This window comes from Nocardioides sp. (assembly GCF_035697785.1).
Lineage (GTDB): Bacteria > Actinomycetota > Actinomycetes > Propionibacteriales > Nocardioidaceae > Nocardioides_B.
This window is the reverse complement of the sequence record NZ_DASSCL010000040.1, coordinates 1-55,724: the sequence shown is the minus strand read 5'-3', so window position 1 is coordinate 55,724 and position 55,724 is coordinate 1. Positions and strand designations below refer to the sequence as shown.

Genomic DNA, 55,724 nt, shown 5'->3' with positions numbered 1-55,724 from the left:
TCGTCGGACTCGGCCGGCCAGACCAGGTCGCGGACGCCACGTGCACCTGGTCGGCCGCCGCCGGAGGCTGGGTGGGTACGCCGGACGCGGCGACCGCGCAGCAGTACGGCACGCTCGACGTCCGCGTGAACGGCAAGGCGGTGCTCGGTAACACGTGCGCCGACAGCCACACCTATGCCGCGGTCGTCGTACCGAGGAAGTCGAAGCCGCTGCGTGTGAAGCTGAAGACCAAGACCCGGGCCACGAGCGGCTCGCTGGTGTTCACCATCTCCCGGCGCCGCACCGACGTGACCCCGGCCCTGCCGACCTACCCTGCGCTGACCCCGGCGCCTGCCGCGCGCACCACCGAGCGCGGCCTGGGGCTGCTGACCGAGACGGTGCAGGTCCCGGCCGCCGCGGCCGACGGCGTCACCACCAGCCAGGAGGTCGAGGCAGGCGCGCGCTACCGGGTGACCGTCTCCGGGGTGGCCGACCTGGGCGGAGGAGTGCAGTCCGACGGCCAGTGCGTCGCGGTCGCCGGCCAGTGGTACCCGCAGGCGTCCCTCGACCTGCGCCAGCCCGGTGCCGACCACGGCAACCTGTACGTCGGCGGCGTCCCGTTCGCCGGCGGGCCGGCTGACTGCGGCACCCACAGCCACGTCTCCGACGTCACCGCGACGACCACCGGGCGTCTTCACCTCGCGCTCTGGGACCCGCTCGGCCCCGCGGGCAACGGCGGCGCGCTGACCGTCACGGTGCAGCGGCTGACGGGGCTCGCCAACCCACGGCAGGTGCGCGGCGAGGCGCCGACCGGAGACGGGCCGTGGACCCAGGCGCGCGACTTCTTCGCGGTCGCGCTCGCCGACCCGGGCGGGACGGTCTCGACGATGCGACTGCGCAAGGGCGAGCGCGTCGACGTGATAGCCCGCGGCACCTACACCTCACACGGCGTGACGGCCGACGCGACCTGCGTCGCCACCGCCGGCGGGTGGGTGCCGCGCGACCCGGGGCTGCTCGTGGAGCAGGACCCGCTCGAGCTCTGGGTCGACGGCGAGCCGCTGGCCTGGCGGCCGTCAGGGCCGAGCACCCCGTGCGCCGACGACCACACCTACGTGACGACGTACGTCGCCGACAAGAGCGGCCCGATCCGCCTCGCGGTGCTCGACCTCGACCACCGCGACAACGCCGGCGCGCTCGAGGTCACCCTGGAGAACCGCCGCTGACAACGATTCGTCTGCGGTCCATGGGGTGAATCACGCGGGCGGATCGCAGACGAATCGTTGTCAGGCGACGGACTTGATCCGGGTGACGAGCACGCTGCCGAGCACGCAGGCAACCGCGGCGGTGACGTACAGGCTGACGTAGCCGCCGGCCGACGTGATGAGCAGCGCCCCGAGGAACGGCGCGAACACCTGCGGCAGCGCGTTGGCCACGTTGATGACGCCGAGGTCGCGTGCGCGGGACGCGGCGGCCGGCAGCACCTCGGTGCACAGCGCGAAGTCGACCGACAGGTAGACGCCGTAGCCCACGCCGAGCACGCAGGCGCCGACCAGCGCGCCGGTCCAGGTCGGGAACAGCGCCAGCGTCAGGGCCGCGGCGCCGGTGACCAGGCCGGCGGCGATGACGAACACCTTGCGGCGGCGGAGCCGGTCCGACCACTGCCCGAACACGACCGTGCTCGCGACGATGAAGACGGCGTAGACGACCGTGAGCACGAAGACCCCCGCCTCCGGGTCGTCGTGCCCGACCGCGTCGTCGAGGTAGAAGTACAGCAGCAGCGTGCCCAGCGAGTTGCCGAGGTTGACCAGGAACCGGGTCAGCCACGCCCACGCGAAGTCCGGGTGCCGGCGCGGGCTGACCCAGAAGCCGCGCACGAAGTCGCGCAGGTTCCACAGCGGGCGCAGCGACGCCGGCAGCGGGACGTCGAGGCTGCGCAGCAGGTACGGCAACGTGAGTACGACGACGGCGGCGGCCGTGGCGACGTACCCCGCGCGGACACCGCCGGTCAGGGTGGCCACCCCGACGCCGCCGACGATGCCGAGCGTCTGGGACACCGCGACCCAGCCGCCGACCACGCCGCGCTGACGCACCGGCACCAGGTCGGGCACCGTCGCGGTCAGCGCCGCGTACATCGCGTTGAGGGCGGCCTGGGCCAGGCACCAGCCCAGCACCATCACCGCGACCGAGTCCGCCACCGCCAGCACGAGCAGGGCCGCCGCCCCGACCAGCGCGCCGCCGAGCACCCAGGGCACCCGGCGGCCGAAGCGCGACGTGGTCCGGTCCGACAGCGCGCCGAACAACGGGTTCGCGACGACCGAGACGGCCGACCCGAGCCCGGTGACCAGGCCGAACACGAACTCCTTGTCCCCCGGCGCGACCAGCTCGGCCTGCTGGGCCAACAGCACCTGGATCGGCCCGAAGAACCCGGCCCAGACGCCGAGGCCGGCCAGCGTGACCCGGGCGACCCAGCCGCCGCCGACCCGTTCGACCGGTTCCGCCAGCCCGGGCAGCCCTGAGGGTCCGGCGTCGTTACCGACGAACCGCGGGGTGGTCAACGCCGGCTCCGGTGGTCCGCGATCACCCGGGCGTACCAGGGGTAGGAGTCCTTCGGGGTACGACGCTGGGTGGCGTAGTCGACGTGGACGAGGCCGAACCGCTGCGTGTAGCCCTCGGCCCACTCGAAGTTGTCGAGCAGCGACCAGGTGTAGTAACCGCGGACGTCGACCCCGGCCGCCGCCGCCTCGGCCACCGCCTGCAGGTGTTGCCGCAGGTAGTCGATCCGGCGGTCGTCGTGCACGGCACCGGCCGGGTCCGGCGGGTCGTCGTAGGCGCAGCCGTTCTCGGTGACCATCACCGGCGGCAGGCGCGCGCCGTAGTCGTCGTGCAGCGACACCAGCAGGTCGCGCAGCCCGTCGGGGACGACCGGCCAGTCGAAGCCGGTGCGCTCGTAGCCGTCGATCTCGACCGGCACGAACGGCAGGTCCCCGCTCGGCGTCTGGGCGATCGGCGTCAGGTCCGTGCCGACCGCGGCGACCCGGGTGGGGTTGTAGTAGTTGACCCCGTAGAAGTCGAGCGGCGCGGACATCAGGCGGAGGTCGTCGGCGACCGGGCCGGGCATCAGGTCCGAGAACCCGGCGGGGTACTCCCCGCGCAGGAGCGGGTCGGCGAACAGCCGGTTCCAGAGCGTGTCGTAGAGCGCCGCCGCCTCGCGGTCGGCATCGCTGTCGGTCGCCGACCAGACGGGCGTGTGGTTGTTGGCCGCGCCGACCGACCGCGCGCCGGCGGTCCGCAGCGCCTGGACGGCGAGCCCGTGCCCGAGCAGCAGGTGGTGGGCGACGGGGAGGGCGTCGAGCATCAGGGAGCGGCCCGGGGCGTGCACGCCGGTGGCGTAGCCGAGCATCGTCACCACGTTCGGCTCGTTGACCGGTGCCCAGTGCGTCACCCGGTCACCGAGCGCCTCGGCCACCACGGCGGCGTACTCCCCGAACCGCTCCGCGGTGGTCCGTTGCAGCCATCCGCCGGCGTCCTCGAGCGGCTGCGGAAGGTCCCAGTGGAACAGCGTGGCCATCGGCTCGATGCCGGCGGCGAGCAGCTCGTCGACGAGCCGGTCGTAGAAGGCGATGCCCGCGGGGTTCACCGGACCGGAGCCGGCCGGCTGGACCCGCGGCCAGGCGACGGAGAACCGGTAGCCGTCGAGCCCGAGGCCCTTCATCAGCGACACGTCCTCGGCGTACCGGTGGTAGTGGTCGCAGGCCTCCGCACCGCTGCTGCCGTCACGGATCCGGCCCGGCACGGCACAGAACGTGTCCCAGACGCTTGCTCCGCGGCCGTCGGCAGCCACCGCGCCCTCGATCTGGTACGACGCCGTGCTGGCCCCGAACAGGAAGCTCGCGGGCAGGGCGTGGAGGTCCGGAATCGTCACGGCGCAACACTGTCAGGAGCGGGCGCCGAGGTGAAAGGTTCGCCGAATCGCCACGCCGGGTGGTCGATTCGTCCACAATCGTCCGCGGGGAGGGGTCAGCAGGACCAGGGGGGTGACTGCATGCGCCGCGAACACGACCAGGGCCGGATCAGGAGTCTGGCGGCGCTGGCTCGCGCCCTGAGCAGGTCCGAGTCGCTGCGGCACCTGCTCGAGCACGCGGCCGAGGAGGCGCTCCGGACGCTGCGGGCGGCGAGCGTCTCGGTCTCCCGGATCGAGCCGGACGGCGTCTCGGTCCGCACCATCGTCAACGTCGGCGACCTCGGTCCGGACGAGGTGCGCTGGCCGGACGACGAGACCTACGAGATGGACGAGTTCGCCAGCCTCAACCTGTCCGCGGACGAGCCGGTGACCTGGCACTGGGTGCGGGGCGAGCCCGGCATCCCGGACTGCGAGCAAGTGCTGCTGGAGCGGCTGGGGAAGGGCTCGTCCCTGTCCGCGCCGCTGGTCGTGTCGGGCGCGCTCTGGGGCGAGGTGTACGCCACCCGGCACATCGGCGCCGAGACGTTCGACCAGGACGACATCGCCTACCTCGAGGCGTTCCTGGCCATCCTCGGCGGTGCGCTGGCCCGGGCCGACCGCGAGGAGACGTTGGCCCAGCTGGCCTACCACGACCCGTTGACCGGGTTGCTCAACCGGCGCGCCATCGACGACCACGCCCGGGTCGCGTTCGAGGTGCCGCCCGGTATGCGCCGTGAGGTCGGCGTCGTGGCACTGGACATCAACGGCCTCAAGCAGACCAACGACCGGCTCGGGCACCAGGCGGGCGACGAGCTGATCCAGCGGGTGGCCGGTGAGCTGGTCCGCTCGTTCGCGGATCTGAAGGCCTGTGTCGTGGGTCGCGTCGGTGGCGACGAGTTCACCGTGCTCAGCGTGGACCTGTCGACCGACCCGCTCGTCGAGCTGGCCGACCAGCTGATCGCGCGCAGCTGGGAGACCGACCCGACGACCGCGCTCTCCGGCGGGGTGGCCTCGGCCGTGCTGACCGAGGACAAGGACCTGACGCCGTCCGAGGTGTTCGTCGCCGCCGACCGCGCCCTCTACGTCGCCAAGCGGGAGCGCCGTCGTACCGCTGTCGTGGCCGACCCGCTCTGACCACGCACGGCCGCGTGCCGCCCGGGCTGTCACGATGGCCCGCATGACCGTCGAGGTACGACGCGCCGCAACCCGACCGACCACGTCGGCCGCCGGGCTGGTGTCGCGGCACTCGTTCTCGTTCGGTGCGCACTACGACCCGACCGACGTGGGCCACGCGGTGCTGGTCGCGCACAACGACGACGACATCCGGGGCGGCGCCGGCTACCCCGACCACCCGCACCGCGACCTCGAGATCGTCACCTGGGTGCTGGAGGGCGGGCTGCGGCACGAGGACTCCGACGGCAACGCCGGAGTGGTGGTGCCCGGGCTGCTGCAGCGGCTCAGCGCGGGCAGCGGCGTGCGGCACTCCGAGCACCACGACCCGGCGGTCGGGCCGGCGGTGCGGTTCGTGCAGATGTGGGTGCTCCCCGACGAACCCGGGCTCACCCCGTCCTACGCCCAGCACGACGTCGGCGCCCTGCTGGACGACGGCGGCCTGGTGCCGGTCGCTTCCGGGCGGCCGGGACTGTCGGTCGACGCTGCCGTGCCGGTGCACACCCGCGACGCGACGCTGCACGTGGCCCGGCTCGGCGGCGCCGCGTCGGTCGGGCTCCCCGACGCGCCGTACCTCCATGTCTTCGTGGCCCGCGGGTCGGCCGACCTCGAGGCCGCCGGCCGGCTCGACGAGGGCGACGCGGCCCGGCTGACGGCCGCGGGCGGGCTGCGGCTGACGGCGTCCGGGCCGTGCGAGGTGCTCATCTGGGAGATGCACCGGGGCAGGTAGTTTGGGAGTACGTCGGCCACATGATCAGGGGTCCTGCCATGACGACGTCGCTGCGCCTGCTCGTCGGCACCGTCACCACCCTGCTCCTGAGCCTGCCCGGCGCCGCGTCCGCGAGCACCAGGACCGTCACGGACGCCGACGACGCCACCGGCCGCCTCGACGTCGCCGCCGCCACGCACGGTCACGACGGACGGCTGGTGGAGCACACGATCCGGATGCAGCGACGGTGGCCGTCGACGGTGCTCGAGGAGGGCGGCGTGACGATCGTGTTCCGGATCGGCGACCGCTACCGCACCCTCGAGATCGAGCACCGCAGGGGCGAGCTCGTGGGCGAGATCTGCACGGAGACCCCGCGCGGCTCCCTCAGGAGCTGCACGCGGGACGTCGGCCTGGCCCGGCCCGACCGGTTCACGCTGCAGGTCACGCTGGCGAGCCGCCTGTTGAAGAAGCAGCCGCTGTCGTCCTACGAGTGGCGCATCGTCACGCTGCTCGACAACGGCGAGTCCGGCTGCACCGAGACGGTCTGCCTGGACCAGGTCCGCGACGACGACCGCTGGGTGCGGCACCGCCTCTGACGCCGGGAGGCGCCGACGTCCTACCGTGGTGGGGCACCGCCGCCGACCCCGGGGGACCGTGATGTCGCACCGCTACTCCGTCCCGCTCGCCCTGGCGACGGTCGTCGGCCTGCTGCTGCCGGCGTCGTCGTACGCCGACACGGCGAAGGTCGCGGACGCCGACGACACCCACGGGCGGTTGGACATCGCGCGCGTCACGCACACGCACGTGCACCACCGGCTCGTGCACACGATCCGGATGCGGGCCGGCTGGAAGGCCAGGGTGCTGAGGAAGGGGCGGCTCACGGTGATGTTCAAGTCCGGGTCGCGCTACCGGACCATCGAGCTCGACTACCGGCGCCGGCACCTCGTGGCCACGATCTGCCGCGACGAACGCCTTGCCGGCGGCGAGCTCGTGAACTGCTCGGACGAGGTCGGGCTGGACCGGCCCGACGGCCGCACCGTCACGGTGACGGTGCGGAAGCGGCAGGTCCGCAAACCCGGCCGGCAGGGGTACAAGTGGCAGGTCACGTCGTTCCTGCAGAGCGGACAGGGCGAGTGCCCGCGGGGGCGGCTCTGCGTCGACTCGCTGCCGGGCGCGGATCCGTGGATCCGGCACGGCCTGCGGCACTGAGCCGGTGGGTCCTAGACGAGCACGCGGAGCGAGGCGGGCCGGACCTCGGCGGTGACCGGCAGCGGCCCGAGTGGCTCGCCGTCGCCGTACGCCGTGACGCCGGCGCCGGCCAGCGAGACCCGGCGACCGCGCAGCAGAAGCACCTCGTCGAGGTCGACGTGCGTGCCGTCGTAGAGCCGCGGCAGGTTGCGGACCAGCCTCAGCTTGGAGGCGGCCCGGACCACGACCACGTCGAGCAGCCCGTCGGTGAGCGAGGCCCGTGGGGCGACGCGCATGCCGGCCCCGTAGTACGCCGAGTTCGCGACGACGACGGTGTAGGCCTCCTCCTCGAGGCGTTCCCCGTCGACGTCGAGGGTGAACCGCACCGGGTCGAACCGGACGATCGCGCGGACGGCGGCGCAGGGGTACTGCAGCACGCGCGGCAGCCGGCCGCTCCGGTCGACGATCTCCGAGGCGAGGGAGTCGACCCCGGCGTAGACGCTGCCCAGCACCACCCGGTCGCCGGCGACCACCACGTCCACCGCCATCGGCTCACCCTCGAGCAGCGTGTGGGCGACCTGGCGCGGGTCCGCGCTCAGCCCGAGCATGCGCGCGAAGTCGTTGCCGCGACCCGACGGCACCACCCCGAGGACTCCACCGGCGTCCACGACGGCGGTGGCGACCGACGACAGCATCCCGTCCCCTCCCACGGCGACCACCACGTCCCCACGGCTCGCGGCCTCCCGGGCCAGGTCGGCGCAGGCGGTCGGACCGGGGCTGTAGGTCACCCGCACCTCGGCCCCCGCCTCGCGGAGCAGCCGTGCCACCGGCACGGCGGAGCCGGGGGCCGCGCCGCCGCCGGACATCGGGTTGACCAGGCAGTGGAACGACCGGCGGCCGGGCGTCACGGGACCAGCACGCCGGGGTTGAGTACGCCGTTCGGGTCGAGACGGTCCTTGACCGCGCGCAGGATCTCGACACCGACGGGACCGATCTCCTGGGCCAGCCAGGGCCTGTGGTCGCGGCCGACCGCGTGGTGGTGGGTGATCGTCGCGCCGGCCGCGATCATCGCGTCGGACGCGGCGGCCTTCGCGGCCGCCCACTGCTCCAACCCGTCGCCCACCTGGCGGGCCGCGACCGTGAAGTACAGCGAGGCGCCGGTCTCGTAGACGTGCGAGATGTGGCAGAGCACGATCGGTCCGCCGCCGCCGTTGGCTGATGCCGGGGTGAGGGCGGCCGTGAGCGCGGCGGACATCTCGTCGTACAGCCGCGGGAGGTTCGACCAGAACGTCGCGGTCTCCAGCGTCTCGACCAGCACGCCGATGTCGAGCATCGCGTCGCGCAGGTAGGGCCCCTTGAACCTGCCCGCCGCCCAGCCCGCGCCGTCGTCCGCGCCGAGGGACCTGCCGCCGCGCTTCTCGAGCCGGGTCGCGACCACCCTCCGCCGAGCCTCGACGGCTTCCGCGGTGCCCTCGAACCCGGTCACGACCAGGCAGCCGCCCTCGCCGCCGGCGCCGATCTCATCGGGCTTCGCCAGGTTGAGCGCGGTCTCGTTCTCGTCGGAGAGCCGGAGCACGGTCGGGGCGTCGCCCGACTGCGCCAGGTCACGCAGTGCCGCGACGCCCTCGGGGAACGACGCGAACCGCCAGGTCTCGTAGACGGCTGTCTCCGGCGCCGGCCGGACCCGCACGGTCACTGCGGTGATCACGCCGAACGCGCCCTCGGAGCCGAGCACCAGCTCGCGCAGGTCGGGCCCGGCGGCGTTCGCCGGGGCGCTGCCGAGCTCCAGGTCGCCGACCGGGGTCGCGACCCGCAGCGCGACCACGAGCTGGTCGAACCGGCCGTATCCCGACGACGCCTGGCCGCTGGACCGGGTGGCCGCGAAGCCGCCGATCGAGGCGTACTCGAAGGACTGCGGGAAGGGCCCGAGGGTGAGGCGGTGCTCGGCGAGCAGCGCCTCCGCCCGGGGGCCGAGCAGCCCGGCCTCGAGGACCGCGGTGCCCGAGACCCGGTCGACGGCCACCAGCCGGTCGAGCCGGCGCAGGTCGAGCGCCAGCACCCCGGCGTACCCGTCCCGGCGCGCGACCAGGCCGCCCACGACCGACGTACCACCGCCGAAGGGCACCAGCGCGACCCGGTGCTCGCTGCACCAGGAGACGACCGCGGCGACCTCGTCGTGCCCGGCGGGCAGCACGACCGCGTCGGGGGCGTCGTCCGCGTCGCCGTGCCGCATCCGCAGCAGGTCGGGGGTGGACTTGCCGCGCGTGTGCCGGACCCGGGCCTCGTGGTCGACGCGCACCTGGTGGTCCCCCACCAGGTCGCGGAGGCCGGCGAGCAGGTCCTCCGGCAGTCGCGGCGCGGGCAGTCGTACGTCGGACAGGGGGGTGGTCGGGTGCTCGGCCGCCGGTCCAAACGCCAGCTCGACGAGCCCGCGGGCCTCCTCGGACAGGGGGTGCGCCTCGGCCGGGTCGCCCCAGCGGGCCCAGTGCATCTGTTCCGTCATGTGATACAGTGTGACATATGACGTCACTTCGTCACAACGGTCCCGATCCCGACGCCTCCGGCACGGACCGGGCCCTCGACGCCGCCCGGGCGGCCATCCTCGCCGTCGGCTGGAAGCGCACCACCCTCACCGACGTCGCGCGCCGGGCCGGGGTGTCCCGGATGACGCTCTACCGGCGCTGGCCCGACATGCAGACGCTGCTCGCCGACCTGATGACCCGCGAGTGGTCGGTCGTCGTGGAGGACCCGGCCGACATGGGGCTCACCGAGGGCGCCTCGACCCTGGACCGGATCGTCGGCGGGATCGGCGCGACCGTGGTGGCGCTGCGGGAGAACGACCTGTTCCGCAAGATCGTCGAGATCGACCCGGAGCTCCTGCTGCCGTATCTGCTCGACCGGCGCGGGCGCACCCAGGACCGCATCCTCGCCCTTGTGGAGACCGCGCTGGCGGAGGGGCAACGCAGCGGCGACGTGCGACCGGGCGACCCCGGGCTGATGGCGCGCACGCTGCTGCTCGCCACGCACGGCTTCGTCCTGTCGGCGCACACGATGAGCGACCCCGCCGGGGAGGACCCGGCATCCGGCATGGACGTCGACCCGGGGCTCGACGTCGAGCTGCGCAACCTCGTGCAGCGCTACCTCGCACCGTGACCCACACCGGTGCCGGCGCCCTCAACGCGGCCGGTCGCGAGCGGGGGCTCGCGGAGGCCACGGACGGCCGGGTCGTGGACCTGCTCGTCGTCGGGCTGGGCGTCACCGGCGCCGGCGTCGCGCTCGACGCGGCCGCCCGTGGCCTCGACGTGGTCGCGGTCGACGCCAACGACCTCGCGTTCGGAACCTCGCGCTGGAGCAGCAAGCTCGTGCACGGCGGGCTGCGCTACCTCGCGCAGGGGCAGCTCGGCGTCGCCCACGAGAGCGCGGTCGAGCGCGGGCTGCTGATGACGAGGACGGCCCCGCACCTGACCCGCGCGCTGCCGATGCTGATCCCGCTGGTCCCGATGGTGACCCGCGGTCAGGCCGCGACCGCGCGCGCCGGGCTCCTCGCCGGGGACGCGCTGCGGTCGGGCGCGCGCACCCCGCACGGCGTACTCCCCCGGCCGCGGCGGCTCGGCCGCACCGAGACCCTGGCGCTCGCGCCGTCGCTGCGGAGCGCCGGCCTGCGCGGCGGCCTGCTCTCGTGGGACGGGCAGCTCGAGGACGACGCGCGGCTGGTGGTCGCCCTGGCCCGCACCGCGGCCGGCCGTGGGGCCCGGGTGCTCACCCGGACCCGCGTCGAGGCTCTCTCCGGAGACGGGGCGTCCGTGCGCGACGAGGTCACCGGCGCCGCGCACACCATCCGGGCCCGCGCCGTCGTCAACGCCACCGGGGTCTGGGCGGGCACGCTCGACCCCGGGGTGAGGCTCCGACCGTCGCGCGGGACCCACCTCGTGCTGGGCCCGACCGCGCTCCCCGGCCTGCGGGTCGCGGTGATGGCCCCGGTGCCGGGCGAGCGCAACCGGTTCGTGTTCGCGCTGCCGCAGCCCGACGGCCGGGTCTACGTCGGGCTCACCGACGAGCCCGTCGACGGACCGCTGCCGGACGTGCCCGAGCCGACCGAGGCCGAGATCGGCTTCCTGCTCGACGTGATCTCGGCGGTGCTCGACCACCCGTTCCACCGACACGACGTCGCCGGAGCGTTCGCCGGGCTGCGCCCCCTGCTCGACGCCGGCGGCCGGACCGCCGACCTGTCCCGTCGGCACGCCGTGCTGACCTCCCGTGACGGCATCGTCACGATCGTGGGCGGCAAGCTGACCACCTACCGCCGGATGGCCGAGGACGCCGTCGACGCCGCGGTCGCCCGGGCGGGTCTCACCGCGGCGCCCTGCGCGACCCGGGCCCTGCCGCTGGTCGGTGCCGCTCCGCGCGAGCACCTCGCCGCGCTCGAGCAGCCGCCCCGCCTGGTCCGGCGCTACGGCACCGAGGCGGCCGACGTGCTCGTCGACGCCCGCGCTCGCACCGGGCTGACCGACGACGAGCTGCTGTCCCCGGTGGCCGACGGCGTGCCGACCACGCTGGCCGAGCTCGTCTGGGGCGTGACCCACGAGGGTGCCCTCGACGTGGCCGACCTGCTGGACCGGCGTACCCGGGTCGGCCTGGTCGCCGCCGACCGCGTCGCCGCGACCCCGGCCGCCGAGCACGCGCTCATTATCGCCGCCCTCACCCCCGCCCCCGTCCACCCCACTTGACCGCCCCCGATCGATACGACGCGACGGAGTTGCCGTCCGGGCGGCGCGGCGACAACCGGTACGTCGCGTCGTATCCGGGAGCGCGCGTCAGGAGGCCAGGCCGGTCACGACCTCGGCGCCGGGGAGCTCGGCGAGGGCCGGGCCGGGGAGCAGCAGCTTGGACCGTCGTACGCCGCTGCCGATGATCGCGACGTCGATGTCGACGACGGCCGCGTCGACGAGCAGCCGCCACCCGGCGGGCAGCCCGACCGGCGTGATGCCGCCGTACTCCATCCCGGTCTCCTCGACCGCCCGCTCCATCGGGTGGAACGACGCCTTGCGCACGTCGAGCAGCCGCTTCACCAGGTTGTTGACGTCGGCCCGGGTGTCGGCGCGTACGACGCAGGCGGCGACCCGTTCATCGCCGGCACGCTTGCCGGAGACGACGACGCAGTTGGCGCTCGCGTCCAGCGGCAGGCCGTAGGCCTCGGTGAGGGCGGCCGTGTCCGCCAGGTCCGGGTCGATCTCGACGACCCCCACGCGCTCTGCCGTCGCCAACGTGCCGAGCGCGGCCCGCACCGAGGGCGCGAGCAGGTCGGGCCGGTCGAGCGCGGGCACGGTGACGAGGGAGCCGAGCTGCATGCCGCCCACCCTAGGCAACGATTCGTCTGCGATCGTCCCGCGGAAAACACCCCATAGATCGCAGACGAATCGTTGTAATCGGCTCTCAACATCGTCCCGTTTGTGGGCTATGGTGCCGAAGCATCTGGCTCGAGGGGGCCCGGAGGGCGGAATGTTCGCCTTCGGTACAGAGCAGTCCCCGACCTGGTCGACTCGGGCTCCGTCTGCACGACAAGCCCGACGTCTCCGGCCTCATCCACCGGGGCAGCCGGGCTCACGAACCCCGGAGGGAACCTTGCCAGCCACACCCAGAAAGCGCGGCCTCGCGCTCGTCGCGGCCGCCGCCGGACTCGCGCTCGTCGCCAGTCCGCTCGCGCTGACGTCGGGCGCCACCGCCGACGAGACCTCGACGACCGCCTCGGCGCCGAGCAAGGACAAGGCCAAGAAGGCGAAGAAGAAGCGGATCAAGGTCGACCTGTTCGCGATCAACGACTTCCACGGCCAGCTCGAGACGGTTCCCCCGGACACGCGGCCGGGCCGCCAGTCGACCGGTGAGGTCCTCAAGGGCAGCATCGACTTCCCGGCGGGCGGCGTGGAGTACCTCGCCACCCACCTCAAGCGGCTGCGCGCCAGCTCGGCCGACCGCGGCGCGAAGAGCTTCACGGTGGCAGCCGGCGACCTGGTCGGTGCGACGCCGCTGCTCTCGGCGGCCTTCCACGACGAGCCGACCATCGAGGCCATGAACGAGATCGGCCTGCAGATCTCCTCCGTGGGCAACCATGAGTTCGACGAGGGCTACCGCGAGATCAAGCGGCTGCAGAAGGGCAAGTGCCTCAACGACGGCGCCGGTGCCAACAACCAGAACTCCTGCCCGGACGCGGCGAACCCGTTCGAGGGCGCGGACTTCAAGTACCTCGCGGCCAACGTGAAGTTCGAGAACACCCGCAAGCCGATCCTCGCGCCGTTCAACATCAAGAAGGTGCAGGGCCAGAAGGTCGCCTTCATCGGCATGACCCTCAAGGACACTCCCAACATCGTGACCAAGGCCGGCGTAGAGGGCCTGTTCTTCAAGGACGAGGTCAAGACCGTCAACAAGCTCGTCCCCCGCCTGCGTGACCGCGGCGTCAACGCGATGGTCGTGCTGCTGCACCAGGGCGGCGTGCCGGTCAGCCTCACCGAGCCCAACGGCTGCGACCAGGTGACCGGTCCCGGCATCGACATCGCCAAGGCGCTGCACCCCGAGATCGACGTGGTCGTCGAGGGTCACACCCACCTGCCCTACAACTGCACCGTGCTCGACCCCGCCGGCAAGAAGCGGCTGGTCACCAGCGGTTACTCGACGGGCCGGACCATCACCGAGCTCCGGCTCAAGCTGAAGGGCAAGAACGGCGAGGTGATCCGCGGCAAGTCGCGCGCGATCACCCACATCGTCACCAACAGCGACGGTACGGCGGCCGACTCGGCGCTGACCGCGCTCATCGCGCGCTACAAGACCCTCGTCGCGCCGATCGAGAACAAGGTGCTCGGCAAGCTGGCCCCGGCGGAGACGCCGAACCAGAGTCTGTCCCGCACCCCGGTTCCCGACCCGGCCAACACGGAGAACCCGACCGCCGCCGGCGAGGACTTCGCGCTCGGCAACCTGATCGCGGACAGCCAGAAGCTCGACCCGTCCACGGGCGCCACGCGTCCGGTGATCGCGTTCATGAACCCGGGCGGCATCCGCGCCAACCTGGTCGAGAATGCCGCGGGTGACGTCACCTACGGGGCCGCGTTCTCGGTGCAGCCGTTCAACAACTACGTGGTCTCGATGGACCTGACGGGTGCGCAGGTCCGTTCGGTCCTCAACGACCAGTGGAACGGCCGCAACGAGGCCGTCAACGTGATCCTGCAGGTCTCCGGGCTCCAGTACACCTACTCGCGCGCTGCGGCTGCGGGTACCGGCGACGCCATCGTCGGCCCGATTCGCGTCGACACCAACCGCGATGGCGTGGTCGACGCGGACCTCGACCCGGCGGCGACCTACCGGGTCGTGGCGAACTCGTTCCTCTCCGACGGTGGCGACGGCATGCCGACGCTTGCCACCGGGACGAACAAGTTCTTCGGCGGGCTCGACATCGACGCCCTGGCGGCGCACCTGGCCGCCAACAACCCCTACACCCCCACGGCGGAGACGCGCATCACGAGGGTGAACTGATCCACACCGCATGACAGGAGGGGGTGGCCCGGTGGGCCACCCCCTCTTGCTTTGCCCGGTGTCGGGGCCGCCGAGGACTAGCCGGCGACCTCCTGCCGGAGCCGGAGCCCGGCGAGGGCCGCGAGCAGGAGCGTGACACCGGTGACGAGCAGGATGCCTGCGGCTCCGAGCGAACCCTCGGCCCAGTCGTAGAGCGCCTCGGGAACCGCGACCGTCACGGCCAGCACGCCGGTGACCAGGTAGGGCCACGCCCGGGTGCCGACGTACAGCCCGAACGCGACCACGCCGAGGGCGGCGGTGGCGACGTAGGCGACCCAGGAGTGCGCGTCGCCGATCGCCAACTGGGCGCCGATGAACGCGATCACGCAGCCGAGCGCGCGGCCCAGGGTGAGCTCGAGCCAGACGTGCCGCTCCGCGAGCACCAGCCAGATCCCGCCGAGGCCGAGGACGCTCAGCGCCAGCGGGACGATGCTGGTGGAGTCGGAGGGCAGAGCCGTCAGCCCCGCCGTCACCGTGACGAAGGCGGCGACGGCGGTGGCCAGCTGGCCGATCGGGGAGGGGATCACGACATAGCCCGCCAGCGCCGCGACCAGGCCGGTCAGTGCGGCCAGCAGCAGCACGACATCGGGCTCGCTGAGGGTGTCGCCCAGCCAGAGACCGACCCCGAACGCCGCGCAGGCCGCCGCACCGGCGAGCAGCACCGAGGCCAGCCGGCCGCGGATGTCGTCGTTCGGGTCCGCCGCGCGCCGGACCGGACGCGCCAGGACGAGGCCGCCGGCCGCGAGCACCAGCGCGCTCGTCAGGAGCAGGCCGACCTGACCGCCGAGGCCGAGCTCGTCCCAGGTCTCGCTCAGGAAGAGCCAGGCGGCACCGACCACGAAGGCGGCCCCGACGTAGCCGGCGATCTCAGCCATCCTCCGTCGTAGCGGGGTGGCGGGCATCGGCTCGTCGGCGAGGGCGTTGCGTACGACGGTCTCGGCCTCGCCTGCACGCGCCGGGTCGAGCAGGCCGGCCCCGACGAGGCCGTCGACGACGGCGGAGGCTCTGGTGCTGGTCATGGCACCAGGATCCCGTTTCGAGGGAGGCGGGCGACAGAGTAGCCGTACCTAGTTCTGGCTGCGGGAGTCCGTGCCGCGTGGCAGCTGGAACAGGAACGTGGTGCACGGGGCGTCGGCCAGGGTGAGCCGGCCACCGAGAGCCTCGGCGATCTCCGCCGCGACCGTCAGGCCGATCCCCAGCCCCTGTCCGGCACTGCCGACGTTGCGGTGGAAGACCTCGTCGCGGGGGCGGTCCCGGCCCTGGTCGCTGACCCGGATGTCGACGTGGTGGTTCTCCTCGAGGAGCGCCACCGTGACGGTGCCGCGCCCGTGCCGCAGCGCGTTGTCGACGAGCACGTCGAGCACCTGCTCGACCGGCCCCGGAGCCTGGTGCGCGTGCACCTCGCCGGCGACCGCGAGGGCGATGTCGCGGGTGCCCGCCGCGGGACGCCACCGCTCCACCGTCCCGCGCACCACCTGGGCCATGTCGATATCCTCCGAACGACCGATCCGCCGGGCACGCGCCAGGTCCAACAGGTCGGTGACCGTCGCCTGCAGCCGGTCCACCTGCGCCAGCGAACGGGTCAGCTCGTCGGCGACCGGTCTCGGCGTCTCCGGCCAGAGCGACAGGTCCTCGAGCTCGAGCCGCAGCGCGGTGATCGGGGTGCGCAGCTGGTGGGAGACGTTGGAGGCGAACTCCCGCTCGCGCTGCACCAGGTCGTGCAGCTGGCCGGCGCTCTGCTCGAGGGCCCGCCCGATGGTGTCGGCCTCCGGTACGTCGTAGCGCGGGATGCCCAGGTCGAACCGGCCGCGACCCAGCTCCACCGCGTAGCCGGCGAGCTGCTGGAACGGCCGCGCCAGCAGCACGGCGGCGGCGTAGGCCAACCCGGCCGAGACCACGACCAGCAGCATGCCGAGCACGACGATGGGGGTGAGCGCGTTGGACACCCTCTCGTCGACCAGGAACTCCGACCGTCGCAACGTGACCTCGCCACCGCCGTCGACCAGGGCCGACTCGGACAGGTCGGACTCCTGGTCGGCTGTCCGGTAGTCCGCGGCCGTCGCCGTGACCTCGGTCCCGTCGGCGGCGACGTAGTCGATCCGCTCGGCGTCGTTCAGGTGCCGGGAGAGGTACGCCGCGTCGACGGGCGCCCCGGCGCTCTCCCGCGCGGCCACCAGCTCGGCGAGCAGCACGACGGACCGCTCCAGCTTGCGGTCCTCCGCGGCGGTGACCACGTCGTTCAGGCTGTAGGCGCGGGCCACCGAGAACACCACGAGGATCCCGAGGGCCAGCAGCACGAAGGCGCCGACGATGCGCTCACGCATCGGCGGTGGCGCCCTCGATGCGGAAGCCGACGCCACGCACGGTGACCACGCGCGCCGGGCTGTCGCCGTCCTCGAGCTTCTGGCGCAAGCGGCCCACAGTGACGTCGAGCGTCTTCGTGGAGCCGTACCAGTTCTCGTCCCAGACCTCGTCCATCAGCCGCCCGCGGGTAACGACCTCGCCCGGCGCCTCCACCAGCATCGCCAGCACGTCGAACTCCTTCGACGTCAGCGCCACCTCGCGGTCCTCGACGAACACGCGACGGGAGCGCGGGTCGACCCGGAGCGCTGCCGTCCCGTCGGCGTCCGGTGCGGGTGTGGGCCGCGGCTCGGCGACCGGCGTCGCCCGCCGCATCAGCGCGCGCACCCGCGCGAGGAGCTCCGCCAGTCCGAACGGCTTGGCGAGGTAGTCGTCGGCTCCCACGTCGAGGCCGACCACGCGGTCGAGCTCGCCGTCGCGGGCCGTGAGGATCAGGATGCCGACGCGTGGGTCGAACTCCCGGATGCGGCGGCACACGTCGAGGCCGTCGATGTCGGGGAGGCCGAGGTCGAGGATCACCACCCCGACGTCGCCGGCGCGGGTGCGCTCGACGCCCGGCTCTCCCTCGGCGACCCGGACCGCGTCGTACCCCTCGCGCTGGAGGGTGCGCAGCAGGGGTGCCGCGATGCCGTCGTCGTCCTCCACGACCAGCACGGTTCCCGGCATAAGGGACAGATTAGTCAACTCTTCCGTCGTCACGTCCGCGCCGGCTTCTTGGTGCCCCGGAGGTCTCGCACGCCGAGGAAGGCGATGACGATCTCGCAGACCAGTGCCACGGCACCGGCCCACCCGATGTCTCCGCGGAGCTCCTGAGCCGCCGGCAGCCCGACGAGGGCGTTGAGCGCCTGGCCGACGAACGCGACGGCCGCCGCCCCGGCGGCGAGGACGCGCCCGTCGATGCGACCGGCGAGGGTCCGGACGGCCGCCGCGAGCGACACCACCGCGATGCCCGCACCGACCACCGCGAGGTATCCGGCCGCCTGGGCCAGGTCCGGCAGCCGCAGCAGGAACACCAGCCCGAGGACGGTGCTGGCCACCACCGTGAGCGGCGAGCGCACGGAGCGGGCTCGTTCGGCCATCAGAAGTCCTTGTCCTTGGTGCCGGTCTCGGTGACCGGCGTGGCGGCGCACGCGGCTCCCGCGGGAGTCCGCACGGACGTCGACGGGGTCCAGACCATGTGCGCCTTCCCCGAAGCCGTCTTCAGTGCGGCCGGGTCCGAGACGGCCCCGAGGGTCACCGTGACGACGCTGCGGCTCACGCCTCCGGTCGTGCTCACCGTGTGCGTGACGAAGCCGGCGGACGTGAGGTTCTTGGAGACGAGGTCCCGGAACAGGGCGACCTGGCCGAGGTTCGCCCCGGTGAAGCCGAGCGTGTCCTGTTTGGCGGTCTGGTTCAGGTCGATGGTCAGCGCGCGGCTGCCGGTCCCGTCCCAGCCGGCGACCACGGTGGCCGGGTCGACGACGGCGCTGTAGGTGAGCACCAGCTGGTCGCCCGGCTGGATCCTGCCCGGCGCAATGCCGTCGACGGTCTGGACGTCCAGCGCCCGCAGCGGGCGGTTGTCGACGGTCACCGTGACCTTCGACGACAAGACCGTGCCGTTGTCGCCGTCGGTCAGCACCGCCTGCAGGTCGAAGCCCGCGGTGGTGGGCGTCGCGGTGGTGGTGTCCCACGAGCAGGAGTACGGCGCGGTGGCGTCGGTGCAGATCGTCGTCCACGTAGAGGTCCCGGGCGGTGCCCACCGGAGCGCCACGTTCTTGACGCCCTTGGTCGAGGCCGCGTCGGCGCCCAAGGTGACGGTGCCGCTGACCGTGCCGCCGGGGTTGGTCACGGAGACGCTGGACACGGTGTTGTTCACCGTGCGCTGCTGGGCCGAGGTGAGGGTGGTGTTGCCGGCGAGGTCGGTGCCGACCGCGCGCACGGCGTAGCTCCCGTCGGCCACCGATGCGGTTCGCCAGTCGCAGCTGTAGGGCTCGTCCTCGTCGGCACAGAGCGTGGTCCACGACTGGGAGCCGGCCGGTGCGTACTGGAAGGCGACGGTGTCCACGCCCGAGACCGCGTCGGCCGCCGTCGCGGCCAGGACGACCGTCCCGGAGAGGGTGCCGGACGGCACGGTCAGGACGACGCTCGGCGCAGCGTTGTCGACGACGACGTCCGCCAGCACATCCACGACCTCCTGGCCGCCGACGACGGCCCGGGCCCGCACGTCGTAGGTGTCGGCGAGCTGTCCGGTGTTCCAGGTGCAGCTGAGCGTCCGGGCCGTGGTCGTGCACCCGGAGACGTCGGTCCAGCTCGTCGTACCGGCCGGTGCGTACTGGATCTTCAGGCTGACCGAGGCGGATGCAGGGGCCACGACGGACGCGCTCAGCACGACGCTGCCCCGCACGTTCTCGGCCAGCGCTCCGAGGGTCACGGAGGCGGCGTTGGCGACGGTGGCGGTGGCGGTGGCCGAGGCCGCGGAGTTGCCGGCGGTGTCGACGGCGACGGCACGCAGCTGGTGGGCCCCGTCGCCGACGGTCGTGGTGTCCCAGGAGCAGGTGTACGGCGCGGTGGCGTCGGTGCACAGCGGGGTCCAGGCGCCGGCGACCAAGCGCTGGATCGTCACGCTCGCGACCGCGCCGTGCTGGTCGGCGGCGGTGGCGGTGAGCAAGGCGGTGCCGCTCACGGTCCCGGGGCTCGTCACGGCCACGGTGGGGGCGGTCCAGTCCGCGGCAGAGGTGACACCGACCTGGGCGGTCGTGGTGGAGGTGAAGGTCGCCGAGGAGAGGCCAGCCGCGCCGGCCGCCACCAGGACGAGGCCGGCGGCGGCGAGCAGACGGAGTCCGGAGGTGCTCACGGCTCAGGCGCTCCGCGTGGTCACGGCGGGGCGGGCGCCGCCGGTCGGGCCGGGTGCGGGGCGCAGGGCGCGGAGCAGCTGCACCAGGCTGGCGAGGGCGACCAGCGCGGCCGGCAGGCCGGTCACGACGATCCGCGTGGCCCGGTCCGCGAGCGCGATGAACACGTGTCCCACCGCCGGTACGGCGAAGGACATCCGCGGCTGCCGGTCGGACTCGAGGCGGAACGTCCACGGGTCGACGTCCGCGTTGGCGTCGCCCTTGGTGCGGTAGACGGTCTCGCCCTCGGCGGTCTGCCGGATCCTGTGGATCCGGTGCGTGACCAGGTTGTCGATGCCGGCCTCGGCGGGCGGCAGGTAGGTGATCACGTCGCCCACCCGGAGGTCCTCGACCGGCACCGGCTCCTCGAACACGACGGAGCCGATCTCGAAGGTGCCCGCCATCGAGCCGCCGGTGATCACGTAGCGCTCGTAGCCCAGCAGGCTCGGCAGCATGAACGCGAGGGACCCGACGATCACGAGCGCGATCACGGCGTTGCCCAGGAAGTGGGGCAGGCGCATGGCAGCGGACATGGGGGCCGACCTTCGAGTGAGGAGGACCCTGGCAGGGGCTCGGGGGAGGACCCCTGCCAGGGGGACTGGGAGGCGGGTGTTACTGGTTCGTGGTCCCGCCGTCGAGCTGGGTGGCGACCCACTCGTAGGACGCGCTGGCCGTCCTGTCCTGCTGGGTGTTGGGCGCGGTCGCGTCGAGAGCCACGGAGAAGGTGTAGGTCTTCGACGCACCGGCGGCGTACTGGCCGAGGTCGACGAGCTCGTTGTCGGCGAGGCCGCCGAAGTTGCCGGTGTAGAGCGTCTTGGCGCCGTCCGTGATGGTCAGCTTCAGCATGTCGGCGTCGAACGCGTTCGCCGACGACGTCTCGCGGAGGGTGAAGGTGCCCGGCAGCGTGCCGGTGTTCTTGATGACGACGGAGCCGTTGACGACGTCGCCCGGCTTGAGGTTGCTGAGCCCGAAGATCTGGGCGCCCGCTTTGCTGTTCGACTGCAGCAGGGTGCCCGAGGTGACGGTGCTCGCGGCGTTGGCGCTCTGCGACGAGAACGTCGCGCCGGAGCCGACCGCGACGGCGCCGGCGGCCAGCAAGGTGGCCAGCGGAACGAGGACCTTGCGTGAGGTGGTGCCGTTCATGGTGAGGGTCTCCCAGTTCGTGGTTTCAGCCTGTGACTACGAAGGTAGGGAGGCCTCGACCACGCCCGGGTAACCCGGAATGCTCAGCACTTCCACATTTGGGTAACACCGTCCGGAACGGCCCGGTTCGCACCGTTACCGGGCAGCGCGCAGGAGCTCCTCGAGCAGCGGCCCGGCGGTGCGCGAGCCGGACTCGCCCACCTCGACGAAGGCCGCAACCGCCAGGTCGCCCTGGGCGCCGACCATCCACGCGTGCGTCTGCAGCGGCTGCTCGTCGCCGAACTCGGCGGTGCCGGTCTTGGCGATCACGGGCGGGCCGGGTACGTCGAGGAGGGCGGTGCCGCTGCCTCCGGTCACCACGCCGCGCAGCAGCCGTCTCAGCGTGGCCGCCTCGCCCGCGGTCAGCGGTTGCCCGGGATCGACGTCGTCGGCCGGCTGGTCCGGCAGCAGCCGTGGTACGACGGTGCGCCCCTCCGCCACCGACGCCATCACCGCCGCCATCGCCATCGGGGACGCCAGCACCTGGCCCTGGCCGATCATGGCCGCGGCTCGTGACGTCTCGGACTCGGGCTCCGGCACGGAGCCGAAGTAGGCCGGGAAGCCGAGGTCGTGGTCGACGCCCAGGCCGAGGGCGGCGGCCGCCCCGGCGACGTCGTCGGCGCGGTCGCGGGCGTCGATGAACGCGGTGTTGCAGGAGTTCGCGACCGCGTCGGCCAGCGTGATCCGCCCGTTGGCGCCGGCCGGGTAGTCGTCGTAGTTCTCGAACCGCTTGCCATCGACGACCGTCGCCGTCGGGCACTCCACGGGGCTGGTCGGGTCGAGCCCGGATCGCAGAAGCGCGAGGCTGCTCACCACCTTGAACGTGGAGCCGGGGGCGTACTGGCCGAAGGTGGCGGTGTTCAGCCCCCCGGAGCCCGGGCCGCTGGCCGCCACGAGGATGTCGCCGTTCGACGGCCGGATCGCGACCAGCGCCGCGGCGGGACCGACGTCGGCGAGGATCCGCTCGGCGGCGGCCTGCAGGTCGACGTCGAGCGTGGTGGCCAGCGGTTCGCCGGGCACCGGGTCGGTCGCGAACAGGGCGCGGCGCCGGTCACCCTTCACCGCGGCGACCTCCAGCCCCGGCGTACCCCGCAGCCGTTCGTCGTAGCGCGCCTGCAGGCCGGAGAGCCCGGCCTCGTCGCCCGCTTCGTAACCGCCCTTCGACTCCTCGACGATCTCGGCCGTCACCGGACCGACGGTGCCCAGGATCGGCCGGGCGAACTCCCTTGTCGGGGCCAGCGGCAGGGTGTCCTGCACCGCACCGGCGCCGTCGATCCCGTCGATCGCCGCCAGCTCGCGGCTCGCCTCCTCCTCGCGAAGCACGATCGCCTCGACGAAGGCGTTCTCGCCGGCCGTCTCGACCCGCTTCACCAGCGCGGCCGCGTCGACGTCGACGAGGGCCGCGAGGGACCGGGCGGCGTCCGCCTGTCCTGCCTCGTCGACCTGCGCCTTGTCGACACCGAACCGGAGGACAGGCCGTTCCCTCACGATCTCCTCGCCGCCCGCGCCGAGGATCCCGGCCCGTGCGGCGCTGGTCGTGCTCAGGTCGAACCGCTCGCCGGCGCGCAGCCCGAACAGCGCCGGCTCGAGCCGGGCCGTCCAGGTGCCGTCCTCGGCCTCGACCAGCCGGGCCGTGCCCTCGTGCTCCCAGGTCTCCTCGGTCCGGGGGAGGTCCCAGGTGTAGGTGAGGATCGCGGTCGCCGTCCCGCCGTCCTCGTCCTCGGTGACGTCACCCGCCCTGACCTCGACCTCCGCCTCACCCATGCCGTCGGTGGCCCGCTCCCACGCCCGCTGCGCCGCCCTCCCCGGACCCACGGGGGGCGCCCCCGCGAACAGTGCCGCGTCGAGGCGGCCACGGGTCAGGGCATCCGCGAGCGCGGCGGCCGTGTCGGCGGGTGCCGGCCCGTCGTCCGACGTACAAGCAGTAACGGCACTGCACAGCAGCGCAACGGCGGCCAGCAGCCGAAGGCGTCCCCCGGGTCGTCTCACCGGATGATCCGACCACCCGGGCCGCGCCGAGTCAAAGAACCCCGCCCAGGATGTCGAGGCCATTGCGATGAGTTCTGCTGCCGGACCCGGTCTGCACGGTGAGGCGGTACGACGGCGTTCCGCCGCGTCCCGTTCCGTCCTAGGGTGGGGGCGACCTGCCAGAGTTCCGGGAGAACCGATGAGCACCGAGGCACCCACACAGTCCGTACCAGCGCAGGCGGCCGCGCCCGACGAGGAGTTCCCCTCGTCCGCCGAGCAGTACCGCCGAGAGCTGCTCGCGCACTGCTACCGGATGACCGGCTCGGTTCATGACGCCGAGGACCTGGTGCAGGAGACCTACCTGCGGGCCTGGCGCGCCTACCACTCGTTCGAGGGCCGGTCGTCGGTGCGCACCTGGCTCTACCGGATCGCCACCAACGTCTGCCTGACCGCTCTCGAGGGCAAGGACCGCCGCCCGCTGCCCACCGGTCTCGGCCAACCCGGCAGCACCGCCGGCGACCCGCTCGACGAGCGCGGCGAGGTGCCCTGGCTGGAGCCGGTCCCCGATGCGCTGGTGACCGGGCCGGAGGCGGCCGCCGAGACCCGGGAGAGCATCCGGCTCGCGTTCGTGGCCGCCCTGCAGCACCTGCCCGCCCGGCAGCGGGCCGTGCTGATCCTGCGCGACGTGCTGCGGTGGAAGGCGGCCGAGGTCGCCGAGGCTCTGGAGACCAGCACCGCGGCGGTCAACAGCGCGCTCCAGCGGGCGCACGCCCAGATGGAGAAGGTGAAGGCCAGCGAGGAGACCGTCGGCGAGCCGACCCCGGAGCAGCGGGAGCTGCTGGAGCGCTACGTGCAGGCGTTCTGGGACAAGGACATCGACGCGATCGTGTCGATGTTGACCCGCGACGCGATCTGGGAGATGCCCCCGTTCGCCGGGTGGTACCAGGGCAACGACAACATCGGCCGCCTCGTCGACACCCAGTGCCCCGGTGACAGGCACGACATGCCGATGCTGTCCACGTGGGCCAACGGCCAGCCCGCGTTCGGGCTCTACATGCGCCAGGACGACGGCAGCTTCACCCCGTTCCACCTGCAGGTGCTCACCCTGGGCAAGGGCGGCGTGCAGCACGTCGCGGCGTTCTTCGAGACGACCCTGTTCGCCAAGTTCGGACTGCCGGAGCGGCTCCCCGCCGACTACGCCGAGCCGACGGCCGACCCCGTCCCCGCGGTCTGATGTCCGCCTCGGCCGGCGCCGTCCTCGGGGCGGCGCTGCTGGAGGCACCCGCCCTGCTGGAGCGGGCGGTTGCCTACACCCGGGCCAGCCTCGCGCTGCTGCCCCGGGCCGCCCCCGACGCCCCGACCCCGTGCGCGGACTGGGACCTGGTCCGGCTGCTGCGGCACATGGACGACGCCCTGGCCGCGTTCAGCGAGGCGGCCGAGTCCGGGTACGTCGCCCCGGACGGGCCCGCCGACGAGCAGCCCGCGCTGCTGGCGACATCGCTGCGCGCCCGGGCCTGCCGTCTCCTCGGCGCCTGGGCCAACGAGCCCGGTCGCCCGGTCGTGTCCGTCCTCGGGCACGACCTCGACACCACCGTGCTCGCCGCGGCGGGGGCACTGGAGATCGCCGTGCACGGCTGGGACGTCGCGCAGGCGTGCGGCGAGGACCGCCCGCTCCCCGAGTCGCTGGCGGAGACACTGCTCGCGGTCGCCCCGCTGGTCGTGCGTGCCGAGGACCGCCCCGGTCGTTTCGCGGCCCCGTTCGACCTCCCACCGACCGCGACCGGCTCGGACCGTCTGCTCGCCTTCCTCGGGCGGACACAGAAAACACTCAGGTGAATCACTGGCTCCCGTCAGTCGCCGGGAGCACGCTCGACCCATGACACGACGCCCGGCCGCCTCGGATCCGCGCTGGCTCGACCGCGACGGCGTACCGCTGCCCGAAGAGGACCGCGGACTCGTCTACGACATCGGCACGCTCGTCGACCGGCGGCGGGTGCTCGGGCTGTTCGGCGGGATCGGCGCGACCGCGCTGCTGGCCGCCTGCACCGGGAATCCCGATCCCGCGTCGCCCGCACGGGCATCGGCGTCCGCGGCGGAGTCGGCAGGTGCCCGCGACCTGTCCGAGGTACCGGACGAGACCGGGGGCCCGTTCCCGGGCGACGGGTCCAACGGCCCGAACGTCCTGGACGACTCCGGCATCGTCCGCACCGACATCCGCTCGTCCTTCGGGAGCTCCACGACGCGGGCCGACGGCGTACCGCTCACCGTCCGGATCACCGTGCGCGACGCGGCGACCGGGAAGGCCATGCCCGGTGCGGCGATCTACGTCTGGCACTGCACGGCCGACGGCGGTTACTCGCTGTACAGCCCGGGCCACGAGGGGGAGAACTACCTGCGCGGGGTCCAGGAGACCGACGACGGCGGCACGGCAGAGTTCGTGTCGGTCTTCCCCGGCTGCTACCCGGGCCGGTGGCCGCACGTCCACTTCGAGGTGTACGCCGGGCTCGACGACGCCGTCGCGTCGGGGCCGATCGTCAAGACCTCCCAGATCGCGCTGCCGGAGGAGGCCTGCGCCGCGGCGTACGGGACCCCCGGTTACGAGGCAAGCGTCGACACCCTCGCCGGCACCAGCCTGACCTCCGACATGGTGTTCGCCGACGACGACGCGGTGCAACAGCTGGCGACGATGTCAGGGGACGCCAGGAACGGCTACGTCGCGGCCCTGACGATCGGGGTCTGAGACCACCGCAGCGACGTGACGGCGGGGATCCGGCAAGTCGACGGCACGTGCCGCGACCGTGAGACCGCTCACGTTGGGTGACCGTCGACAGGCCGCTGACCTGCACGGATGTCGACAACCGCCGCGTGGGCGTGTCGGCGTCGGGGTACGGTTGTTCGATGCTACGGACGCCAAGTCGCGTGAGCATGCTCGCTTACGCCTCCGCCACCACGACCGTCGTGGTGGCGCTTGGCATCTCCTTCCAGCCGGTGAGCCCGACAGGCGACAACCCCCGGCTCACCGGGGCCGCGGCGTCCCAGCCGCGCGACCTCGAGCGGCCCACGTCGGACCCCGGCACCCCGACGCAGTCCGAGTCGACGGCGCCGCCGGAGGCCACGGCCGAGGCGCAGACGACGATCAGCCGCGCTCCCGAGGAGCAGAAGGTCGCCCGCGGGGTGACCATCAAGAAGATGTCCCGCGAGCAGCTGCTCGCCCAGCGCGCCGAGGAGCTCGAGGCCCAGCTCCCGGATGCGGCCCAGCTCGTGATCAGCTCGTTCAACGTGCTCGGCAGCAGTCACACGACCGGCAAGTCCAGGATGGCCTCCGGGGTCTCCCGGGTCCGCACCGCGGCACAGCTCCTCAACCTGCACGGCGTCGACGTGGTCGGCTTCCAGGAGCTCCAGCCCGACCAGTACCGCTCCTTCCTCGGTGCCGCCGGCGGCGCCTTCAACGTGTTCCCGGGACTCGCCGCGGGCCCGCTGGGCGTCGACAACTCCATCGCCTGGCGGACCTCGGAGTGGACCCTGGTCGACGCCCGGACGGTGCCGATCCCCTACTTCGGCGGCAACCTGCGCCCGATGCCCTACGTCCTCCTCGAGCACAACGAGACGGGCCGGAGGATCTGGGTGGCCAACTTCCACAACCCGGCCACCAACTCCAAACGCGGAAACAACGACCGGCACCGGGCCGCCGCGGCGGCCCGCGAGGTGGCGCTCGTCAACCAGCTGGTCAACGACTCCGGCTACCCGGTGTTCATCACCGGAGACATGAACGACCGCGAGGCCTACTTCTGCCGGATGACCGGCGGCGCCCCGATGGTCGCGGCCAACGGCGGCAGCAACGACGGCGGCTGCAACCCGCCGCCGTACCCGATGCCCGTGGACTGGATCTTCGGCCACCAGATGGTGGAGTTCAGCAACTACGTGCGCGACGAGGGCCCGATGGTGCGCCGCACCAGCGACCACCCGATGATCCGGGCGACCGCCACGCTCGACGGCCAGGACGGTCTGCCCCCCGCGAGCGAGTAGTCAGCCCTCGGCGACCGGGTTCTGCGGCACGTCGACCGCCGCATGCCTGCCGACCGGTGCCGGGGACGCTGTCGGCGGCGCCGGCTCAGGCTCTGGTTCCGGTTCTGGCTCCGCCTCCGGTGCGCTGCCCTTGCCCTCGATGTCGACGTGCGGCAGGAACCGGTCCAGCCATCTCGGCAGCCACCACGCCGCCTCCCCCATCAGCGCGATCGACGCCGGCGCCAGCGTCACCACGAGGATCCCGGCGAGCAGCACCGCACTCGCGAGCCCGACTCCGAACTGCTTGATCGTCGGGTCACCGTTGAGGACGAAGCTCGCGAAGACCGAGGTCATGATGAGGCAGGCGGCGGTCGTGATCCGGCCCGCCGACGCGAGACCCGATGCCGCCGCCCGGCGCGCCGGCTCACCGCCCAGGTGGTGCATCTGGATGTGGCTGACCAGGAAGACCTCGTAGTCCATCGAGAGACCGAACAGCACCGCGAACATCATCAACGGCACGTAGCTCGCGATCGGCACCGTGTCCCGGACCGTGTCGATCCCGACCAGGTCGATGCCCCAGCCCCACTGGAAGGTCGCGGTGAGGATCCCGAACGCCGCGGCCGCCGAGAGCACGTTGGTGACCGCGGCCTGGAGCGGCACCAGCAGGGAGCGGAAGGCGATCATCAACAGCAGGAACCCGAGCAGGATGATCGTCCCGATGACCAGCAGCAGCTTCCGGGAGATCAGCGTCGCGAGGTCGACGTACGACGCGGTGTAGCCGCCGACGTACGACGTGATCCCGCCCTCGGACGTCGCCGCCGGCACCACGTCGTCGCGCACGTCCGCCAGCAGGTCGGACGTCGCATCGGTCGCGGGGGCGGACGTGGGTACGGCGGACAACAGCACCACGTCGCCGCGCTTGTTGGTCTGCGGCGGGGTGAGCTCGGCGACGCCGTCCGTGGCGGAGAGCTGGTTCTGCAGCCTGACCACCCGGGTGTCGGTGTTTCGGTCGTCCCCGCCGGCCTGGGTGAGCATCGTGGTCAGCTCGTCCTGGAGCTGCTCGGCCTCCTTCTTCTCCTGCTCGGCGTTCTGCTGCTCGGCCTTCAGCTCGTCGGCCTGCTGCTGCAGCGCCGCGCCCTGGGCCTGCAGCTGGTCGGCCTGCGCCTGCAGGTCGGCGGCCTCGCTCTCGAGGGCGGCCCGCTCCCGGTCCAGCGTCGCGGCCTGGGCCTGGAGCTGGTCGGCCTGCCGCTCCAGCGCTACGGCCTCGGCCTGCAGCTGACGGCCCTGGGCCTGCAGCCGGTTCGCCTGGGCCTGCGCCTGGTTCGCCTGCGCCTGCAGCCGTCCGGCCTGCGTCCTGAGCCGCCGGCCCTGGGCCGCCAGCCGCTCGGCTCGGCGTTCGAGGGGGACCAGACGCTCGCGGTCCCGGTCCTGCCGGTCCCGCACCCGCTGCAGCCGTGCCGTCAGCCGGGCCTCCCGCACCGGGTCGTCGGCGAGCTCCTCGATCCGGCGTACCAGCACCCGCTCACGCACCGCGAGCCTGGCCAGCTCCCGGACGATCGGACGCGCCTCGCGGACGAGGCGGCGGGCCTGGTTCCGCAGCCGGTCGGCGCGCGCCTGCAGGCGGGCCTGCTCGCGCTCCAGCCGGCGCTGCTCCGCCCGCAGCTGCGCCTCCTGGCTGCGCAGCTGCGCGGCCTGGTTCTCCAACCGGGTCTGCTGGGTCTGGAGCGCCGCGCCCTCGGACTGGAGGGTCGCGCCCTGCTGCTCGAGCGACTGCTGCTGGGCCAGCAGCTGTTGCTGCTCCGCCTCGAGCTGTGCCTGCTGCGACTCCAACGACGCCTGCTGCGCCTCGAGCTGAGCCTGCTCCTGCGGCAGCTGCTTCGAGAGTCGCTCGAGGTCCTGCTGGAGCGACGTCGCCCGGTTGTACTTCTGGGTGTACTCGTCGCTCGGAGAGGCAGGCGGGTCGAGGCGGGAGGCGACCTGGAGAGGACCGTTGTAGCCGGCCCCGAACGCCGGCGTGATCAGGTCGTAGGCCTGCCGCTCGGTCGAGTCGAGGGGCGTGGCGCCGATGTCCTCCTGCCCGAACTCCAGCGACGGCGCCGGCACGATCAGCGGCGCCAGGACGGCCAGCGACGCGAGCGTGACCAGCAACGGATGCCGGCTCATGAAGCCCGCCCACCGCGTCCAGATGCCGGGGCCCTCGCGATGCGGCAGCAGCTTCCTGATCGACACCGCGTTGACGCGCCTGCCGAGGAGACCGAGCAGGGCCGGCATCAGCGAGATGGCGGCCAGCACGGCGGTGAGCACTGCGATGGCCGAGGCGAGGCCGAGGGTGGAGAGCAGCGGGATGCCGGCGACCCGCAGCGAGACGAGCGCGACCACGACCGTGCCGCCGGCGAACACGATGGCGCTGCCCGAGGTCGCCACCGCGCGGGCGATCGACTCGTGCACCGGCATCCCGGCCTCGAGGTTCTCCTGATGTCTCGTGATCAGGAACAGCGCGTAGTCGATCCCGACCCCCAGCCCGATCATGGTGGCGAGGGTGGCGCCGGTGTCGGGTACGGCGACGAGGTGACCGAGCAGTCCGACCAGCGCGAGCGCGATCCCCAGCCCGACCGCGGCGGTGACGATCGGCAGGCCCATCGCGACCAGGCTGCCGAGCACGAGGGTCAAGATGAGCATCGCGCACAGGATGCCGACGAGCTCGCTGCTCTCGGTCGGCTCGGCCGAGAGCTCGGACCCGATGGACCCCGCGGCCGCGACCTGGATTCCCGCCGCCTGGGCCGGCTGGGTGGCGTCGAGCACGGCCTGGGCGGTCTCCTCGTCCAGGTCGCCGGACCCGACGTCGAGCAGCACCGGCACGAACGCCGTCCGCCCGTCGTCCGACACCAGGCCCGCGGTCTGCCCGGCGCTGCCGAACGGTCCGGTGGCGCTGTAGACGTGCGGTGCCTTCCTGATCGCCTGGACCGAGGACTTGACGGCGTCCTTGTTGTCCTGGTCGGAGAGCTTCCCGCTGTCGACGTGGAACACGATCGGGTTGGTGCCGTTCTGCTGCGGCGGGAAGCGCTCGGTCAGCAGGTCCTGGACCTGCTGGCTCTCGGTGCCAGGAAGCTGAAGGTCGTTGCCGGTCTCGGTGCCGTAGGTCAGCACCACCCCGACGAGCGCGGCGATCAGCAGCCCCCAGACCGCGAGCACAAGCCAAGGAGCCCGAGCACAGATCATCCCGAGACCGTGGAGCGCTCTGCCCACTCGAACTCCTGGGAACGACTCCTGGGAAGGTGCGGGACCCGGTCGAGTCTAGTGGCGGGGCCGCCTCGCAAAGGGGCCAGATTTCCCTCCCCCGAGCGGACCACGGAGGGCCAGGACGGCCCCGGACAGACCCGGGCGGAGCCCGCCAAATCGGGCCCGGGGGTGGGGGCAAATTCACTGGGTCCCCAGTGAATTGCCCGCTTCCCGCAGTGAACTCACCACGGAAACGTGCAGATCGCCACGGGGAGTGCGGTACGACGAGGGCGCCGCGCGCCGGGTCAGACGGGCGCGGTGTCCCCGGCGGTCTCGGCGCGCGCGAACTGGGTGCGGTAGAGCTCGGCGTACCGGCCGTCCACGGCCAGCAGGTCGTCGTGCCGGCCGCGCTCGACGACGCGGCCCGCCTCCACCACCAGGATCTGGTCGGCCGCCCGGACCGTGGACAGCCGGTGCGCGATCACGATGGCGGTGCGGCCGGAGAGCGCCTCGGAGAGCGCCGCCTGCACGGCCGCCTCCGACGTCGAGTCGAGATGGGCCGTCGCCTCGTCGAGCAGCACCACGCGCGGGCGTGCGAGCAGCAGCCGGGCGATGGTCAGCCGCTGCCGCTCGCCCCCGGAGAGCCGGTAACCACGCTCGCCGACCACGGTGTCGAGTCCGTCGGGCAACGACTGCACGAGGTCGGCCAGCCGGGCCCGCTCGAGCGCCTCCCACAACTCCGCGTCGGTGGCGCCGGCGCGGGCGAGCTGCAGGTTGGCCCGCACCGAGTCGTGGAACAGGTGACCGTCCTGGGTGACCATGCCGAGCGTCGAGCGGATCGCCTGGAAGCTGAGGTCACGCACGTCGATGCCGCCGAGACTTACCGCGCCGCTGTCGACGTCGTAGAGCCGGGCCAGCAGCTGGGCCAGCGTCGACTTGCCGGCGCCGGAGCTGCCGACCAGCGCGACGACCTCGCCCGGCTCGGCCCGGAAGGAGATCCCGTGGATCACCTCGACGCCGCCACGGGTGTCGAGGGAGGCCACTTCCTCCAGTGAGGCGAGGGAGACCTTGTCGGCGGAGGGATACGCGAAGTGCACGTCGTCGAGCTCCACCGACACCCCGCCGTCGGGGACCGTGGTGGCGTCGGGCTTCTCCACGATCAGCGGCTTCAGGTCGAGCACCTCGAAGACCCTCTCGAAGCTGACCAGCGCGCTCATCACCTCCACCCGGGCACTGGCCAGGTTGGTCAGCGGTCCGTAGAGGCGGGTGAGCAGCAGCGCCAGCGCGACCACCGCGCCCGGCTCCAGCGACCCGCGCAGGGCGTACCAGCCGCCGAGACCGTAGACGAGCGCCAGCGCGAGGGCGGAGACGAGCGTCAGCGCGGTGACGAAGAGGACCTGCACCATCGCCGTCCGTACGCCGATGTCGCGGACCCGGCTGGCCCGGGCCACGAACTCGTCGGTCTCCGCCTCGGGCTGCGCGAACAGCTTGACCAGGGTGGCACCCGGTGCGGAGAACCGCTCGGTCATCTGGGTGCTCATCACCGAGTTGTGGTTGGCCGCCTCCAGCTCCAGCCGCGCGAGCCGCCGGCCGAAGCGGCGTGCCGGCAGCACGAACACCGGCAGCAGCAGCAGGGCCAGCAGCGTGATCTGCCACGACAGCGCCAGCATCGCGACCAGGGTCAGGACCAGGGCGACGAGGTTGCCGAGCACCCCGGACAGCGTGTCGGAGAAGGCCCGCTGCGCACCGATGACGTCGTTGTTGAGCCGGCTGACCAGCGCCCCGGTGCGGGTGCGGGTGAAGAACGCGATCGGCATCCGTTGCACGTGCTCGAAGACCACCCGGCGCAGGTCGAGGATCAGGCCCTCACCGATGCTCGCCGACAGCCAGCGCGAGACCAGACCGACCCCCGCCTCGACCACGGCGATGACCGCGATCAGCACCGCGATGCGAAGGACCTGCTCGAACGCAGCCCCCTCGATGATCGCGTCGACCACCTGACCGGCGAGCAGCGGCGTGGCCACCGCCAGCACCGCCAGTACGACGCTGGTGACCATGAACCAGCCGAGCATCACCCGGTGCGGCCGGGCGAACGTCATGATCCGGCGCACCGTCGCCCAGGTGAACGGGCGCTGCTCCTGCTGGGCGATCATCATGTGGTACAGCGAGTTCCACGCCGCCATCTCCATGCTCATGCCGCCACCGTAGGACTTGAAGCCGACATGAGATCAAGCGACTTTGACCCAGGTCAGGCGTCGACCCGGGTGCGCTCGGGACCGCGGGCGGGCACGCGCAGGAAGCGTCGTCCGCGCGGCGTCGTGCCCCAGGGCTTGTAGACCGCGAGCCACGAGAGGAACACCAGCGCGGTGGTCGACACGACCGGCGGGAAGACCATCCCGCGCCGCACGTCGAGCAGCCGGTCCGGGAGCGTTGCGTCGACGACGGTGGAAGCGGCAGCGCCCTCGAGCAGCGTCGGCCGGAGCAGCACCAGCACCAGCACCACCAGCGCGACGGTCACCACCAGCTTCACCACCACCCACCAGTAGCGCAGCATCCCGAACCGGGTGCCGAGGCCGAGCAGCAGCCCGCTGCACAGGGAGAGCAGCCCGAGCGTCAGCAGCAGCGGGATGCAGAAGAGCTCGAGGGCGGTGTAGACGGTCGCGAGCGTGCGCGGGTCGTCGGAGGTCAGGCCGGTGAAGGCCAGCACCCCCATCACGAGGTCGACGCCGACCCAGCTCACGGACGTGAGCACGTGGAACAGCAGCACGACCTTGCGGGCGCGCCGCGACAGGCGGGGAAAGGTGGTGGGCACCGAGGTGGTGGACGTCCCGAGCATCGTCGTCTCCTCCCTGAGGAACCCAGCCTGGTCCCCGCGACGAAGCGGCGCATCGGGGACCTCCCCCATCCCACCCCCGGTTCCGCAGATACCCAGGTGGGGTATAGTGAGATCGAGTACGACGACCGAAGGGGAGCCATGAGCACGACCAGCACCTACACCGTCACCGGCATGACCTGCGGGCACTGCGTCGCCTCGGTCACCGAGGAGGTCCAGGAGATCTCCGGGGTCCAGGACGTCCAGGTGGTCCTCGAGTCCGGCATCCTCACCGTCACCAGCGCCCAGCCCCTCGACGACGCAACCGTGCGCTCGGCAGTCGAGGAGGCGGGGTACGCCCTGGCCTGATGGGCACCCTCGGCCGGCTCACCGGCTTCGTCCTCGGTCTCGCCGTCGTCTTCGCCGCCGCGCTCGCGGCCGGCTCCTGGTGGGGGCCGACGTTGGCGACCCCGGTCGCGCATGAGGACGAGCCGGCGCACACGACCGCGGCCGGGCACGGTGACGACACGCCGGCGGACCACCCTCCCGGCGGGCTGATGCGGAGTCAGGACGGGTACTCCCTGGACCTCGCCGCGCCCACGGCCGAGGCCGGAGCCGACGTGCCGCTCTCGTTCACGGTCACCGGCCCCGACGGCACGCCCCACACGGCGTACGACGTCGAGCACGGCAAGCGACTGCACCTGATCGTGGTGCGCCGCGACCTGACCGGCTACCAGCACGTCCACCCCCGTCTCGACGCCGCCGACGGCACCTGGTCGACGGAGGTGGATCTCGAGCCCGGCACGTGGCGCGTGTTCGCCGACTTCGTGGTGACCGACGGGCCGGCGCTCACCCTCGGCACCGACCTCACCGTGCCCGGCCGGGTCCCACTCGTCGACCCGCTCGACGGAGACACCACCACGACCGAGGTCGACGGCTACACGGTGGAGCTCGCCGGCGACGTGGTCGCCGGAGAGGACGCCGAGCTGACCCTCACGGTGTCGCGCGACGGTCGCCCGGTCACCGACCTCCAGCCCTACCTCGGCGCCTACGGCCACCTGGTCGCGCTGCGCGACGGCGACCTCGCCTACCTGCACGTGCACCCCCACGAGAGCGCCGACGCCGGACCGGACATCCGGTTCACGGCGGAGGTGCCGAGCCGCGGCCAATACCGGCTGTTCCTCGACTTCCGGCACGAGGGCCGGGTCCGCACGGCCTCCTTCGACGTCACGGCGGTGCAACGATGAGCACCCTCGAGGAGACCGGCAGCCGTCAGGTCGACCTGGCCATCACCGGGATGACGTGCGCGTCCTGCGCCAACCGCATCGAGCGCAAGCTCAACAAGCTCGACGGCGTGACCGCGAGCGTCAACTACGCCACCGAGAAGGCGCGCGTGGTGTTCCCGCTCGACCTGCCGACCGAGTCGCTGCTCGACACCGTCGAGGCGGCGGGCTACCACGCCTCCCTGCCGGAGACACGGGCGTACGACCCGGCACGCGAGGCTCCCGAGGACGAAGCGGCGCGGTCACTGCGCACCCGGCTGGTTGTCTCCGCGGTCCTGTCCGTGCCGGTCGTGGCGCTGGCGATGGTGCCGGCCTGGCAGTTCGACTACTGGCAGTGGTTGTCGCTCACGCTGGCCGCGCCGGTGGTGGTGTGGGGCGGCTGGCCGTTCCACCGCGCGGCGTGGGTCAACGCCCGGCACGGCACGTCGACGATGGACACGCTGGTCTCGCTCGGCACCCTGGCCGCGTTCGGCTGGTCGCTCTACGCGCTCTTCCTCGGCACCGCGGGCGCACCGGGCATGACCCACCCGTTCGAGCTGACCGTCGCCCGCAGTGACGGAGCCGGCGACATCTACCTCGAGGCCGCGGCCGGGGTGACCACGTTCCTGCTGGCCGGCCGCTACTTCGAGGTCCGCTCCAAGCGCCGTGCCGGCGCGGCTCTTCGAGCGCTGCTCGAGGTGGGCGCCAAGGACGTCGCCGTGCTCCGCGACGGGACCGAGGTGCGCGTGCCCGTCGACGAGCTGCACCCGGGTGACCTGTTCGTCGTTCGACCCGGAGAGACCATCGCCACCGACGGGGTCGTCGAGGAGGGCACCTCCGCGGTCGACCAGTCGATGCTCACCGGTGAGTCGGTTCCGGTCGAGGTCGCTGCCGGTACGACGGTCGTGGGCGCGACCGTCAACGTCGGCGGTCGACTGGTGGTGCGCGCCACCAGGGTCGGGGCGGACACCCAGCTGGCCCGCATGGCGCGCATGGTCGAGGACGCCCAGAGCGGCAAGGCCGATGTGCAGCGCCTCGCCGACCGGGTCTCCGGGTTCTTCGTGCCGGTGGTGATCGCGCTGTCCGTGGCGACCCTGGGCTTCTGGGTCGGCACCGGGAGCGGCTGGTCGGTGGCCTTCACGGCAGCGGTGTCCGTGCTGATCATCGCCTGCCCGTGCGCCCTCGGCCTGGCCACCCCGACCGCGCTCCTGGTCGGCACCGGCAGGGGCGCCCAGCTCGGCATCCTGATCAAGGGCCCCGAAGTGCTCGAGTCCACCCGCCGCGTCGACACGGTCGTGCTGGACAAGACCGGCACGGTGACCACCGGACGGATGACGTTGGTCGACGTGACGACCACGGCCGGCGTCGACCCCACCGAGCTGCTCCGGCTGGCCGGCGCGCTCGAGTCGGCTTCGGAGCACCCGATCGGCCGCGCCGTCACCGTCGCGGCGTCCGAACGGGTCGGCCCGCTGCCCGGTGTCGACGACTTCGCCAACGTCGAGGGTCTCGGAGTGCGTGGCGTCGTCGACGGACGTGCGGTACTCGTCGGACGACCGCGGCTCCTCGCCGAGTGGTCGCAGCACCTTCCGGCAGACCTCGAGGCGGCCCGCGCCGCGGCCGAGGCCGACGGTCGCACGGTCGTCGCGGTGGGCTGGGACGGAGCCGCGCGCGGCGTACTCACCGTCGCCGACGCCGTGAAGCCGACCTCCGCCGAGGCCGTCGCCATGCTGCGCGGCCTCGACCTCCGCCCCCTCCTCCTGACCGGCGACAACGCCGACGTCGCGCGTGCGGTCGCCCGCGACGTCGGCATCGACGAGGCCGACGTGGTCGCGGAGGTGCTGCCCGCTGACAAGGTCGCGCAGGTGCGTCGGCTGCAGGAGCAGGGCCGCGTCGTCGCCATGGTCGGCGACGGGGTCAACGACGCGCCGGCGCTCGCCCAGGCCGACCTCGGGCTGTCGATGGGCACCGGCACGGACGTCGCCATCGAGGCCGGGGACCTCACCCTGGTGCGCGGCGACCTCCGGGTGGCCGCCGACGCGATCCGCCTCGCCCGGCGCACGCTCACCACGATCAAGGGCAACCTGTTCTGGGCGTTCGCCTACAACGTCGCGGCGCTGCCGCTGGCCGCGGCCGGCCTGCTGAACCCGATGCTGGCCGGCGCGGCGATGGCTCTCAGCTCGGTGTTCGTGGTCAGCAACAGCCTGCGGCTGCGTGGCTTCCGCAGCAGCGTCACCCGCTGAGGGCCGTCCCCCGGTCCTCCGGCTGCCGCTGCCGCACCAACGTCGCCCTCGCGGCCTGCTCGACGAAGAACGGGTTGGCCTCTTGGCACTCACCGGCGCAGTCGCAGACGGTGTCGACGACGACGTGCCACGGCAGGCCGGAGAACTCCTCGACGAGGCGCTCGGCGATAGCCGCCACTTCTCGCTCCATGACACCGCTCCCGGACTCGGCCCCGCAGCCCTGACAGTTCCCACGGCGTCGGTCACCCAACCGGCGACGGCCAGCTGTCTGGACAGTGGCGGCCAGACCATATCCGGTTGCCCGGAGGGACCCGTCGCCGCCAGGGTGTGCGCATGGCTCTGCACGTCCACAACATCACCTTCGACTGCGCCGACGCCCGTGCCCAGGCGACGTTCTGGTCGACCCTCACCGGCTGGAACGTCTACTACGACGACGACCCGGAGGTGCTGGTGGTGCCGCGGTTCCCGTACGACGGCACCGGCCTGCTGTTCATCCCGGTGCCGGAGGGCAAGACCGCGAAGAACCGGGTGCACCTCGACCTGTCACCCGACCGCGGCACCAGGGACCAGGCCGTCACGGTGGCGGTCGCGGCCGGTGGCACCGTCGTCGCGGACCACCGCAAGGACGACGGCTCCGGCTGGGTGGTGCTGCAGGATCCCGAGGGCAACGAGTTCTGCATCGAGCGCGGCGCCGAGGAGGTCGGGCCGCCGAAGCCCCGGCAGTTCCGCATCGGCAGCTAGACCGGTCACGTCCCGGCCGTGCCGTTGCCCTCGATCGTGGCGCGCAGCTTGTCGAGCCGGGCCCGCAGCAGCTCCTCGCGGTGCGCGTTGCCGTGCAGCCCGAGGTAGCGCGTGCCGAACACCGCGAGCAGTGCGTCGTCGAGGCGGCGCACCGCACCGGCTGGATACTTGTATCCCATCCGGGCGTCGATCGCAGCGCTGTCGACCGAGCTGAGCAGGCCGGCGAGCTCGTCGAGCGACGTGATCCCGAGCTCGAGCAGCAGTCCCGAGATCCAGGCGTAGTGGTCGGTGCGCGACCAGCCCGCGTCGGCGTACTGCCCGGCGAGGAAGGTCGCGAGGTCCTGGGCACTGATCCGCGGGTCGGTGGCGTCGGCCGCCGGCCGCTGGTCGGTCATCGACTCCTGCAGCCGGTCGCGGATGGTCGTGAACTCGCGGTCGGCGAGCTCGAGCAGCCCGGCGGCGAGGGTGAACCGGCGGTCGAGGTCGGGCGCGTGCTCCTCGGGGATCGTGCCCTTGTAGCGGATGTCGTGCTCGAACTCGGCCCACGCGTGCTGCAGCACGGTGCGGATCTGCACCTGAGCGCTCCTGCCCCGCATCGGCTCCGGAGCCTCGGTGGCAGTGGGCAGCGCGACCAGCACGTGCCGGCTGGCGTAGCCGAAGCGGCCCTCGCTCGCCGTCTCCTGGCCCATGTCGCGGTCGTCGAGCACCCGCAGCTGGTCGGCCAGCAGGTCCGCCACCGCCGCGACGTCTCGATGCAGGTAGGTGATCACGCGCACCCCGATCTGGTCGGTGATCTGTGCGAGCGGGTCGGTGTAGACCGCCCGACCGTCGACGGTGCGGTCGGCCTTGGCCGCGAACGACGCCACGCTCTTCGTGCGGCCCGCGACGCTCAGGTAGTTGATGCCGGCGTCGTCGAGCAGCGTGGTGACCAGCCCCGCGAAGCCGGCGGTCGCGTCCTGCAGCTCGGGCTGCAGGGCCGCGTAGGTCTGCACGGCACGCTGCACCGGGTCGGCACGCGGGGCGCGCGGGCTCGGCCGGTGACCGGAGGGCAGCGTCGGCGTCACGATGTAACCGGTTGCCAGGTCGCCGTACGTCGTGGTCAGCTCCGGCCGGTGGGTGGCGAAGAGCGCGACGTAGGCGCAGACCACCGCATCGACCTGGTCCTCCACGCGCCTCAGGTCGGCCTTGCGCTCGGCCTGCTCCACCCGGGCGACGAGCGCCTTCCAGCCGGGGTGATGCGTGAGCCGCATGGGTGCCGGTGCGTCGGCGAGGCTCTCGAGCCGGTGCATCAGGTCGAGCAGGGCACCGCGGAGCTGGGTCAACGAGCGGCCGGGCTTGTGCTTGTACTTCAGCGTCCGGCCGAGCCGGAACAGCGCCACGGTCGCCGGATGCGGGTAGACCTCGATCGCGCGTCGGTCCGCGGCGGAGTCGGGGTCGATGTCGAGCCCGAGCCGTTCGGCCAGCCGGGCCCCACGCGGCACGTCGCTGAACTCCGGCTTGCCGGTGTTGGAGGGGTGCGTCCCGGCGTCGAACCGGGCGAAGTCCCGGTTCAACGCGGCCTCGCAGGGACGGTTGCCGGTGGCGTTGCGTACGACGAGCGGGGCGTCGACGCCCACGACGCAAGGCCCGGCGACGTACGGCTCCAGGGCCGAGACGATCTCGTCGTCGTGCAACCCCGCGGTCACCTCGAGGAGGCGGCCGTCGGCGTCGAGGACGGCCACGCCGGTGGGCTTGTTGGGTCCCCAGGCGAGGTCGACCCCGACGAAGTGCATGCCCCTCACCCTGCCGCATCGCGCACACCGGGGTCACGGCGGAGCGGCGCCGCACGATCGGGCGTCCCGGCTCGTGGCTGGACGCACGGCCCTCGGGGTGGTTCTGTGGCCGGTGCGGAGAGTTCCCGGGGGTGGTCGGGTCCATCCTGCTGAGCATCCCCGGGAGACGACGCGTCGGGTCGGGATCGGCACCCCGCTCGCGCGCCGTCACACCCAGTCCACGGGCCGACCCGGCCCGACCGCCATGTTCCAGGAGGAACCATGACTGCACGACTCAACCCGTACATCGGCTTCAAGGACGACGCCCGCCAGGCGATGGAGTTCTACAAGAGCATCTTCGGCGGCGAGCTCGTCATCAACACGTTCGGCGAGTTCGGCGCCGCCGAGGGGGCCGAGGCCGACAAGGTCATGCACGCCCACCTCGAGTCGCCCAGCGGCTTCGTGCTGATGGCCTCGGACACCCCCGAGGGCATGGACCACACCCCCGGCTCTGCGATCACCATCAGCCTCAGCGGCGAGGCGAGCGACGGCCTGCAGGGCTACTGGGACCAGCTCTCCGACGGCGGCACGGTCACGATGCCGCTGGAGAAGCAGATGTGGGGTGACGTCTTCGGGATGTGCACCGACAAGTTCGGCGTCGGCTGGATGGTCAACATCGCCACGGCCAATGCGCCTACGGGCGCCGAGGCCACCACCTGACCCGGCGAGCCTGACCGGGGGCGCTACCCGGCGTGGCCGGCGTCCGGGTCGGCCCGGGGCGCCGAGGAGGTACGTCGCCAAAGTCCGATCCAGGAGACCAGGACCAGCACGCCGAGCGCTGCCTGGGCGGCGACGAGCCACCGTTCGGGGTAGATCACGCCGGTGAGGTAGTGGTCGATGAAGCCACCCTCGGCCAGCACGTCACGGCCGGCTCGGGCGCGCGCCCAGCTCTCGACTCCGGTCAACGGGCAGTCGTAGCCGACGACTACGGACCCCAGGCCCCACAGCACCACCCCCACGTGCACCGCGATCGTCCGCGGCCATCTCCACGCGAGGAACCCACCCAGGGCGAGGTAGGCCAGGAACAGCAGGTGCACGACGAGCGCGCTCGTGGCCAATCCGTCGTACGTCACCGGGATGCCTCCCGCTTGCAGACCCCAAGGTTCGGTGCCAGCCTACGGCGCGCGGTCCGTCCCGATGCGGGCGTTTTCCTCACCCCCGGATTCGGGTGCCGTCGGGAATGTCCTAGCGCCAATGTGTCATTGTCGCGCAGCCGTGCCCGGAGAAAGGTGCGAGGAGGGCCGGACGACGCACCCTCGGACCCTGACGACCTTGTCCCGGCCCGGACGCCCAGTGGACCGTGGAGGCAGGATGCATATCCGTACCGGATTGGCAATGATCGGCGCCGTCGCCGTGGTGGCGGCGCTCGGCACGACGGGGGCGGCGCAGGCCGACAAGGGCTCAGGCTCTCGCGGCGGCGGGAGCAGCGGCGGCTCCGAGACGATCGAGATCCAGGACGACTGCGACCCCGAGACGTTCAACGCGGCGCTCGGACAACCGGACGCCTGCGTCGGCGACGGGGACACCGAGTTCGAGGAGCTCATCGAGGAGCTCATCGAGGAGGGCGAGGCCGGCAAGTGGCGCAACCACCCCGACGACACCCACGTGGACGTAGGGGAACGGGTCAAGCTCACGAACGTCGGCGGGGAGGCGCACACCTTCACGCGCGTCGACGCGTTCGGCGGCGGCTGCGTCCCGGAGCTCAACGAGGTGCTCGGTCTGGCACCGGCGCCGCCGGAGGTGTGCGGCGCGGCGTTCGCCGGCATCCTGCTGCCCGGCCAGTCGGCGACGGTGCCCACGGCGGACCTGCACGAGGGACACAACCTGTTCCAGTGCATGATCCACCCCTGGATGCACGCCGAGGTCGAGGTTCGCGGGCACGACCACCACTGATCGGGCAGGGCTCGGGGGCCTGACGGGGTGCGCCGTCGGGCCCGGAGAGCCGCAGGGCGGGCGGTGGCCTGGTCCGGCGATGTGACGCTTGCGGGAGTTTTGCGTACTTTGGTCGGATGCTTTCACGCCCCCTCCGCCGTCTGACCGTCCTCGGCAGCGCTGCCGCGCTCGCCCTCAGCGTCGCCGCTCCGGCCGCGAACGCCCACCACGCGCGCCCTCCGGGCCCGGTGAACGCACAGACGACGTACGACTGGGGCAAGCCGATCTGGCAGGACGACTTCGTCGGCCCGCGCAAGGACCTGTGGCGCGTCGCCGGCCGCGGCAACGTGCGCAACCAGCACGGGATGCTGACGCTCAACACCGCGAGAAAGGGCAGTGTGAGCGCCACGCTGAAGGGCACCGGTCACAAGAACGGCCGTTGGGAGATCCGGCTGCGCTCGCGGCAGTACTCCCGCGCGAACGCGTCGTACAAGGTGCGCACGGAGCTGGTGCCGGCAGCAAAGCGGGCGCAGCACTGCGGCGCCCGCAACATCGCGCTGAACAGCTACACGCTGGGCGGCAACCGCGCCCACCACTACATCCGCACGCTGCCGAACCGGCAGGCCGTCTCGCACACAGGCGTGAACCTCGGCACCGACCGCTGGCACACCTTCGCCGTCGAGCTCACCGAGAAGCGGGTCTCCTGGTTCGTCGACGGCCACGTGATCAGCACGACCCGCCGCTCCTCCGCGAACGCGAAGCTGCCCTACACGGTGCGGTTCACGATGGTCGGCAAGCCCGGCGCGCGGATGAACCAGAGCCGCATGCAGATGGACTGGCTCCGGTACTTCACGCTGCGCAAGCCGAACAGCAAGTCGGTCCAGGCGCCGGCGCCGCGCACCGCGGCGTACGCCGACGCCTGCTGACGGACCCCGCACGGGGCTGACGGCTCCGCACCTCCCGGGTTAGCGTGCCCGGGTGAGACGCGCCCCGCACGAGAACGTCGCGACGGTCCTGGTCGACCCGCGCGTGCTCCGCGACGTCGAGCTCGAGCTGATGGCGCTCGATCTGCTCGTGTGGCCGGTGCGGACCGCGCCGATCTGCACGGACGGCGCCCGGATGGCCTTCCAGGTCCGCAACCAGCTCCTCACGCGGCATCGCGGTGAGTGGGACCTCGCGGCCGACTGGACGCCGGTCTGGATCGGCTTCGGGCCCAGCTGGCGCGACGGCGACGAACCGTTGCCGTGGGCGGCGCACGCCACGCTCTGGAGAGTGCTCGACTCCTACGCGGAGCACGTGCGCTTCCACCGCCGGCTCGGCGGCGTTCCGGTGCTGACCGTGCCCGCCGACGTCAGCCGCCGACGGCGGACACCCTGAGCGGGCCGGGCCTGACTCCGACGGCTGGCGATGACCTTTCCGGACGCGGATCGTCCGGATCGCCGGTTAGGGTGCCGGGCATGGCTATCGCACGATTCCCGAGCATCGTCATCGACTGCCCCGACCCCGGCGCGCTCGCCACGTTCTACGGCGCCATGCTGGACTGGAAGGTCGAGATCAGGCCCGACTGGGCCGAGGTGCGGGCTGACTACGGGCAGTCCATCAGCTTCCAGCCGGTCGAGCGCTACACCCGGCCCGTCTGGCCCGGTCAGCAGGTGCCCCAGCAGATGCACATCGACGTGATGGTCGACGACCTCGACGCCGGCGAGGCGGCGGTGCTCGAGCTCGGCGCGACGAAGCACGAGCACCAGCCGGGCACGACCTTCCGGGTCTTCCTCGATCCCGCCGGGCACCCGTTCTGCCTCTGCGTCGACTGATCGGCGAGCCGCTCCACGTCCGTTCGGCGTTGCCGGTCGGCGTACCGTGGAGATGTGCGTGGTGACCGCGTGGAGATCGTGATCGACGCGGGTGGCGAGGTCCGCGGCTACGAGATCGAAGCCACCCGCAACGGGCGCCGGGTCGAGATCGAGACCGGGCGCGGCATCGTCACGGTCTCCGAGGTGACACGCACCGGCACGCCGGTGCGCACTGCGCGTTTCATGGCCAGCCGGATCCTTGCCCTCGTGGAGCACCCCGCGGCCGACCAGAACATCGCCCGCGAGGTCCCCGAGCCGCGCCCGATCCGTTCGTCCGGCTGACGTCCACGGTCCCGCCGAGACGCACCGGCCATACGCCCGTCGGCGCCTAGGACGCGACCTTCCGCGTGAAGCTGAGGTGGGTGACCCCGCTCGGGGCGGAGACCGCCTCGATGTCGTACGCGTCCTCGAGGCCCTCGAGACCGTCCCAGATGCGGGAACCGCGGCCGAGCACGATCGGGACCTGGACGAGATGCATGTGGTCGACGAGCCGGGCGGCGAGGAATTCGCGTACGACGGCGGCGCCGCCGCCGAGCCGGACGTCCTGGCCGTCGGCTGCCTCTCGGGCGGCCTCCAGCGCCTCGGCCGGGGTGGCGTCGAGGAAGTGGAAGGTGGTGCCGCCCTCCATCTCGATCGGGGGGCGCGGGCGGTGGGTCAGCACGAACGTGGGGGTGTGGAACGGCGGGTTCGGGCCCCACCAGCCCTTCCAGTCCGGGTCGTCCTGCCAGCCGGGCGGTCCGAACTTGTTGGCGCCCATGATCTCGGCGCCGATGCCGTAGCCGTTCCGCTGCGCGAAGGCATCGTCGACTCCGGCACTTCCGGACGCGTCCCAGAACCGGGTATCGAACATCCACTCGTGCAGGCGCTCGCCCGCATGGCCGAAGGGTGTCTCAAGGGACTGCGGCTCGCCGGTGGCGAAGCCGTCGAGCGAGATCGACAGGTTGTGGACCCGTGTCAGTGACATCAGCGCGCTCCTCGGTCGTCTACGTGGACTATGCCTCGATGCTGCAGGGATGACCCGGATGCTCGGACGATCTCATCGGTCGCCCAGAAATCCTTGGGCTGAGCAAGCCCTCGGGCCCGGCAAGACCCCTGGGCTGAGCCCTCGGCGGCGGCGTAGGCTCGCCGAGACCGTTGAACTGCACACCCTTCAAGGGGCACCAACATGTCCGGACACGGCCCACAGACCGAGTACCCCCAACACATCGACGGTGCGGTCCTGAAGATCGCCGGCGTGGTGGTGCTCGGCGCGATCATGTCGATCCTCGACATCACGGTCGTCAACGTCGCGCTGCCGACGTTCCAGGAGGAGTTCGGCACGCCGGACAGCCCCGTCTCGTACTCGCACGTCGCTTGGACGGTCACCGGCTACACGCTGGCCCTGGCCACCGTGATCCCCCTCACTGGGTGGGCCGCCGACAGGTTCGGCACCAAGCGGCTCTACATGACCGCGATCTTCCTGTTCACCGCCGGGTCCGCGTTGTGCGCCACGGCCTGGGACATCAACGTGCTGATCGCGTTCCGCGTGCTGCAGGGGCTCGGCGGCGGCATGCTGATGCCGCTGGGCATGACGATCATGACTCGCGCGGCCGGGCCGCACCGGATGGGCCGGCTGATGGCGATCCTGGGCGTGCCGATGCTGCTCGGCCCGATCCTGGGGCCGATCATCGGCGGCTGGCTGATCGATGTCGCCAGCTGGCACTGGATCTTCCTGATCAACGTGCCCCTGGGCATCGGAGCGATCATCTACGCATGGTTCGTGCTCGAGAAGGACACCCCCGAACCCTCGGAGTCCTTCGACTTCCTCGGCATGGCGCTGATGTCACCCGGCCTGGCGCTGTTCCTGTTCGGCGTCTCGTCGCTGCCCGCCGAGGGCGGCGACTTCGGCGCGCCGCGCGTGTGGGTGTCCATGCTGGTGGGCGTCCTGCTGATGCTCGCCTTCGTGTGGCACTCCTTCCGCCCCGCCCACCCGCTGCTCGACCTGAGGCTGTTCGCGAACCGCAACCTCACGGTCTCCATCATCACCATGTTCATGTTCGCCGCGGCGTTCTTCGGCGGGCTCCTGCTGGTGCCGACGTACTTCCAGCAGATCCGCGGTGAGTCGACGCTGCAGGCCGGTCTGCTCGTCGCCCCGCAGGGCATCGGCGCCATGGTGACGATGCCGATCGCCGGCCGGCTCGTCGACAAGATGCCGGTCGGCCGGATCGTGCCGTTCGGCCTGCTCGGCATCATCATCGGCATGTTCGGGCTCACCCAGGTCACCGCCACCACGCCGTACCCGCAGCTGATCGCGATGCTGTTCGTGATGGGTCTCGGCATGGGCGCATCGATGATGCCGCTGTTCACCTCGGCCCTGAAGACGCTGTCCAACCATGAGGTCGCCCGCGGCTCCACCTTGCTCAACATCACCCAGCAGGTCTCGTCCTCGTGCGGCGTGGCGCTGATGTCGGTGCTGCTGACCACCCATCTCAACGACTCGCCGGTCATCCCCGGCACCGAGAACATCCCGGGCCTGCCCGAAGGCCTCACCGAGACCCAGGCGGCGATGCTCTCCAACACCAACCCGGTCGAGTTCGCTCGACTGGGCCTCGATCCCGCCGCCGTGGCCAACGGCCTGGTCGACGCTGCCGCCGCGTTCGCAGAGACGTTCTGGGTCGCCTGGGTGCTCGTCGTGCTGACCCTGATCCCCGCGCTGATGCTCCCGCGCAAGCAGGAGGCGGCCCACCTCCTCGACGACGAAGGCGTGCCCGCGGTCATCGTGGACTGAGTCGCGGTCCGGGTTCGCGGTGCCCCTTAGTCCTCCCGGACCTGAGGGAGAAGCTTTCCCGCCGCGGCCAGGGCGTCCGCACACTCGTGCCACAGCCGAGCCACGAGCTCGGCGGCCGGCACGATGTCATGCACCAGCTCGACGGACTGGCCGGTGAAAGGCAGGTCCTCGTGCCCGCCACCCGCTCGGATCTCCGCCAGCAGCCGCGGGCCGACCGCTGCCGGGTCGACCTGCTCCGGGTCGCGCTCGAGAGCGTCGGTCAGGTCGGTACGCAGGGCCCTGGGAGCGAACGGCGTGCCGACCTGGGGGAGGTTGAACGGCGGCAGCACCCGCTCCGCATGCCGCACCTTCACGGCGTCGCGGGCGTGGGCGGCCACGATCCGGTGCTTCCACGCCTGGTCGACGGTCATCTCGGGGGTGGCGAGAAATCGTGTTCCCAACGAGACGCCCTGCGCGCCCAGGGCCAGCGCCGCGGCCACCCCCCTGCCGTCCCCGATACCGCCGGCCGCGACCACGGGCGTCCCACCGGCGACGTCGACCACCGCGGGCACCAGGACCAAGGTCGATACCCATCCGGCGTTGCCGCCCGCCTCGTCCCCCTGTGCGACGAGGACATCGGAGCCCGCTTCGAGGGCGATCTCGGCGGCGTCGACGTCCCCCACCGTCTGGATCCACAGGACCCCGCGGTCGTGGGCCTCCTGGATGAGGTCGGCGGGGATACCCATGTGGAAGGAGATCGCGGCGGGTCGCAGGTCCAGTGTGGCGTCGAAGGCGGATCGATCCAGCGGCCGACCGGTGTGGTTGACCGCGAACGGCCGGTCCGTCTGGCTTCGGAGCAGCTCCCACTGCTTCCGAAGCTCTGGGACGCTGCGCACCGCCGTACCGAGGCTGCCCAGCCCGCCGGCATTGCTCACCGCGGCGGCCAGCCGCACCTGGTCCCACGGCCCGAACGGGGCCAGGACCAAGGGAAGGTCGATGCCGAGCAGGGAGCACAGCTGGTTCACGGTCGACTCCTTCCGGCAGCCACGATCCCCAGCGAACACCCGATCACCCGGCTCCCGGAAGCCGCGACGTGAACGGGCCAGACCGCGGCACGCACCGGCCCGTGCTCGGGCCGTGCGTCGTAGCGTTCACGGCCCGACGGACGTCACTGCCGGTTCGTGGGTGATTGTCCGCATCGTCCCTTGTGTCAGGGGGCCTCTCGTCCACCAGATGATGTTGCTTTCAACCGCAGTTGTCCTCCGCGAGGTAGTCGCCATACCGTGACCATCGCTGGCACCCTTCCGTCCGCCCATTCGGCCGTGATCACGCATCGCGGCCGTTCGGACGGAAGGGTGCCAGGCACACCTCGGGAGGGACCCCGCATGACCGGGCACTATGTCCATGTACCGACGAGCCGCCGCCGACCACCGACCAGCCCCATCGATCTTGTCCTGATCACCGTCATCAGGGCTGCCGCGGACCGGAGCCGGCCGGTCGAGACGGCCGCTGCCGACGTCCTGGCCGCCGCGCGCGGGAGCTCCCGCATGCTTCGGCGCGCCCGGGTGAAGCTCCTGACCAGAGTCTCGAGTCGCCTGTCAGACATCGACGACCGCGCGCTGGCGACCCTGTCGATAGCCCTCACCCGGTCCCACTCCCCCGCGCCCGGTGTGGACCGGAGCCACCAGAGGTCGCACGACGTCGCGTAGTTGAGCAGCCCTGTCGGGGTCAGTCCCCGCCATTCTTCCGCCTCCGGTAGTGACGCGCGGCGCGAGCCCGGTTGCCGCAGGTCGTGGAGCACCATTCGCGGCGGTTGTGCTCCTTGACGAAGTACAGAACGCACCCCGGGGCGAGACAGGCGCGCAGTCGGGGCTGGCTGCCGCTCGAGAGCATCGTGATGAACTCGGCCGCGAGCAACGACGCGATACCTGTTCCAGCCGGACGAGCGAAGTGCAAGGTCCGGCCGGGTCTTGCGCCGGGGGGCCAGTGGAGGGTCGGCCACGAGGGCGAGGTGGCCGCGACCTGGTTGAGGACCTTGAGCGCCTGGTCGTGCTCGGAGATGGCCGAGGCCGCCGCCGGACGGGGGTCCTGCGTGGATTCGGCAGTCAGCCTTCGCAGAGCATCGCGCAGTCGGCGTAGTTCGATCGCCGTGTTGCCCAGGTCGACCGGCTGGTCGGCCCCGAGCCAGGTTGCGACGCCGGGCGCTTCTCCCGCCAGGCGTGGACCCACGGCACGCAGCCACGCGAGCACCTCCGCGTCAGTGCTGAGTGCATCGTGAACGCCGCTCCGGTCGGCCCAGATGGTGTTCATCAGTTCCACGGGAGGAGGCTCGCCCAGCAGTGGCGCTCGAGTCGGCTCGACCCTGGTGGCCATGACCTCATCCTACCGCACCTAACGGACAGGAACCGTTCCAACCGTTGACAACATCGACGAGCCCAGGCACCACTACTAATGGATAGCAGAACTCATAACCATTAGAAAGGCGAGGGAAGCCCCCAATGTCGAAACTGCCCCCTGTCGACCCCGTCACCGCGACCGGTGCCGCTGCCGCGCTCCTGGCTCAGGTGCAGAAGACCCTCGGCGTGACGCCGAACATGACCAAGGTGATGGCCAACAGCCCCGCGCTGCTCGAGGGCTACCTCGCCCTGTCAGGCGCACTGCGTGGCGGCGTGATCCCGGCGCCGGTGCGCGAGCGTCTGGCCCTGGCCACGGCCGAGGCCAACGGCTGCGCGTACTGCCTGTCGGTCCACACCTACATCGGTGCGAACATCACCCACGTCGATGCCGACGAGCTCGAGCGTGCTCGCTCGAGCTCGAGCGTGCTCGCTCTGCTGATTCGACGGACCCGCACACCGCGGCTCTGCTGACACTGTCCAACGCCGTCCTGGCCGCCCGCGGTGCCATCGACAACGCGGACCGCGACTCCGCCCGCCGGGCCGGAGTCACCGACGCCGAGATCGGCGAGGTGGTGGGTCACATCGCCCTCAACGTGTTGACCAACTACTTCAACATCCTCTGCCAGGTCGACAACGACTGGCCGGTCGTCACTCCGCGCGTGGCCGCGTGACCCGACCCGGAGACAAGAGCAAGCCATGACGACACACCACCCGCCCGTCCCGCCCGGCTTCCACGAAGGCGAGCTCGCCGTGCAGCGGCAAGCCGGGGTCGGCGGCGAGGCCTCACGGCTGCGCCGGATGCTCGTCCCCGCCCACCTCAGCGCAGGCGCGGTCCGCTTCCTGGCCGGCCAGCACCTCGCGATCCTCAGCGGACGCGACCACGACGGCCGCCTGTGGACCTCACCCCTCAGCGGACCCGCCGGGTTCCTCGAGGCCACCGGCACCGACACCCTCCGCGTGCACACCACGCCGCGTCCCGGTGACCCACTTCGCGACCTGGATGCCGACCAGCCGGTCGGGCTGCTGGTCATCGACTTCGCCAGGCGTCGGCGCTTCCGGATCAACGGCTGGCTTGCCGCGACAGCGCACGGGCCCGCGGCAGGGCTCACCATCGAGGCGGACCAGGCCTACGGCAACTGCCCCCAGTACATCCAGCGGCGCGACCTCACCCACGACCCCGTCGGGAACGCCGATCCCGACAGCGCGATGAGCGCATCGAGGGTCACTACGGATGGCGCACGGCTGAACGTTGACGACATCGCCCAGGTCACCACCGCGGACACGTTCTTCCTCGGCACCACCCACCCGAACCGCGGCCAGGACGCCTCCCACCGCGGTGGGCCGCCCGGATTCGTCCGGGTCGACGACGACGGTCATCTGTGGTGGCCGGACTACGAGGGCAACAACATGTTCAACAGCTTCGGCAACCTCGCGGTCGACCCGACCGCCGCACTGCTCTTCTGCGACTTCGACACCCGCCGCACCCTCCACCTCTCCGGCACGGCCCGGGTGGATCACACGGCTCGCGGTGCTGCCGGCGACGACGGCGGGACCGGCCGCCGCGCGTCCTTCACCGTTGAGCGCACCCGTATCGGGGCACCCCTCTCCCTGCGTGTCGCTCACACCGCTGGCTACCCCGCGATCCTGCGCTGACCGCTTGACCCCGCCCACGGCATCAACCCGACTGGGAAGACCCCGCGTCCCAGACTTCGACGTCGGCCGACGGCGTGCCTCCTAGCCGTGCGCCATGTCCACGAATCGTGAGTAGTGGCCCTGGAACGCGACCACGACGTCACGAGTCGGACCGTTGCGGTGCTTCGCCACGATCAGGTCGGCCTCACCCGGCCGGGTGGACTCCTTCTCGTAGACGTCCTCGCGGTGCAGCAGGATCACCATGTCGGCGTCCTGCTCGATCGAGCCGGACTCGCGCAGGTCGGACATCATCGGGCGCTTGTCGGAGCGCTGCTCGGGGCCACGGTTGAGCTGGGAGAGGGCGATGATCGGCACGTCGAGCTCCTTGGCGAGCAGCTTGATCTGCCGGGAGAACTCGGAGACCTCGAGCTGGCGCGACTCGACCTTCTTGCCCGAGCTCATCAGCTGCAGGTAGTCGATCACGATCAGTCGCAGGTCGTGGCGCTGCTTGAGCCGCCGCGCCTTGGCGCGGATCTCCATCATCGTCATGTTGGGCGAGTCGTCGATGAACATCGGCGCCGACGACACCTCGCCCATCTTCCGGGCCAGCTTGGCCCAGTCCTCGTCGTTCATGTGGCCGTTGCGCATGTGGTTGAGCGGGATCCGGGCCTCCGCCGAGAGCATGCGCATCGTGATCTCGGTGCGGGTCATCTCCAGCGAGAAGATGACGCTGGTGAGGTTGTGGTGGATCGACGCCGCGCGGCAGATGTCGAGCCCCAGCGTCGACTTGCCGACCGCGGGACGCGCCGCGACGATGATCATCTGGCCGCCGTGCAGTCCGTTGGTGAGCTCGTCGAGGTCGGCGAAGCCGGTCGGGACGCCGACCATCTGGCCGTCGTGGTTGGAGATCGCCTCGATCTCGTCGAGCGCCGACTCCATGATGTCGCTCAGCGGCGCGTAGTCCTCGGACGTCCGGCGGTCGGTGACGCCGTAGACCTCGGCCTGCGCCCGGTCGACCACGTCGTCGACCTGGCCCTCCCCGGCGTACCCCATCTGCGCGATCCGGGTGCCGGCGTCGACCAGCCGCCGCAGGATCGCCTTCTCCCGCACGATCTCGGCGTAGTAGCCGGCGTTGGCCGCGATCGGGACGCTGGCTGACAGCGTGTGGAGGTACGGCGCGCCGCCGACCCGGACCAGGTCGCCGCGACGCTGCAGCTCGGCCGCGGTCGTGACCGGGTCGACCGGCTCCCCGCGGCCGTAGAGGTCGACCATCGCATCGAAGATCGTCTCGTGTGCGGGTCGGTAGAAGTCGGTGCCGCGGACCGACTCGATGACGTCGGCGATCGCGTCCTTGGACAGCAGCATCGAGCCCAGCACGCTCTGTTCGGCGTCGTTGTCCTGCGGCGGGGTGCGGTCGGCGTAGCCGCCGGATCGTCCGGACGGGACGCCGGCCGCGGACTCGAGCTCCTCCCACGGCGGCGCCGCGGTGGAGAAGTCGGTGCTCGAGCTCATCGTGCTCCCATCTCGGACGGCCTCCCGATGGCCTGGTGCGACTGTACGGAGACCCACCCCCGAATCGGGCGGCGTCCGCGCGCGGGCGCGTCGCGGGTGCCGGGACGTACGGCAGGGGAGGTCGAGGCAGGCGAAAGCGCATGCCGAAGGCCGGGGTGCCGGGGTGTCGGGGGTCCGCGTCGTGACTACGCGAGCCCAGACACTACGGGCGCCGGGGGGCGCACGGAAGTCCGTCATCCACAGGCCCTGTGGACAAGTAGGCGGTGCGTGTGGAACACGCCCGCCGGACATGTGCACAGGCTGTTGACACGACTGTGGAGAGAATCCGTACAGAAGCCGCGTACACCCTGCTGACCTGCGGAAACGTCGGCCCGAGGGTGTGCACATCAGAAACCTTCCACCCTTTTCGTCCACCTGGCGGACCCGCGCCGTTCACCACTTCGGACCGCGACCGGGCGGGTCGGGGTGCCAGGAGTATTCACAGGTGATGACTAGTTACACACAGCCCGGACGGACTAGTTAGCGTCATAGTCAATAGCCATGACTGTCCCTTACTGATCGCGTATGCTGGCTCGGTGACCCGGACCGACCCGCCGACCACCGCCACCGGCGGCACCGGCACCGCCGCCGGGCACGACCGCGAAATCCTCCGGCTCGCGGTCCCGGCGTTCCTCGCCTTGGTCGCCGAGCCGATGTTCCTGCTCGCGGACGCGGCGATCGTCGGGCACCTCGGCACCCCCGAGCTGGCCGCCCTCGGGATCGCCGGGGCGGTCGTGCAGACCGCGGTGGGTCTGTGCATATTCCTCGCCTACGGCACCACCGCGTCGGTGGCCCGTCGCATCGGTGCCGGCGACGTCCGCGGCGCCCTTGCCCAAGGCATCGACGGCATCTGGCTCGCCCTGCTGATCGGAGTGCCGACCACGGTGCTCGGCATCGCGGGCACCGGCCCGCTCGTGGCGCTCTTCGGCCCGGACCCGGTCGTGACCGACCACGCCACGACGTACCTGCGCTGGGCGTTCCTCGGCGTCACCCCGCTGCTGGTCATGCTGGCTGCCACCGGCATCCTCCGCGGCCTCCAGGACACCCGCACCCCGCTCGTGGTCGCGGTCGCCGGCAACGTGCTCAACGTCCTGCTCAACGTCGCGCTCGTCTACGGGCTCGACCTCGGCATCGCGGGCTCCGCCATCGGCACCGACCTCGCCCAGCTCGCCTCGGCGGGGGCGCTGGTCGCGGTCGTGGTCCGGGCCGCCCGGCGCGAGGGCACCTCCCTGCGTCCGGACCTGCCCGGCGTGCGCCGGGCCGCGCACGCTGGGGTGGCCCTCGTCGTACGAACTCTGACGCTGCGCGCCTCGCTGCTGGTGATGACGTACGGCGCGGCCGCCCTCGGCGCCACCGCGACCGCCACGCACCAGCTGGCGATGACGATCTGGGTGTTCCTCGCGTTCGCCCTCGACGCCATCGCGATCGCCGCACAGGCCATCACCGGTCGCTATCTGGGGGCCGACGACCTCGCCGGCACCCGGGCCGTGACCCGGGTGATGGTGCGCTGGGGGTTGTGGTCCGGGGTGGTGACCGGCATCGGCCTGGCCGCCCTTGCCGGCGTGCTGGGGCCGCTGTTCACCCCCGATCCCGCGGTGCACGACATGCTCTGGCCGGTGCTGCTCGTGGCGGCGGTGTTCCAGCCGGTCGCGGGCGTCGTCTTCGTGCTCGACGGCGTGCTGATCGGCGCCGGCGACGGCCGCTACCTGGCCTGGGGCGGTGTCGTCGTACTCGCCGCGTTCGCACCGCTCGCCTGGCCGGCCGTGCTGCTCCCGGCCGACGCCGGCGCCGGGCTGCTGTGGCTGTGGGTCGCGTTCGGGCTCGGCTTCATGGGCAGCCGCGCCGTGGTGCTGCTGCACCGCGCCCACGGCGACCGGTGGATGGTGACCGGCGCCGGCTGACGGGCCGGTCGCAAGGCCGTCACGGAGCGGGCCATGGGATTCATCGACGCTCCCCGGCTGGGTGGTCGTGCTCGCCGGCCTGCTGCCGCGACACCGCTGTCTGACCCCCACACGTGCTGCAACGGGTGCACAGCCCTGCAAATCGGACGGATCGGTCCGGTACTAGGACCATGGTCCACTACTGCGCCGATGCGGCCTCCGTCATCGTCTGTGGTGGAGGCGGTCACCGATCTGAAGCCCCCCGGATCGGATCCAAGAGCCGATACCTCTAGCCCCCACCGCCGTGGGGACGTGTTGCCCCCCACGTCCCAACGTCCCCACGGCGCCCCCCTTCCCGCGCACGTCTCCGTGTCGACCCCCGTGGCCCTCACCCGAACGGCACGGAACGCAGCGAGGGCCGCTCCCGTCGGGAGCGGCCCTCGTGGTCCTTCGGCGGTCGAACCGTCAGGTGGTGCGTGATGGTGCGGTGAGTGGCGCCGCCTCAGGCGGGGACCACGTTGAGGTTGACGGTCGCGTCGACGTCGTCGTGCACCTTGACCGTCACCTGGTGGGTGCCCAGCGACTTGATCGGGTTGCCGACGATGATCTTGCGCTTGTCGACCTCGGCCCCGGCCTGGGTGATCGCGGAGGCGATGTCACCGACGGTCACGGCGCCGAACAGGCGACCGCCCTCGCCGGCGCGGACCGGGAGGTTGAAGGTCGTCCCCTCGAGCTTGGCCTTGACCTCCTGCGCGTGGTCGAGGTCGCGGACCTCACGGGTGGACCGGGCAGCCTTGATCGACTCCACGGTGCGCTCGCCGCCCTTGGTCCAGCGGATCGCGAACCCGCGCGGGACGAGGAAGTTGCGGCCGTAGCCGTCCTTCACCTCGACGATGTCGCCGGGGGAACCGAGGCCGGAGACCTCCTGGGTCAGGATGAGCTTCATCAGTGGACCCCCTCAGCGAGCCGTGGACGTGTAGGGCAGGAGTGCGACCTCGCGGGCGTTCTTGACCGCGATGGCGACGTCGCGCTGGTGCTGCACGCAGTTGCCGGTCACCCGACGCGCGCGGATCTTGCCGCGGTCGGAGATGAACTTGCGGAGAAGCGTCGTGTCCTTGTAGTCGACGTAGGACACCTTCTCCTTGCAGAACTGGCAAACCTTCTTCTTCGGCTTGCGGAGTACTGGCTTGGCCATTGTGGTGCTTCCTTTCGTGAAGCCCGGCGTGCGCCGGAATGGTCGTCAGTTGATGTGGATGAGTGGTCTCGACAAGCTCGACCACCCGTAGGGGACTCAGATCAGAAGGGAGGCTCCTCCGAGGAGCCACCGGCGCCACCGGACGCCCAGGGGTCGTTGGACTGCTGGCCGGAGCCGCCGCCGTAACCGCCCTGGCCGCCGCCACCCTGCTGGCCGCCCCAGCTGCCGCCGGACCCGGCAGCCTGCTGGGCGCCGCCCTGGCCGCCGCCTGACGCCCACGGGTCGTCGCCGCCGGAGAAGCCGCCGCCCTGACCGCCGCCGCTGCGGGTGGTCTTGGTGACCTTGGCCGTCGCCATCTTGAGGCTCGGGCCGACCTCCTCGACGTCGATCTCGAAGACGGTGCGCTTCTCACCCTCGCGGGTCTCGTAGGAGCGCGCCTTCAGCCGGCCCTGGACGATGACCCGCATGCCCCGCTGCAGCGACTCGGCGGCGTTCTCGGCCGCCTGGCGCCACACCGAGCAGTTGAGGAACAGGGTCTCCTGGTCCTTCCACTCGCTGGTCTGCTTGTCGAACGTGCGGGGCGTCGACGCAACGGTGAAGTTGGCCACCGCCGCACCCGAGGGGGTGAAGCGGAGCTCGGGGTCGGCGGTGAGGTTGCCGACGACGGTGATCGGGGTTTCGCCTGCCATGTCAGGCCTCCAGTCTCGAGTAGCGACTCAGTGACGACCGGGGGAATCGGTCCTCGGGGGACTTCTCTGATCGCGGGTGTGCGTCAGCGAATGTCGGGACGAATGACCTTAGTGCGCAGCACCGACTCGTTCAGACCGAGCTGACGGTCGAGCTCCTTCACCGTGGCCGGCTCGGCCTGCAGCTCGATGACGGCGTAGATGCCTTCGGGCTTCTTGTCGATCTCGTAGGCGAGACGGCGACGTCCCCAGACGTCGACCTTCTCCACCGAGCCACCGTCCTGACGGACGACGTTGAGGTACGTGTCGAGCGAAGGCGCAACAGTGCGCTCTTCAAGATCGGGGTCGAGGATGACCATCACTTCGTAGGCACGCAAAGCGGTCTCCACCTCCTTCGGACTCAGAGCGGCCACGGCGTTTCCGTGACAGGAGGGCTTGTGCGTCTGCCGGTCCGACCGGAGGCCGGTCCCGACACATCGGCGGCCCGACGCCCAGTCATGTCCTGGGGTCGAGCCGATCGACGTTCCAGGGTATCAGCGGGCCGCCGGGCGGGAGAAATCGTCGTCCACAGCCCCGCATGCGGCACCGCCGCCCGGCTGCCGCGTCGGCGGGCTCTCCTAGGCTGAGGGCATGTTGATCGGTGCGCACGTCGACCAGACCGACCCGGTGGCGGAGGCCCAGGCCCGCGGTGCCGACCTGGTGCAGTTCTTCCTCGGGGACCCGCAGGGCTACAAGGGCCCCGAGATCCGGTACGCCGGAGGGGCCGAGGCCCTCCGCGACGACGCGGCCGCGGCCGGCGTCGCGCTCTACGTCCACGCGCCCTACATCGTCAACGTGGCCACCACCAACAACCGCATCCGGATCCCGAGCCGCAAGCTGCTCCAGCAGCACGTCGA

At 72.0% G+C, this 55,724-nt stretch carries 53 protein-coding genes and 1 pseudogene (1 of these 54 running past the window's edge); 27 read left to right on the top strand and 27 right to left on the bottom strand.

Annotated elements, in window-relative coordinates; all coding sequences use genetic code 11:
- Window positions 1-1,202: the 3' portion of a hypothetical protein gene (locus tag VFH10_RS04320; RefSeq protein WP_325126308.1), read on the top strand. It extends 883 nt beyond the left edge of the window; only the last 1,202 of its 2,085 coding nucleotides appear in the window; the start codon falls outside the window, past its left edge; it ends in the stop codon at window positions 1,200-1,202.
- Between the two features lie 60 nt (window positions 1,203-1,262).
- Here VFH10_RS04320 and VFH10_RS04315 read toward each other — a convergent pair whose 3' ends face one another.
- Both VFH10_RS04315 and VFH10_RS04310 read right to left on the bottom strand, forming a co-directional pair.
- The gene (locus VFH10_RS04315) at window positions 1,263-2,534 is read right to left on the bottom strand and encodes an MFS transporter (RefSeq protein WP_325126306.1); all 1,272 of its coding nucleotides are present in this window, start codon (window positions 2,532-2,534) and stop codon (window positions 1,263-1,265) included.
- Window positions 2,531-3,901 carry a GH1 family beta-glucosidase gene (locus VFH10_RS04310; RefSeq protein ID WP_325126303.1) on the bottom strand — a complete coding sequence of 457 codons (1,371 nt, stop codon included), beginning with the start codon at window positions 3,899-3,901 and terminating at the stop codon, window positions 2,531-2,533. The genes VFH10_RS04315 and VFH10_RS04310 overlap by 4 nt, the downstream gene beginning before the upstream one ends.
- 120 nt (window positions 3,902-4,021) lie before the next feature.
- Here VFH10_RS04310 and VFH10_RS04305 point away from each other — a divergent pair, with 120 nt between their 5' ends.
- The 4 genes from VFH10_RS04305 to VFH10_RS04290 all read left to right on the top strand — a co-directional run bounded on the left by VFH10_RS04305 (window position 4,022) and on the right by VFH10_RS04290 (window position 7,007).
- On the top strand, window positions 4,022-5,053 hold the full coding sequence (locus VFH10_RS04305; protein WP_325126301.1) for a sensor domain-containing diguanylate cyclase: 1,032 nt from the start codon (window positions 4,022-4,024) through the stop codon (window positions 5,051-5,053).
- 43 nt (window positions 5,054-5,096) lie between these two features.
- Window positions 5,097-5,819, top strand: a complete 723-nt coding sequence (locus VFH10_RS04300; RefSeq protein ID WP_325126299.1) for a pirin family protein — start codon at window positions 5,097-5,099, stop codon at window positions 5,817-5,819.
- 38 nt (window positions 5,820-5,857) lie between these two features.
- Complete coding sequence (locus VFH10_RS04295) at window positions 5,858-6,394, top strand: hypothetical protein (RefSeq protein WP_325126296.1); 537 nt, start codon at window positions 5,858-5,860, stop codon at window positions 6,392-6,394.
- 61 nt (window positions 6,395-6,455) lie between these two features.
- A complete protein-coding gene (locus VFH10_RS04290) occupies window positions 6,456-7,007 on the top strand; it encodes a hypothetical protein (RefSeq protein WP_325126294.1) in 552 nt (183 codons plus the stop codon).
- An 11-nt stretch (window positions 7,008-7,018) separates the two neighbouring features.
- On the opposite strand, the gene VFH10_RS04285 is transcribed toward VFH10_RS04290, so the two are convergent.
- Both VFH10_RS04285 and VFH10_RS04280 read right to left on the bottom strand, forming a co-directional pair.
- Complete coding sequence (locus VFH10_RS04285) at window positions 7,019-7,894, bottom strand: diacylglycerol kinase family protein (RefSeq protein ID WP_325126292.1); 876 nt, start codon at window positions 7,892-7,894, stop codon at window positions 7,019-7,021.
- On the bottom strand, window positions 7,891-9,489 hold the full coding sequence (locus tag VFH10_RS04280) for an FAD-binding oxidoreductase (RefSeq protein ID WP_325126290.1): 1,599 nt from the start codon (window positions 9,487-9,489) through the stop codon (window positions 7,891-7,893). Before VFH10_RS04280 ends, VFH10_RS04285 begins: the two co-directional genes overlap by 4 nt.
- A 17-nt stretch (window positions 9,490-9,506) precedes the next feature.
- Between VFH10_RS04280 and VFH10_RS04275 the strand changes: the two genes are divergently transcribed.
- Both VFH10_RS04275 and VFH10_RS04270 read left to right on the top strand, forming a co-directional pair.
- Window positions 9,507-10,139, top strand: coding sequence for a TetR/AcrR family transcriptional regulator (locus VFH10_RS04275; protein WP_325126288.1), 633 nt, complete (start codon window positions 9,507-9,509; stop codon window positions 10,137-10,139).
- Entirely contained in the window at window positions 10,136-11,713 is a 1,578-nt protein-coding gene (locus VFH10_RS04270; protein WP_325126286.1) for a glycerol-3-phosphate dehydrogenase/oxidase, read from the top strand. The genes VFH10_RS04275 and VFH10_RS04270 overlap by 4 nt, the downstream gene beginning before the upstream one ends.
- An 87-nt stretch (window positions 11,714-11,800) precedes the next feature.
- Here VFH10_RS04270 and VFH10_RS04265 read toward each other — a convergent pair whose 3' ends face one another.
- Window positions 11,801-12,334, bottom strand: a complete 534-nt coding sequence (locus tag VFH10_RS04265; RefSeq protein ID WP_325126284.1) for a YbaK/EbsC family protein — start codon at window positions 12,332-12,334, stop codon at window positions 11,801-11,803.
- A gap of 274 nt (window positions 12,335-12,608) precedes the next feature.
- On the opposite strand from VFH10_RS04265, the gene VFH10_RS04260 reads away from it, so the two are divergent.
- Window positions 12,609-14,507, top strand: coding sequence for a bifunctional metallophosphatase/5'-nucleotidase (locus VFH10_RS04260; protein WP_325126281.1), 1,899 nt, complete (start codon window positions 12,609-12,611; stop codon window positions 14,505-14,507).
- A gap of 77 nt (window positions 14,508-14,584) precedes the next feature.
- On the opposite strand, the gene VFH10_RS04255 is transcribed toward VFH10_RS04260, so the two are convergent.
- The 8 genes from VFH10_RS04255 to VFH10_RS04220 all read right to left on the bottom strand — a co-directional run bounded on the left by VFH10_RS04255 (window position 14,585) and on the right by VFH10_RS04220 (window position 22,948).
- Entirely contained in the window at window positions 14,585-15,565 is a 981-nt protein-coding gene (locus tag VFH10_RS04255; protein ID WP_325126279.1) for a hypothetical protein, read from the bottom strand.
- 48 nt (window positions 15,566-15,613) lie between these two features.
- On the bottom strand, window positions 15,614-16,870 hold the full coding sequence (locus tag VFH10_RS04250) for a HAMP domain-containing sensor histidine kinase (protein ID WP_325126278.1): 1,257 nt from the start codon (window positions 16,868-16,870) through the stop codon (window positions 15,614-15,616).
- Window positions 16,863-17,573: a response regulator transcription factor gene (locus tag VFH10_RS04245; protein WP_325126274.1), complete on the bottom strand. Its 711-nt coding sequence runs from the start codon at window positions 17,571-17,573 to the stop codon at window positions 16,863-16,865. The genes VFH10_RS04250 and VFH10_RS04245 overlap by 8 nt, the downstream gene beginning before the upstream one ends.
- Before the next feature lie 29 nt (window positions 17,574-17,602).
- Window positions 17,603-17,986 (bottom strand): hypothetical protein, encoded by a 384-nt coding sequence (locus VFH10_RS04240; RefSeq protein WP_325126272.1) that lies wholly within the window; start codon window positions 17,984-17,986, stop codon window positions 17,603-17,605.
- Window positions 17,986-19,740 (bottom strand): Ig-like domain-containing protein, encoded by a 1,755-nt coding sequence (locus tag VFH10_RS04235; RefSeq protein ID WP_325126270.1) that lies wholly within the window; start codon window positions 19,738-19,740, stop codon window positions 17,986-17,988. Before VFH10_RS04235 ends, VFH10_RS04240 begins: the two co-directional genes overlap by 1 nt.
- A 3-nt stretch (window positions 19,741-19,743) precedes the next feature.
- Complete coding sequence (locus VFH10_RS04230) at window positions 19,744-20,310, bottom strand: signal peptidase I (protein ID WP_325126268.1); 567 nt, start codon at window positions 20,308-20,310, stop codon at window positions 19,744-19,746.
- 79 nt (window positions 20,311-20,389) lie between these two features.
- Window positions 20,390-20,920: a TasA family protein gene (locus VFH10_RS04225; RefSeq protein ID WP_325126263.1), complete on the bottom strand. Its 531-nt coding sequence runs from the start codon at window positions 20,918-20,920 to the stop codon at window positions 20,390-20,392.
- Between the two features lie 135 nt (window positions 20,921-21,055).
- Entirely contained in the window at window positions 21,056-22,948 is a 1,893-nt protein-coding gene (locus VFH10_RS04220) for a penicillin-binding transpeptidase domain-containing protein (RefSeq protein ID WP_325126261.1), read from the bottom strand.
- A gap of 178 nt (window positions 22,949-23,126) precedes the next feature.
- Here VFH10_RS04220 and VFH10_RS04215 point away from each other — a divergent pair, with 178 nt between their 5' ends.
- The 4 genes from VFH10_RS04215 to VFH10_RS04200 all read left to right on the top strand — a co-directional run bounded on the left by VFH10_RS04215 (window position 23,127) and on the right by VFH10_RS04200 (window position 26,953).
- On the top strand, window positions 23,127-24,161 hold the full coding sequence (locus tag VFH10_RS04215; RefSeq protein ID WP_325126259.1) for a sigma-70 family RNA polymerase sigma factor: 1,035 nt from the start codon (window positions 23,127-23,129) through the stop codon (window positions 24,159-24,161).
- Complete coding sequence (locus VFH10_RS04210) at window positions 24,161-24,763, top strand: TIGR03086 family metal-binding protein (protein WP_325126257.1); 603 nt, start codon at window positions 24,161-24,163, stop codon at window positions 24,761-24,763. Before VFH10_RS04215 ends, VFH10_RS04210 begins: the two co-directional genes overlap by 1 nt.
- A 40-nt stretch (window positions 24,764-24,803) precedes the next feature.
- Entirely contained in the window at window positions 24,804-25,667 is an 864-nt protein-coding gene (locus tag VFH10_RS04205; RefSeq protein WP_325126255.1) for a 3,4-dioxygenase subunit beta, read from the top strand.
- 185 nt (window positions 25,668-25,852) lie between these two features.
- On the top strand, window positions 25,853-26,953 hold the full coding sequence (locus tag VFH10_RS04200; RefSeq protein WP_325126315.1) for an endonuclease/exonuclease/phosphatase family protein: 1,101 nt from the start codon (window positions 25,853-25,855) through the stop codon (window positions 26,951-26,953).
- Here the strand turns inward: VFH10_RS04200 and VFH10_RS04195 are convergent, their stop codons facing one another.
- The 3 genes from VFH10_RS04195 to VFH10_RS04185 all read right to left on the bottom strand — a co-directional run bounded on the left by VFH10_RS04195 (window position 26,954) and on the right by VFH10_RS04185 (window position 32,987).
- The gene (locus tag VFH10_RS04195; RefSeq protein ID WP_325126253.1) at window positions 26,954-30,124 is read right to left on the bottom strand and encodes an MMPL family transporter; all 3,171 of its coding nucleotides are present in this window, start codon (window positions 30,122-30,124) and stop codon (window positions 26,954-26,956) included.
- Between the two features lie 332 nt (window positions 30,125-30,456).
- A complete protein-coding gene (locus VFH10_RS04190; protein WP_325126251.1) occupies window positions 30,457-32,346 on the bottom strand; it encodes an ABC transporter ATP-binding protein in 1,890 nt (629 codons plus the stop codon).
- Window positions 32,347-32,399: 53 nt separating this feature from the next.
- Complete coding sequence (locus VFH10_RS04185; protein ID WP_325126250.1) at window positions 32,400-32,987, bottom strand: DUF2269 family protein; 588 nt, start codon at window positions 32,985-32,987, stop codon at window positions 32,400-32,402.
- Between the two features lie 138 nt (window positions 32,988-33,125).
- Here VFH10_RS04185 and VFH10_RS04180 point away from each other — a divergent pair, with 138 nt between their 5' ends.
- The 3 genes from VFH10_RS04180 to VFH10_RS04170 are packed head-to-tail and all read left to right on the top strand — an operon-like array spanning window position 33,126 to window position 36,465.
- Window positions 33,126-33,332, top strand: coding sequence for a heavy-metal-associated domain-containing protein (locus VFH10_RS04180; RefSeq protein ID WP_325126248.1), 207 nt, complete (start codon window positions 33,126-33,128; stop codon window positions 33,330-33,332).
- Entirely contained in the window at window positions 33,332-34,210 is an 879-nt protein-coding gene (locus VFH10_RS04175; RefSeq protein WP_325126246.1) for a hypothetical protein, read from the top strand. The genes VFH10_RS04180 and VFH10_RS04175 overlap by 1 nt, the downstream gene beginning before the upstream one ends.
- Entirely contained in the window at window positions 34,207-36,465 is a 2,259-nt protein-coding gene (locus VFH10_RS04170; RefSeq protein ID WP_325126244.1) for a heavy metal translocating P-type ATPase, read from the top strand. The genes VFH10_RS04175 and VFH10_RS04170 overlap by 4 nt, the downstream gene beginning before the upstream one ends.
- On the opposite strand, the gene VFH10_RS04165 is transcribed toward VFH10_RS04170, so the two are convergent.
- Window positions 36,455-36,655 (bottom strand): hypothetical protein, encoded by a 201-nt coding sequence (locus VFH10_RS04165; RefSeq protein ID WP_325126242.1) that lies wholly within the window; start codon window positions 36,653-36,655, stop codon window positions 36,455-36,457. The genes VFH10_RS04170 and VFH10_RS04165 overlap by 11 nt on opposite strands.
- 143 nt (window positions 36,656-36,798) lie before the next feature.
- Here VFH10_RS04165 and VFH10_RS04160 point away from each other — a divergent pair, with 143 nt between their 5' ends.
- Window positions 36,799-37,206, top strand: coding sequence for a VOC family protein (locus tag VFH10_RS04160; protein ID WP_325126240.1), 408 nt, complete (start codon window positions 36,799-36,801; stop codon window positions 37,204-37,206).
- Window positions 37,207-37,211: 5 nt separating this feature from the next.
- Here the strand turns inward: VFH10_RS04160 and VFH10_RS04155 are convergent, their stop codons facing one another.
- Window positions 37,212-38,978: a DUF429 domain-containing protein gene (locus VFH10_RS04155; RefSeq protein ID WP_325126238.1), complete on the bottom strand. Its 1,767-nt coding sequence runs from the start codon at window positions 38,976-38,978 to the stop codon at window positions 37,212-37,214.
- Between the two features lie 261 nt (window positions 38,979-39,239).
- Between VFH10_RS04155 and VFH10_RS04150 the strand changes: the two genes are divergently transcribed.
- Window positions 39,240-39,677 (top strand): VOC family protein, encoded by a 438-nt coding sequence (locus VFH10_RS04150; protein ID WP_325126236.1) that lies wholly within the window; start codon window positions 39,240-39,242, stop codon window positions 39,675-39,677.
- Window positions 39,678-39,700: 23 nt separating this feature from the next.
- Here VFH10_RS04150 and VFH10_RS04145 read toward each other — a convergent pair whose 3' ends face one another.
- The gene (locus VFH10_RS04145) at window positions 39,701-40,090 is read right to left on the bottom strand and encodes a DUF2784 domain-containing protein (RefSeq protein ID WP_325126235.1); all 390 of its coding nucleotides are present in this window, start codon (window positions 40,088-40,090) and stop codon (window positions 39,701-39,703) included.
- Window positions 40,091-40,352: 262 nt separating this feature from the next.
- On the opposite strand from VFH10_RS04145, the gene VFH10_RS04140 reads away from it, so the two are divergent.
- The 5 genes from VFH10_RS04140 to VFH10_RS04120 all read left to right on the top strand — a co-directional run bounded on the left by VFH10_RS04140 (window position 40,353) and on the right by VFH10_RS04120 (window position 43,024).
- Entirely contained in the window at window positions 40,353-40,910 is a 558-nt protein-coding gene (locus tag VFH10_RS04140; RefSeq protein WP_325126232.1) for a hypothetical protein, read from the top strand.
- A 116-nt stretch (window positions 40,911-41,026) separates the two neighbouring features.
- Complete coding sequence (locus VFH10_RS04135; RefSeq protein WP_325126230.1) at window positions 41,027-41,815, top strand: family 16 glycosylhydrolase; 789 nt, start codon at window positions 41,027-41,029, stop codon at window positions 41,813-41,815.
- A 52-nt stretch (window positions 41,816-41,867) separates the two neighbouring features.
- The gene (locus tag VFH10_RS04130) at window positions 41,868-42,266 is read left to right on the top strand and encodes a hypothetical protein (protein WP_325126228.1); all 399 of its coding nucleotides are present in this window, start codon (window positions 41,868-41,870) and stop codon (window positions 42,264-42,266) included.
- An 80-nt stretch (window positions 42,267-42,346) separates the two neighbouring features.
- Entirely contained in the window at window positions 42,347-42,703 is a 357-nt protein-coding gene (locus VFH10_RS04125) for a VOC family protein (RefSeq protein WP_325126226.1), read from the top strand.
- A 54-nt stretch (window positions 42,704-42,757) separates the two neighbouring features.
- Window positions 42,758-43,024: a hypothetical protein gene (locus VFH10_RS04120; protein WP_325126224.1), complete on the top strand. Its 267-nt coding sequence runs from the start codon at window positions 42,758-42,760 to the stop codon at window positions 43,022-43,024.
- A gap of 46 nt (window positions 43,025-43,070) precedes the next feature.
- Here the strand turns inward: VFH10_RS04120 and VFH10_RS04115 are convergent, their stop codons facing one another.
- A complete protein-coding gene (locus VFH10_RS04115; RefSeq protein WP_325126223.1) occupies window positions 43,071-43,706 on the bottom strand; it encodes a dihydrofolate reductase family protein in 636 nt (211 codons plus the stop codon).
- Window positions 43,707-43,907: 201 nt separating this feature from the next.
- Here VFH10_RS04115 and VFH10_RS04110 point away from each other — a divergent pair, with 201 nt between their 5' ends.
- Window positions 43,908-45,509, top strand: coding sequence for a DHA2 family efflux MFS transporter permease subunit (locus VFH10_RS04110; RefSeq protein WP_325126221.1), 1,602 nt, complete (start codon window positions 43,908-43,910; stop codon window positions 45,507-45,509).
- Window positions 45,510-45,535: 26 nt separating this feature from the next.
- On the opposite strand, the gene VFH10_RS04105 is transcribed toward VFH10_RS04110, so the two are convergent.
- Complete coding sequence (locus tag VFH10_RS04105; protein WP_325126219.1) at window positions 45,536-46,513, bottom strand: nitronate monooxygenase; 978 nt, start codon at window positions 46,511-46,513, stop codon at window positions 45,536-45,538.
- A gap of 703 nt (window positions 46,514-47,216) precedes the next feature.
- Window positions 47,217-47,807: a CGNR zinc finger domain-containing protein gene (locus VFH10_RS04100; protein ID WP_325126217.1), complete on the bottom strand. Its 591-nt coding sequence runs from the start codon at window positions 47,805-47,807 to the stop codon at window positions 47,217-47,219.
- A 179-nt stretch (window positions 47,808-47,986) separates the two neighbouring features.
- Between VFH10_RS04100 and VFH10_RS04095 the strand changes: the two genes are divergently transcribed.
- Both VFH10_RS04095 and VFH10_RS04090 read left to right on the top strand, forming a co-directional pair.
- Window positions 47,987-48,355, top strand: coding sequence for a carboxymuconolactone decarboxylase family protein (locus VFH10_RS04095; RefSeq protein WP_325126215.1), 369 nt, complete (start codon window positions 47,987-47,989; stop codon window positions 48,353-48,355).
- Between the two features lie 225 nt (window positions 48,356-48,580).
- Complete coding sequence (locus VFH10_RS04090; RefSeq protein WP_325126213.1) at window positions 48,581-49,537, top strand: pyridoxamine 5'-phosphate oxidase family protein; 957 nt, start codon at window positions 48,581-48,583, stop codon at window positions 49,535-49,537.
- Window positions 49,538-49,618: 81 nt separating this feature from the next.
- Here the strand turns inward: VFH10_RS04090 and dnaB are convergent, their stop codons facing one another.
- Window positions 49,619-51,028 carry a replicative DNA helicase gene (gene dnaB / locus VFH10_RS04085; protein ID WP_325126211.1) on the bottom strand — a complete coding sequence of 470 codons (1,410 nt, stop codon included), beginning with the start codon at window positions 51,026-51,028 and terminating at the stop codon, window positions 49,619-49,621.
- Window positions 51,029-51,603: 575 nt separating this feature from the next.
- On the opposite strand from dnaB, the gene VFH10_RS04080 reads away from it, so the two are divergent.
- Window positions 51,604-52,968, top strand: a complete 1,365-nt coding sequence (locus VFH10_RS04080) for an MATE family efflux transporter (RefSeq protein ID WP_325126209.1) — start codon at window positions 51,604-51,606, stop codon at window positions 52,966-52,968.
- Between the two features lie 481 nt (window positions 52,969-53,449).
- Here VFH10_RS04080 and rplI read toward each other — a convergent pair whose 3' ends face one another.
- The 4 genes from rplI to rpsF form a co-directional block, all read right to left on the bottom strand.
- Window positions 53,450-53,893: a 50S ribosomal protein L9 gene (gene rplI, locus VFH10_RS04075; RefSeq protein WP_325126207.1), complete on the bottom strand. Its 444-nt coding sequence runs from the start codon at window positions 53,891-53,893 to the stop codon at window positions 53,450-53,452.
- A gap of 12 nt (window positions 53,894-53,905) precedes the next feature.
- On the bottom strand, window positions 53,906-54,142 hold the full coding sequence (rpsR, locus tag VFH10_RS04070; protein WP_187580252.1) for a 30S ribosomal protein S18: 237 nt from the start codon (window positions 54,140-54,142) through the stop codon (window positions 53,906-53,908).
- 101 nt (window positions 54,143-54,243) lie between these two features.
- Entirely contained in the window at window positions 54,244-54,831 is a 588-nt protein-coding gene (locus VFH10_RS04065; protein ID WP_325126198.1) for a single-stranded DNA-binding protein, read from the bottom strand.
- A gap of 83 nt (window positions 54,832-54,914) precedes the next feature.
- The gene (gene rpsF / locus VFH10_RS04060) at window positions 54,915-55,205 is read right to left on the bottom strand and encodes a 30S ribosomal protein S6 (protein ID WP_325126196.1); all 291 of its coding nucleotides are present in this window, start codon (window positions 55,203-55,205) and stop codon (window positions 54,915-54,917) included.
- A gap of 253 nt (window positions 55,206-55,458) precedes the next feature.
- On the opposite strand from rpsF, the pseudogene VFH10_RS04055 reads away from it, so the two are divergent.
- Window positions 55,459-55,724: pseudogene (locus tag VFH10_RS04055) on the top strand (deoxyribonuclease IV); the annotation flags it as partial.

What these genes read in the sequence shown, in the direction of transcription:
- VFH10_RS04305 (WP_325126301.1), top strand. Translation starts at nt 4,022, where the DNA reads ATGCGCCGCGAACACGACCAGGGCCGGATCAGGAGTCTGGCGGCGCTG.
- VFH10_RS04300 (WP_325126299.1), top strand. Translation starts at nt 5,097, where the DNA reads ATGACCGTCGAGGTACGACGCGCCGCAACCCGACCGACCACGTCGGCC.
- VFH10_RS04295 (WP_325126296.1), top strand. Translation starts at nt 5,858, where the DNA reads ATGACGACGTCGCTGCGCCTGCTCGTCGGCACCGTCACCACCCTGCTC.
- VFH10_RS04290 (WP_325126294.1), top strand. Translation starts at nt 6,456, where the DNA reads ATGTCGCACCGCTACTCCGTCCCGCTCGCCCTGGCGACGGTCGTCGGC.
- VFH10_RS04280 (WP_325126290.1), bottom strand. Translation starts at nt 9,489, where the DNA reads ATGACGGAACAGATGCACTGGGCCCGCTGGGGCGACCCGGCCGAGGCG.
- VFH10_RS04275 (WP_325126288.1), top strand. Translation starts at nt 9,507, where the DNA reads ATGACGTCACTTCGTCACAACGGTCCCGATCCCGACGCCTCCGGCACG.
- VFH10_RS04265 (WP_325126284.1), bottom strand. Translation starts at nt 12,334, where the DNA reads ATGCAGCTCGGCTCCCTCGTCACCGTGCCCGCGCTCGACCGGCCCGAC.
- VFH10_RS04255 (WP_325126279.1), bottom strand. Translation starts at nt 15,565, where the DNA reads ATGACCAGCACCAGAGCCTCCGCCGTCGTCGACGGCCTCGTCGGGGCC.
- VFH10_RS04250 (WP_325126278.1), bottom strand. Translation starts at nt 16,870, where the DNA reads ATGCGTGAGCGCATCGTCGGCGCCTTCGTGCTGCTGGCCCTCGGGATC.
- VFH10_RS04245 (WP_325126274.1), bottom strand. Translation starts at nt 17,573, where the DNA reads ATGCCGGGAACCGTGCTGGTCGTGGAGGACGACGACGGCATCGCGGCA.
- VFH10_RS04240 (WP_325126272.1), bottom strand. Translation starts at nt 17,986, where the DNA reads ATGGCCGAACGAGCCCGCTCCGTGCGCTCGCCGCTCACGGTGGTGGCC.
- VFH10_RS04230 (WP_325126268.1), bottom strand. Translation starts at nt 20,310, where the DNA reads ATGTCCGCTGCCATGCGCCTGCCCCACTTCCTGGGCAACGCCGTGATC.
- VFH10_RS04225 (WP_325126263.1), bottom strand. Translation starts at nt 20,920, where the DNA reads ATGAACGGCACCACCTCACGCAAGGTCCTCGTTCCGCTGGCCACCTTG.
- VFH10_RS04215 (WP_325126259.1), top strand. Translation starts at nt 23,127, where the DNA reads ATGAGCACCGAGGCACCCACACAGTCCGTACCAGCGCAGGCGGCCGCG.
- VFH10_RS04210 (WP_325126257.1), top strand. Translation starts at nt 24,161, where the DNA reads ATGTCCGCCTCGGCCGGCGCCGTCCTCGGGGCGGCGCTGCTGGAGGCA.
- VFH10_RS04205 (WP_325126255.1), top strand. Translation starts at nt 24,804, where the DNA reads ATGACACGACGCCCGGCCGCCTCGGATCCGCGCTGGCTCGACCGCGAC.
- VFH10_RS04200 (WP_325126315.1), top strand. Translation starts at nt 25,853, where the DNA reads ATGCTCGCTTACGCCTCCGCCACCACGACCGTCGTGGTGGCGCTTGGC.
- VFH10_RS04190 (WP_325126251.1), bottom strand. Translation starts at nt 32,346, where the DNA reads ATGAGCATGGAGATGGCGGCGTGGAACTCGCTGTACCACATGATGATC.
- VFH10_RS04185 (WP_325126250.1), bottom strand. Translation starts at nt 32,987, where the DNA reads ATGCTCGGGACGTCCACCACCTCGGTGCCCACCACCTTTCCCCGCCTG.
- VFH10_RS04180 (WP_325126248.1), top strand. Translation starts at nt 33,126, where the DNA reads ATGAGCACGACCAGCACCTACACCGTCACCGGCATGACCTGCGGGCAC.
- VFH10_RS04175 (WP_325126246.1), top strand. Translation starts at nt 33,332, where the DNA reads ATGGGCACCCTCGGCCGGCTCACCGGCTTCGTCCTCGGTCTCGCCGTC.
- VFH10_RS04170 (WP_325126244.1), top strand. Translation starts at nt 34,207, where the DNA reads ATGAGCACCCTCGAGGAGACCGGCAGCCGTCAGGTCGACCTGGCCATC.
- VFH10_RS04165 (WP_325126242.1), bottom strand. Translation starts at nt 36,655, where the DNA reads ATGGAGCGAGAAGTGGCGGCTATCGCCGAGCGCCTCGTCGAGGAGTTC.
- VFH10_RS04160 (WP_325126240.1), top strand. Translation starts at nt 36,799, where the DNA reads ATGGCTCTGCACGTCCACAACATCACCTTCGACTGCGCCGACGCCCGT.
- VFH10_RS04155 (WP_325126238.1), bottom strand. Translation starts at nt 38,978, where the DNA reads ATGCACTTCGTCGGGGTCGACCTCGCCTGGGGACCCAACAAGCCCACC.
- VFH10_RS04150 (WP_325126236.1), top strand. Translation starts at nt 39,240, where the DNA reads ATGACTGCACGACTCAACCCGTACATCGGCTTCAAGGACGACGCCCGC.
- VFH10_RS04140 (WP_325126232.1), top strand. Translation starts at nt 40,353, where the DNA reads ATGATCGGCGCCGTCGCCGTGGTGGCGGCGCTCGGCACGACGGGGGCG.
- VFH10_RS04135 (WP_325126230.1), top strand. Translation starts at nt 41,027, where the DNA reads ATGCTTTCACGCCCCCTCCGCCGTCTGACCGTCCTCGGCAGCGCTGCC.
- VFH10_RS04125 (WP_325126226.1), top strand. Translation starts at nt 42,347, where the DNA reads ATGGCTATCGCACGATTCCCGAGCATCGTCATCGACTGCCCCGACCCC.
- VFH10_RS04115 (WP_325126223.1), bottom strand. Translation starts at nt 43,706, where the DNA reads ATGTCACTGACACGGGTCCACAACCTGTCGATCTCGCTCGACGGCTTC.
- VFH10_RS04110 (WP_325126221.1), top strand. Translation starts at nt 43,908, where the DNA reads ATGTCCGGACACGGCCCACAGACCGAGTACCCCCAACACATCGACGGT.
- VFH10_RS04095 (WP_325126215.1), top strand. Translation starts at nt 47,987, where the DNA reads ATGTCGAAACTGCCCCCTGTCGACCCCGTCACCGCGACCGGTGCCGCT.
- VFH10_RS04090 (WP_325126213.1), top strand. Translation starts at nt 48,581, where the DNA reads ATGACGACACACCACCCGCCCGTCCCGCCCGGCTTCCACGAAGGCGAG.
- dnaB (WP_325126211.1), bottom strand. Translation starts at nt 51,028, where the DNA reads ATGAGCTCGAGCACCGACTTCTCCACCGCGGCGCCGCCGTGGGAGGAG.
- rplI (WP_325126207.1), bottom strand. Translation starts at nt 53,893, where the DNA reads ATGAAGCTCATCCTGACCCAGGAGGTCTCCGGCCTCGGTTCCCCCGGC.
- rpsR (WP_187580252.1), bottom strand. Translation starts at nt 54,142, where the DNA reads ATGGCCAAGCCAGTACTCCGCAAGCCGAAGAAGAAGGTTTGCCAGTTC.
- VFH10_RS04065 (WP_325126198.1), bottom strand. Translation starts at nt 54,831, where the DNA reads ATGGCAGGCGAAACCCCGATCACCGTCGTCGGCAACCTCACCGCCGAC.